Below are 57,671 nucleotides of genomic sequence, written 5' to 3'. Positions count from 1 at the left end.
AGGCCGTTGGTTCCGCCTACGCATTGCATTGAGTCGTGTGATGGAAAGTGAGGATGACGAGCTCGCTACGGCTTTTTATATCACTAACTCTGAGCAGTTTCAGTCTTACGATCATAAAAGCTGTATTGCCGCATATATGGCCCGCGCTCTATCCTTTTATCAGCAGAGGCATCTTGACCGTGTTACCGCCATGATCCTGAAGACATCCGGTCTGACGCCTCATTCCCGTATGCAGCAATGGCTAGCTAAGGGAATGCATGGTCTAATCGCCTGGAAACAAAAATCATTCGCTCGTCAGCTTCAGCAAGCCTGAACTGATCTGCATTATCCTGTCCTCATTCTAGTCTGGATGTTTTCATGAAAGTTCCATCATTCCGTGCCGCATTGAAGCAGTGCAGCGTCCTCATGGCCCTGGGGGCAGGACTTGTCATGGGAGGAGAAAGTATCGGACACTCTCAGGCCCAGACAGTACATGCCTATGAAAATGGTTGGGGGTTCGATCAGCCCGGTATGGACCCGGCAGTGTCACCGGGGCGGGATTTCTTCACTTATGCGAATGGCCGTTACATCAGGCAACTGAAGATTCCTGATGACATGAGCAGTTATGGCCCATTTCATATTCTTGCCGAGCTGACACAGGCGAGGCAGAAAGCCCTTCTGGAAGATCTGCTACCTTATGCTGAAGTAGGGAATGAAAAGGGTCAGTTAGCGACTTACTATAGTAGTTTTCTGGATCAGGCCGCCGTTGATGCCAAAGGCGGCACTCCTTTAGAGGCAGAACTGGAGCAGATACGGAATCTGGATGATAGATCATCTCTAGCGCATCTGTTCGGGCTCGCTGCTAGTTCTTTAATGTATAGTCCCTTCGCTCTGGATATTGAACAGAACCAGCAGGACCCGACACATTACATGCTGATGCTGGATCAGGGCATGAGTATCGGGATTAGTGGTGGTCTTGGGCTGCCAGATATCAGCTATTATAGTAATCCAGCTCTGGCCACACAGAAGAATGCCTATCGTGGCTATGTTGCTAAGATGCTGGCTTTGTTGGATTGCCCCGATCCTGTGAATGAGGCCTCGACTGTTGTAGCTCTGGAGACGGCTCTGGCTAAAGTGGAAACGCCCCGTGACCAGACACGAGATCCGCTAAAGATGTTTAATCCAATGAAGGTGAAGGAGCTCATTGCTCTAGCGCCTGATGTGGACTGGGTGACGTATCTACGGACCATGGGCTTGCCAGAGGCTGGCTTGGTGGAGCGTGTTGTGGATGTTCGGGAACCGAAGTCCATCGCTGCCATGACACGGATCATCGCTGGAGCCGATAAGGAAACGGTCAAGGCATGGCTGGCTTTTCATTTGGCTGATAATGCAGCTCCTTATTTGTCGCACGAGTTCTCAGATGCCTCGTTTGATTTTAATGGCCGGGTGCTGACAGGCGTGGCGGCCCAACCTGTGCGTTGGAAACGAGCTATTCGTGCTACAAATGCGGCCATGGGGTGGGCACTGGGGCGTTTTTATGTGCAGCGTTATTTCCCGCCAGAGGCCAAGGAGCGGATCACCGGTCTGGTTCAGGAGCTGAAAAAAGCCTTCCGTTGGCGGTTGGAGCATAATGATTGGATGGACGCCCCCACCCGTCAGGCTGCGCTTATCAAGTTGGACCATTTTGCCATGCAGGTCGGTTATCCCTGTAAGTGGTGGGATTATTCGGCATTGGATATCCGTCCGGGTGATGTTTACGGCAATGCAGTTCGCAGTACTGCTTTTAACTGGCATCATCGGTTGGATCAGCTGGATCGTCCCGTGGATCGGGATGAATGGGATATGACGCCTCAGACCGTGAATGCCTATAACGACCCAGTAAAGAATGAAATCGTCTTCCCGGCAGCCATTCTCCAACCGCCTTTTTTTGATCCAAAGGGGGATATGGCCGTCAATTATGGTGGGATCGGTGGCGTCATTGGGCATGAGATGAGTCATGGTTTTGATGATCAGGGGCGTCATTATGACGAGTATGGTCGCTTGCATGACTGGTGGAGCAACGCATCTTCTCAGGCATTTGAAGCAAGAGCGAAAAAGCTCGGTGCCCAGTATGACGCAGAGGAAGTGTTCCCCGGTTTACATGTGAATGGCCGGATGACTATGGGGGAGAATATTGCCGATCTTGGTGGGTTGAATCTGGCTCTACAGGCTTATCACGATAGTCTACATGGCAGGGTAGATACGCCCCTGCATGGTTGGACAGGAGATCAGCGGGTCTTTTTGGGATGGGCACAGGTCTGGCGTGAAAAAGACAGACCGGATGCTTTGAAGCGTCAGGTACTGTCTAATGAACATGCTCCGGCAACCAGTCGAGTTAATATGCCGGTTCATAATATTGACCTTTGGTATCAGGTCTTTGATGTGAAGGTAGGGGATAAGCTGTATCTGCCGCCGGAGCAGCGGGTCAAAATCTGGTAACGGGGGAGGAAATACCCCCAGAGCAAGCCTGTTTTCACTGATGGAAAAGTGGGAGCAGGGCTTCACAAACTGCCGGGCTGTGGCTATCCCGGGTTTGTTTTTTCATCATGCGAGGCTGTCTCATGTCATATCTCACGATTGGTCATCTTTACACGGCGTTGCATGCCGCTTGTGCTAGCGGCGTGGCCCGTGTCATCGAGGCGAATGGTGAAGAGGTTGCCTATGCTGATTTGAGCCGTGATGAACGCCTTCCGTCTTTAGATGATGGTGAAGTTGATATTCTGGTTTCCGCATGGTTCCCGCAAGATGAGGTGATCCGCTCTCACGGGCATGAGGTCATCGGCAGTCTTTATCATCCTGAATTGCAATTTTCTGCTCTGAGAACTGCTGGTAAAGGTGCTGGCTGGGGTGCGGGGGATTTTACATCTCTTCTGACCACAGCCAATGCTCTTCCTTTTGTGGAGAAGATGTTTGGACAGCGTCCAGACCTTAAAGAACTTCCGCTGGATGTTGTGGCGACAGAGGAAGTCTTTTCACGTCTGAAGCAGGCGGAGGATGCTGGGCACTGCCCTCTTGTTGCGGTGTGGCAGCCTCATGCGATCTTTCATAGTGATATGTTGGAGACACTGCCAGATGGGGATTTGCTTGCTGGAGAAGTGCAGACAGCCAGACTGGTGCTTCGGAAAGGGCTCCGCGATGAGGTGGACGAAGACCTGCTTGATGAGCTTTCCATCATGATGCTGAGCAACAAGGTCATGAGTGCCCTTGATTATGCAGTCAGTATTGATGGAATGAGTCCGGGAGAGGCTGCGGAATCATGGCAGCGCGGGCGTCTGATTCCTCGCTGAAACTGTTTCAGTATCAACGTTGATAAATTGTAAGTTGGAGGTGTCTGCATGGCTCGTCATGCATTTGTGTTTCCCGGTCAGGGCAGTCAGTCTGTCGGGATGGGGTTGGAGCTGTACAAGGCTTTCCCTGTCGCCCGTGCTGTGTTTGAAGAAGTAGACGAAGCGCTCAAGGTAAAGCTTTCTCATCTAATTTTTGAGGGTGACCCTGACGAGCTGAAAGCAACAGAAAATACTCAGCCTGCTCTGTTTGCTGTATCTATGGCAGCCGTTCGGGCATTGGAGCATGAGGGTGGTTTTGCCCTGAAGGATAAGGCCTCACTGCTGGCTGGACATTCTCTTGGCGAATATGCCGCTCTAACAGCGGCTGGCGTCATGAGTATTGCCGAAGGAGCTCGGCTTTTGCGGTTGCGTGGTCAGGCGATGCAGCGGGCTGTTCCGGTTGGCCAGGGAGGTATGGCCGCGCTTCTTGGCGTGGAGCCTGAGGTGGCGCAAGAGATTTGTGCTGAATGTGCACAAAGTGAGGTTCTGGAAGTTGCCAATGATAATGGTGGCGGGCAGATCGTTATTTCCGGGCACATGGATGCGATAGACCGTGCCATGGCCGCAGCGAAGGATAGAGGGATCCGTCGTGTGGTGAAATTGCCGGTATCAGCACCTTTTCATTCTTCTTTGATGGCACCTGCTGCGGAAGAGATGCAAGAGGCTCTGGCCAGTGCAGAACTTCATCTGGCCAGTATTCCTGTTATTGCCAATGTTATGGCAGAGAGCGTATCTCAGCCGGATGAAATTCGGGACTTGTTGGTTAAGCAGATCACCGGGCGTGTGCGTTGGCGGGAAACGGTGCTTTCCATGCCGGGTAAGGACATTACATGCCAGCATGAGCTAGGAGCTGGGAAGGTACTGACTGGGTTGGCTCGCCGCATCGTGCCAGATCTGGGAACAGACTATGCTGGAACCCCGGCAGAAATCGAAACAATGTTGAAGAGCCTCTAAGGGAGTAGTCTTGATGTTTTCTCTTTCTGGTAAATTGGCCCTGATAACTGGGGCCTCCGGTGGTATTGGTGCCGCTATTGCTCGTCAGTTGCATGAGCGTGGTGCAATTGTTGTGCTGAGCGGGACACGGGAAGGTGCCCTGCAGGATGTGGCAGCAGCTCTGGGTAGTGAGCGTGTACATATCGTTCCTGCTAATCTGTCGGATGATGCACAGGCAGATGAGCTGGTCAGCCGTGCAGAAGAGGTAGCTGGTCAGCCGCTGGATATTCTCGTCAATAACGCTGGCCTGACACGGGATACGCTTGCTGTGCGGATGAAGGATGATGATTGGGCGCAGGTTCTCAAAGTCGATCTGGAAAGCCCGTTTCGTCTGGCCCGTGCGGCTCTGAAGGGTATGCAGCGTCGGCGTAGTGGGCGCATTATTTCCATTTCGTCCATTGTGGGAACGACTGGTAATCCGGGGCAGGCTAATTACGCTGCGGCTAAAGCCGGTATCGTAGGAATGAGCAAATCTCTCGCTCAGGAAGTCGGTCGCCGTGGCGTCACAGTGAATGTTGTGGCACCGGGCTTTGTAGAAACTGCCATGACAGACGTGCTGCCAGAGGCCGTGCGGGAGAAGCTGTTGGGGAATATTCCGCTGGGCCGCATGGGCCGCCCGGAAGATGTGGCTGCTGCTGTGGTTTATCTGGCTTCAGACGAGGCTGGATGGGTGACGGGCACGACGCTGCATGTTAATGGTGGGATGGCCATGGTCTGAAAAAGTTGGCGTTTGCAGAAAAACATGCTAAGCGCGGCCTGCTTGGCCTGACCAAGGATCAGAGTATGGCTTCATTGCCGGACATTTTTTGATGTCCAGAAGCTGAAAAGCAGGCAGGTTTTTTCTTAGAAACACCCGGGAAGGGTAGCAAGGATTTAAGGCAGATGAGCAACGAAATCGCTGATAAGGTGAAGAAGATCGTCGTAGAACATTTGGGCGTCGATGCGGATCAGGTGAAGCCGGATGCTTCCTTCATTGACGATCTGGGTGCTGACAGCTTGGACACGGTTGAGCTGGTCATGGCTTTTGAGGAAGCATTCTCTGTTGAGATTCCGGAAGATGCTGCCGAGAAGATCGCTACTGTGAATGATGCTATCGAGTACATCACCAAGCAGAAAGCTGCCTAATTCCTTATAGAGGGATTGGATGATGGAACGGGCTGATCGGGTATCGGCTCGCTTCCGTCCTGAAAGAGCGAAGCGGAACATACCCGTTTCGCTTTATGCGTATTTATGAATTGTGAGGTAAGGCGGCGATGAGCGGCTCTGGAACGGACAGAAAACGTGTGGTCGTTACGGGAATAGGCGTAGTAAGCCCGTTGGCTGTTGGTGCAGAACTGACATGGAAGCGCCTTATCAATTCGCAGTCTGGTATTGGTCCGATTACGCAGTTTGATGCGTCTGGCCTTCCAGCTCGGATTGCGGGGGAAGTTCCTTCCGGTTCGACTGAAGAAGGTGGGCTGACCCTTTCTGATTGGGTTCCTGTCAAAGAACAGAAAAAGATGGATCGTTTCATCCATCTTGGTTTGGCAGCAGGTATTCAGGCTGTAGAAGATTCTGGCTGGAAGCCAGAATCAGAGGAAGATCGTTGTGCTACTGGCGTTATGATCGGCTCTGGTATTGGCGGTCTGAAGACGATTTACGATAATTCTCTGGCTGTGGCTGCCGGTAAGGCTCGCCGTCTTTCTCCATTTTTCATCCCATCCTCGTTGATTAATCTTACGGCAGGTCATCTGTCCATTCGCTATGGCTTCAAAGGGCCGAATCATGCAGTGGTGACAGCATGCGCCTCTGGTACGCACGCAATCGGTGATGCGTCTCGTTTGATCCAGCATGGCGATGCCAAGGTTATGATTGCTGGCGGTGCAGAATCTGCCATCTGTGAGCTTGGGATTGCCGGATTCTGTTCAGCCCGTGCCCTTTCAACAGGCTTTAATGAGGACCCGACAAAAGCTTCTCGTCCTTGGGATAAGGAACGTGATGGGTTCGTCATGGGTGAGGGGGCTGGTGTGGTCGTACTGGAAGAGTACGAACATGCAAAGCGTCGTGGTGCCAAGATTTATGGTGAGATTGGTGGTTATGGCCTCTCCGGCGATGCCTACCATATTACGGCTCCGGCTGAGAATCATGAAGGTGCCTACCGTGCTATGCAGGCCGCATTGAAGGATGCTCGGGTTGCTCCTGCCGATATTGGCTATGTCAATGCTCACGGCACATCTACTATGGCTGATGATTTGGAGCTTGGTGCCGTAGAACGCTTGTTCGGCGATGCTGCTGCTGGAACGAGCATGTCTTCTACAAAGTCCGCAATTGGTCATTTGCTTGGAGCTGCTGGTGCCGTGGAGGCTATTTTCTGCCTTCAGGCTATGCGTGATGGTATTCTGCCACCAACGCTTAATTTGGATGAGCCATCCAGCGAGAGTGTCATGGACCGTATTCCCCATAAGGCGAAAGAGAAGCAGGTGGATATCGCCCTTTCCAATAGCTTCGGCTTCGGTGGGACTAATGCCAGCCTTATCTTGAAACGGTTTAAAGACTGATGTGATCGTCTGATGCAGATTTTTGTTAGCTTGAGGTAAGACTATGGCGCAGGAACCTGTATCAGAATGCGAAGGCACTAACGTTTCATCGGAGACTCCTGCTCCCGATGGAGAGAAGGAAGGCGGGGTCAAGAAACGCTTTCGCCTTCTGACCAAGGGGCGACTTTTTACCCTGTTTCTAGTTGCAGTTGGTGGAACTGCCTTTGCAGGGTATGGTCACTACACAGATCCGGGGCCTCTACAATCTGAGCGTATAGTCATTATCCCTAAGGGTGGGGTGGATCGGGTTGTCGCTGCGCTTCAGGACAATGGTGTCGTGGCACGTGGGGCGGTGTCGTCCCTATTTTTTAAGATAGCCATGTATGTCACCCGCTCGCAGGGAAGTATTCATGCAGCGGAACTGAGATTCCCAGAGCAAGTCTCCATGGCACATAGCCTGGATATTCTCCGGCATGGCCGCCCGGTTACTCATAGCCTGACGATCCCAGAGGGGTTAACAGCCAAACATATAACAACAGTACTGATGCAAGCTCCGGCCTTACAGGGGCAGCTACCCGCTTTTGCAGAAGGGCAGGTAGCGCCGCAGACATTTTTTTATGTTTGGGGAATGGAACGTCAGGTGCTTCTTCAACATATGACGAGTCTGATGACGAAGACGCTTCAAGATGTGTGGGCGGGGCGTGATCAGGTCGCTTTGCAGGGGATTATTACTTCACCAGAAGAGTTATTAATTCTTGCGTCCCTCATAGAAAGGGAAACTTCCGTTGCTGAGGAACGCCCGCAGATTGCACGGGTTTTTCTGAACCGGCTAAAACAGGGTATGAAGCTTCAGACAGATCCCACAGTCATTTATGCGTTGAGTGATGGAGAGGGTACTTTGCCTCGTCCCTTAACTCATGAAGACCTACAGTTTGATAGCCCCTATAATAGCTATCTTCATTCAGGTCTGCCGCCTGGGCCTATTTGTTCTCCGGGGCGTGAAGCCCTCGAAGCGGCAGCTCATCCGGCTATGGGAGATGCTTTGTATTTTGTAGCAACAGGACACGGAGGGCATAGTTTCGCCCGGACGCTTGCCGAGCAGACTGATCATGTACGTGCCTACCGGCGGGTGAAAAAAGCTCTTTCCCCGTAGTTCTATTTCGATTCAGTGTAATAGGTCACGAAGGAAAGAGCATCATTTGAAGTAGAATGATGCTCTCCTGACGAGTGTTACTGGTTAAAAGCCTTCATTACGACCCGACGCAACGGATCGGCAGCTTTGTTATTAACCTGCATACGGACGACAATGTCCTCCGGCCCAACAACCTGGTGATAGTAAGCGCGGTTTGCTTCGCTATCTGGTTTTAGTTTGCTGCTGCCAAGAGATACCCCAGCGGAAACCCCTTTTGTCTTCTGCATAGCATAGACCTCTTTGGGGGTGTTCTGCGTGCTGCTGCTATTGTTCCCGAAAGCAGCATCGGCACTGGCATCAAAGCTAAACTCATGATCCATGAGGTTCAACAGAGCTTTTTGAGATGTAACGAAGAAGAACAACTGGCTATGCTGATAGCCAGCTTGAATACCAAAGGAGCCAGCACTCAGGTGATAGAAAGCTGGATCAGACCAAGAGTTGTTAGCACCACGGGCTAGCAGAACGCATCGGCCGCCGCTTCCACCAAAGACGAGGGACATCTTTGTAACATCAGGGCAGATTACAACGGCCTTTGTTTCATGAAGAATATGGGCCGTATTTTCCTTAATTTTGGAATCAAGAAGGGCGGACTGTACAGCGAAAGTAGCTTTGTTTACCAGAGCCTGTTGCTTGGAGGCTTTGGCTGCTGCTGCATCACTCGCGTAGGCACTTAGAGCGAGTAGGCCTGCTCCTGCAGTGATAGAAGCTGTTCGCAATATAGAGGAAAATGATTTGGACATTGGGGGATCTCCTGTGAGCTGAAAACATGCGCACGCAAGGATTATAAACTTAATCCAGCGTAACGCCTAGTATGTCGGAAAGGGTAGAGGCAATCATGGGGGCTCCCGCTAGAATGGTCGTGCGCTGTGTCAGGCCTCCCATTTTTAGGAAGGGTGATACACGAGCTCCAGCTTCTTCAAGAAGGACCAGAGCTGCAGCAACATCCCATAGGAAAATGACATATTCGTGATATCCATCGGAGCGGCCACAGGCAACGTCAGCTAGAGCTAGAGCTCCGGAGCCCAGTGAACGAGGCATGACGCCTTTATGGAGCAGTGCCTGCATTTTTTCAGGGTACCATCCTTCGGGAACATAAGGTGACCAGCCGATTTCTACCATGGCTTCCCTCATGTTTTCGGTAGCGGAGGCCTTGATGGGACGTCCATTAAGGAAAGCCCCTTTTCCTTTTCTGGCTGTAAAAGTCTCCCCAATGGCAGGAGCCTCTATGATGCCAGCGACGGGGATATCCTGATACATAAGACCAAGGGAGATGCACCAGCGATTACGCCCTCTGGCGTAGTTGGATGTTCCATCAATGGGGTCGATTACCCATCGGAAAAGCCCTGTCGAAGTGCCGCCATGCTCTTCCCCTAGAAAGGCATCTTCAGGGAAAAGGGAGTTCAGGCGAGTGGTGATAAATTGTTCCACCGTTTTGTCTGCTTCCGTGACGTAATCCTGATGGCCTTTAAGGTCAGCTACAGGTTTTCCGGGTTCAGGTTGCATTTTTAAGGCAAGGGCTGAGGCTTCCTTGACCAGGCTAAGGGCTGCATGAAAGCGAATATTGATAGCGGTATCAACGTTGTATGAGATGGACATTCATGAAATCCTTAGGCCGTGGTGAGATGAGGTATCAAAGTAGGAAATTACAGAAAGACGGTCTAACTGTCAGCTGTAGGTAGAGAAAAAGCGAGCTCTTCCACTGGAGAAGATGGCTCTATATGCTACGTAGTGATTTTATGAACATGTATCCCTAGGATGATAAGAGATGAAACTGTTTAAAATGGATTACTGGCGTTCAGCCATTCTGCATGCGCCTTTTGAGCAGATTATCCGACAAAATAGTCTGGATGACATCGACATGACCTTCCTGCCATCCTGCGGAAAAGAAGGATTTTTGGCAGATCCTTTTGGCCTGTGGCATGCAGGGCATTTGCATGTTTTTGCGGAATATTATGATTATGCTCAGGGGAAGGGTATCATTGAGGTACTCATTTATGATGAGCATTTTGCTTTACAGGAACGGCGCTGTGTACTGAGTGAGGAGTGGCATCTGTCTTACCCCTACGTGTTTCAGCATGAGGGATGCGTTTACATGCTGCCCGAGGCCTACAAGTCGGGACGCCTGACCCTCTACAAAGCCACGTCCTTTCCTTATGAGTGGGAACGTGTCCCTACGTTTGATTTTCCCATCGGGGCGATTGATGCAACGCCGCTTCATCATGCGGGGCGTTGGTGGCTATTTTGGACGCCACCCACCCCGAAATTGGCTCGTCAAAGCACATTGCATATTGCGTTGGCAGAGGAACTGACAGGTCCGTGGTGTGATATGGGCCACTTTTTGATTGATCGTAGCGGTGCTCGCCCGGGGGGGACGCCTTTCATAGAAGATGGTGAGGTTGTTCTGCCTGTTCAGGATTGTTCAGAGACTTATGGCGGTGGTATCCGCTTGCTCCGGATCAGCGGCTTTAAAAAAGGACGTCCTTCAATATGCGGAGGTGATTCCATTCCTTTGCATGTCCCGGAAATTAAGGATTATCCGGATGGTATGCACACGCTCTCTGCTGCGGGGGATGTCACTTTGGTTGACTTCAAGAAAATACGGCGCGGCCTGGGGCCAGTTCTCTTCAATCTAAAACAGCAAGTTTTTAAATAAGATATATGCTTTTTCCCCATGCTGTCCGTTCACAGGCAGCATGGGTACTTTAACTTTGACTAAGTAGTTGCTCTACGAGGATAGCATCTGCAGGTTTATCGACATCAACGGCAGCCCGACCATCGGAAAGAGGAATGAGCTGTATCTTAGCACCCGTGAGGGTATGGATACGCCGCTCAAGTCGTTTGGAACTGAGTGTGCGGGTAAGAGTGCGCAGAATAATGGGCAGGCCCAATATCATAGCCATACGGAGAGGTTTCTTCCGATAACGCTGAAGATGCTGCCAAAGCGTGACAACCGCTTTGGATCGGGGAGATGCCATCCAGAAAAGGTTACATCCCGAGAAATGCATGTCTGAAAGACGAATATAGGTTCGTTTTGTTTGGGGTATGTCTCGTAAAATGGTGCTTTTCAGGGCGATAGCTGCGGTCAGATCGACATCAGCTTTCTGACTTTTTGTGAGAAACTCCGTAACCCACTCAGGGCGGAGTAGGGCATGGTCTGCTGTAGTGACGAGGCAGGGGGTACCGATAAGGTCGAGCGCTTGAGCGACACTCTCACTCGGAGAGCGGGCAGCCTGTAAGAGGGTGATGCGATCCTTTAAATACGCCAGCAGGTCAGGCTGCTCGATACTCACCCATATTCGCCCAATTTCGGGAACTTGTTCCAGCGTATGGAGAACACGTTCGATCATGGGGATATTCTGAATGGGCAAAAGTGCTTTATGAGATACATTGCCCATACGTGCTAGCGGGTCACGTTCACCATCCCGTGACCCAGCGAGGATCAGTACCGAAATACTCATGCGCTCTTGGAAAGCTCTTCGTTTTTAGGTGCACGGGCAGGATCGGGCCGATCACGAGGCGGAGCACCAGTCCGCCGCATAACCCAGGGATAACGTTCTGCTTCTTCTACCGTATAGCCCAAATTGAAGACATACGGGCTACGGGGACGTTCCTTGGCGGAACGATAGAAGGTGCCCATTAGCCGGTCCGGCAGATAGTTGGTAATACCGTAATTGCCATCTTCATCGTGGAAATGATGTAGGACATGAAGCTGCTTGATATACACAACCCACTGCCAGCGAGGTTTGTATGCCAAATGCTGGATACAATGGAAGAACTCATAGATGCAGGTCATGACCAGAGCCGTGGAGAGTGCAGAAAAGGCACCACCCCAGCCACCGATCAGCCAGCCTATGGGCATGGTGATGACCATCATGGTTGGAACAGTGTTCAACGGTGACCCGAATAGCACTTCTAGAAGATGGGGATCTTGATGATGATCAAAATGGATGCGTTTCCACATGGAGGCTGTGATCGGGTTCCGATAGAACCAACGCCCATGCAAGATGTAACGGTGAATGATGTACCAAGCTGTTGGATACACAGCGATGATGACAGGGATGGGGATGATGACCCCCCACCAGCTATGATGCAGGTACAGGCTGAGCACGGCTGTACCAATGATCAGAGCAAAATACAGCAGGATCGTCGGGTAAGTGAGGTAAGCCGCCCATAACTGCGAAAGATTCATTTTTCCCAAGTCATAACTCCTGCCTTTTTGCATCAGAGTTGTGCCTTGGAAAAATTGTTTGAACGTACTCATTTTTCCTCCATCCGCAGTATCCATGCCAGACCAAACAGGGCTGCCACGATCTGGCCTGAACTTATAGCGATTAATATGGGAAGGGAACCTGAATTTCCCAGAGCTGAAATCATCCCCTGGAGAATGACCACTCCCAGACCAGCCGCCATGACATACACCGGCAGTGGGTTCCGCAATCCCGCACGGGGCGGAATATAGGTGATGGGTAGAGTGATGAGAAGCATCACAGCCATCTGTACCGGCAGCATAAGTATGGCACATAGTGCCATCAAATAATTTGACCTAGGTAAATTGGAAGGCGCTTTCCCCGAGAAAATTTTCCAGAATTGATGTGGCGTATAATAGACACCCTGCAGTGTCATATTGATGATTTCCTGCGGAGTGGCTTTTAGGATGGGGGGGGCTGCCTCACTGTTGAGTTGCGCCTGGGTTTGTTCTTTGAGAATGACAAGCTGTCTGGCCTCGCCATGATTGACCCATTGTCCATTTTCATAGGTTAGGTGCTTAAAGTATTGGCTGCCAATCAGGTTTCCGGTCTCTAACTGACGGTGGTAAAAAATGACTTCGGTAAGGGAGCGTCCACCATGGCTGATGGTGCCGACGTGAATGATGTCCTGCCCGAGACGGAACCATAGACTGTGTAGATCATCTGTTGCATTAGCTTGAGTTGCCCCTTCATTCCACCAACGGTTTAGTTCCTGTTCACAGGGGGGGACGGCCCATAACTGCACTACCATGCACATAAGACCGAGTAGTAGAGGAATGGGTAGAAGGTACCGGAACATGTTGAGGGTAGAAAGGCCAGCAGCCCTTAATACGGCAATCTCGCTGGAAAGAGCCATCTGTAGAAGAGTAAACAAGCCACCGATCATGACAGACAGAGGCATGATTTCTACCATAAGTGTTGGCAGGTGCAGGCCTATATATTTGAATAGCCCGTTGATCCCTAAATGTCGGTCCAGAATAGTAGAGGCATCATCTAGCAGGGCCAGAATTTCAAGAAGGGCCGTTAGAACACCGCAGCAGAGCAAAATTTTACTAAGAAGCGGTTTAAGAAAGATCTTCAGGAGGGTTGGTGTTGCCAGTGGAGAACTCATGAAGATGCCTTGTTCAGTAAGGTCGGCTTTCTGTTACGCCAAGAAACTTGGGAGCGTGCGAGCAGGGCGGCTGTGCACCCAAGGCAAAAAAGGGTTTCGGGTACCCAGATTGCCAGCCAGACAGACATTTTTCCGCTAGATGCCATACTGTGTCCGAACAGAAGTACCTCATTAAAACCAACCAGAATGAGGGCGAGCGTAATCTGTCCAATTACAGATTTCCGCCGTTTTCTCCCAATAGCAAAGGCGATGGCTAGTAGGGGAATGAACATGATGCCGATAGCCCGTGCTAGGCGGAAATCCATCTCTGAACGAAGAACGATATAGGGCAGGCGTGGAGATCCATGACGGAGGGCCTGAAACAATTCAGGTGTGGTCATTTCTCGTTCATCATCCCCTCTGGAACGAAAACTCCGCCGATTTTTACTGCGTTCGATCACACGGGCGATATGTTCGAAATGGATGATGGTGGCGTGATTGTCAGGTATGGCCGGTTTGTTCAGATGGACGACTTGCCCATCCCAGAGATCAAGTTGTGTTGCCTGATCTCGTTCGGAAAGGGTCAGCAACCCTCTAGGAGCCGTTATCAGCTCGATGTTGCCATTCTCTTTTAGGTTACGGATAAAAATGTTCTTCAGGTGGGAGCCGCCATGATCAACACGATCTGCTGTCAGCATCGTACTGGATGATGTTGAAGCAAACATGCCGGACTGCAGGTGGGGAGCCCAGCCTGTATGTTTGGCGAAGTAGAACCCCTCTCGGTAGTCATAGCGAGCGATTGGCTGAATGTAGCCATAAAGAAGTAAGCTGAGAACGGCTAGAATGGCGCCAACTTTGATGTAGGGCTGACTGATACGCAGCAGGGAAATGTGAGCGGCGCACAGCACATCAATTTCATTATGCTCGCTCATCCGATTGACGGTCATGAAGATCGCAATGCAGAGCGCTGCTGGGAGGGCTAGCCCCATATAATGCGGCAGGAGATCACTAAGGAGTGTAATCAGGGTTGCAATCGAACTGCCACTGCTCGCCAAATGGTTGAACAGTGTTAGTAGTCGTTCCAACAAGAGAGTAACCAGCATGGTCCCTAGCGCAACTGCAAAAGGCGGGACCATCTGCCGGAGCAAATAACGGTCCAGTGTTGGCAGGTTGCTTCGTATTAACATACTATCTGCCTTACAGGAGTGGTGGAAAGCCATTCCATGCGAGAAAAAAGATGGCCTTTATGGTCCCTGCGCATCAGCTTGATTTGCCAGCCCTCATGATGAGGGGTGAAAGTCAGATGATTCCATGATGCTTTACGCTGAGGGTTTTGACTGTCCATGCCTGCGGCTCCGACCCCTAAAAGAGGAATGTCTGTTCCTTCAACAGTGGTCAGAGTGGCATCGTGGGAGTGCCCATGAAGAACAAGCTCTGCCCCATACGTCCGTAAGATATCGGATACGGCAGGTGTATTGATAAGGGATTTTCTATAGGGCAACAGTTCTTTACGGGGGGGGTGATGAATCATGACAACCCGGCAGTATCCTTCTTCACCCAATTCCGCAAGGAGCCTTGCTAATTTCTGGCGTTGTTTCCGATCAATACGGCCATAGGCGGTAAAAGGCGGCGTTGGTAAAGCGGAGTTGAGCCCAATAACGGCAACTTTTCCGAAAAAACGGACAAATGGGAAAGAACTGTCCGCCCATTTTTCCCATTGGGATAGACTGTTTTCGTAAGAGATTGGAGCCATGAAATCGTGATTCCCCGGCACGACCACGGGCGTTAGAGGTAAAGTTGATAGCCATGCAGCTGCTTGACCGTATTCTTCCTTGGTACCGAAATTGGTGATGTCTCCACTGATCAGTAGTCCAGAAAGTTCCTTATGGGATGCGACGTTTGCAAGCAGTTCAGCTGTGATGGAGGGGCGTAGAACATGACGTCTTTTACTGAGCCAGAGAATGCGGCTAAGCAGACGTTTGTTGAGAAAAGCAGACCATGCGATGCTGGGAGGAGGCAGATGCGGGTCTGACATATGGGCTAGACAGACAGAAGAGTCACGCCGGTGAGCTGAAGTGGCGGACGGGTCGGAAAGCATTATGGCACCATATCCATGACGGGGGCGATCTATCAGGAGGATAACTCCTTGCTGGCCCCCTTAGCATAGCCATGTTAAAGGAGTTCGGCCAGCTTGGGAAACAGTCTGGCATTTTTATGTTTCTGGGCGGATGTGTGGTAGATAGATGCAGACATTGAAGAACGTTGTACAGCCAGCCCTGATACATAATCCCAACAGTCGCAAAAATGCTCAGGATAAAGGGCATTTCCTGCGTATGGCACGGCAGAAGTTGGGAGATTATTGTGTTTCCTCCCTGAATGACAGTCACCTGCCAGCTCATCTGACTGAACTGAAGAGCAAGGGTGTGGATCTGATTGTCATTAGCGGCGGAGATGGTACGGTTAGTGCTTGTTTGACGACAATTGCAGCTATTTATCACGACTGCCCTCTGCCGGCTGTGGCTATTCTCCCTTCAGGTAACACCAACCTCATAGCGGGGGATGTTGGATTTGGCTTGCATGGTGATGCAGCAATTGACCGTCTTTTGCGACCTGAAGGCTTGAAAAGCTGTATCCGTGCGCCAATTAGGTTGTCATGGCCCGATGAAGAAAGGCCTGCAGTATTGGGCATGTTCGGAGGGTGTACGGGGTATGCTAGGGCGGTGCGTATTGCCCATTCGCCGAATGTTTTGAAATTTGCCCCTCATGATCTCGCTGTTTTTTTCACGCTTTTTACTAGCATGGCGAGTCTTCTTTTTCGCCGAAGTCGTCACTCATGGATGAAGGGGGACAGACTATCTTGGTCGGCACAGGGGAAAGATCTTCCTCGAGAGAGTAGAGACGGGCGCAGTTTTCTGTTCATGGTAACAGCGCTTGAAAAACTTTCTCACGGCATTTGGCCATTCTGGAGCACAGGGAATGGCGGAAGTGGGTTCCATTTTCTTGATGCTCATGCATTTCCGAAAGCTCTGCCAAGGGCTTGCTTTAATCTTTTGAGGGGGCGGGCACCAGAATGGCTGCGGTCGCATGAGGATTATGTAAGTGCAACCGTGCAGGAGATGCAGCTTGAGACGGATAGCGATTTTGTCTTGGATGGTGAGGTTTTCCCGGCATCTGCTAGTGGACGGCTGATGTTGGAAGAGGGGCCGGCTTTCCGGTTTGTGCATGTCTGACATCATTAGAGAGACACTGATCGATGAGCTGACAACGGCTATTCCTGAGGAAGTCGCACAGTTCGCAGAGTCTATTGCTGGTAGGTTAGATAGGCAGCCGTTGGGTATCCTGTTTTACGGCTCAGTTCTTCGTGATGTAGATCCTGAGGGCATAATTGATTTTTATGTCATTACCGACCGACCAGAGAGTCTGGGAGGCAGTGTTCTGGCTCGCATGGCTAATCGTCTGCTTCCTCCCAATGTCTATTATATGGAGCATAAAACAGAGGGAGGGACGACCTTACGGGCTAAGGTAGCTTTTTTATCTCTTAAGCAATTCCTGGGGCGAAGCACACTTTTTACATTGGATACGACTATATGGGCCCGTTTCTGCCAGCCTGTTCGTATGGTTTGGGTACGGGATGGAGCAAGTGCCGATCATCTTTTGCAGGCGATTAGTCAATGTGTGATTACAGCTTCCTGTTGGGCTGCCCTTCTAGGGCCTGAAGAAGGCGGGGCAGCACAATATTGGCACAATCTGTTTGCCCATACCTATGCCGCAGAGTTGCGTGTGGAAAAGAAGGGACGCAGCCACAACCTTTTGGCTGGAAAAGAAGAGCGTTACGGAGCTCTTCTAAAAGCGGCTTGGCGCAGGGCCTCTCTGAGTTATCGCAGTGAAGGAGGGGTGTTATACCCTCAGCTTACTGAATCTGCTCGGAGTAAGGCCTCAAGGAACTGGAGAAAAGTGCATACTTTTGGAAAGCCTCTGAACATAGCCCGTCTTATCAAGGCGGCGTTTACGTTTAGAGATGGTGTGGCGTATCTTTTATGGAAGATACAGCGCCATACTGGCAAAGCTATCCATGTATCGGCTTTTGAGAAGAGGCATCCGCTCCTCACCCTTCCGCTCTTCTTATGGAGAACCCGGCATGTGCGGTCTAGGAAAATGCAACACTAACCTTCTGGACGATTGAGCAATAGAAAAGCCTCTGGAAGATTATTTTCCAGAGGCTTTTATTTGTCCAAAAACTCAGACGATTTTTAGTTCTTTGGCAATTGTGCCGAAGGTTTCTACTGCCCGATCAATTTCGGTGGCGGAGTGTGCCGCCATAACAGAACAGCGCAGCAGCGGTCTATTGTCGGGAGTTGCCGGGGGTAGAGAAAGATTGACATAAACCCCGGCATCTAGAAGGGCATTCCAAAAGGTAATGGCCTGTGGAATGTCTTCCAGAGTAACGGCGATCACAGGGGAAATGAAGTTACTCGTATTCAGCCCGACTGATTTAAAGCCTTGATGTAGACGAGCCGCATTCTCCTGAAGTTTTTGACGCAGCTCAGGGCGATTTTTAACCTCCTCCAGCGCAGCTAAAGTTGCTGCAATGATTTCAGGCGGTAGGGAGGCCGTGAACATATAAGGGCGGGAGCAAAGGCGCATGAGATCAATCTCATCATGATCTGTTACGCAATAGCCCCCAACAGTTCCAAGCGATTTAGAGAATGTACCGACAATGAAGTCAATGTCATCCTCACATCCCTGCATCTCTGCAACGCCACGACCATGATCGCCCAGTACACCAAAGGAATGAGCCTCATCAACCATGAGAGGAATGTTGTGACGTTTCTTGACTTCCACAAAATCCTTGAGGGGAGCGATATTCCCCGTCATGGAGTAGATACCTTCAGCGATGATCAGGCGAGCCCCGGTCGTTTTGTCCGTTCTAGCGACACGTTTTTCCAGATCAGCTGGATCATTGTGACGGAAACGGATGACCTGTGCACCGGAAAGGCGAGCTCCATCATAAATGGAAGCATGACTGTCAGCGTCAAGGAAGAGAATATCATCCTTGTTCACAAGGGCTGAAATCGTCCCTAGATTAGCTTGGTAGCCCGTCGAAAAAACCATGGCGTGTTTTTTTCTAAAGACGGTGGCTAGAGCTTTTTCTAGTTTCTGATGCAGGCCAAACGTACCATTGGCAATACGGGACCCTGTTGTCCCGACCCCCATGGTTTTTGCTGTATGGATGGCTGCATCCTGCGCCGTTGTGGACTGACTGAGGCCCAGATAGTTATTGGTCCCGAAGAGGAGCGTCTCCCGTCCTTCAATAATGCCTACCGTAGCTGAAAGGGGACGTTCTATCACAACACCGAAAGGGTTTCTCGGGCTTGTAGCCATCAGGGAGTCATAGTTTCCCTTCAGAGTGGCATATTTGTCAAAAATTCCGGCACTCATGCTTGTTCTGCCTTGATGGCATGCAGGCAGACTGCCAGATCCTTAATGGTGCGGATGTCTGCAAGTTTATCGAGAGGTACGGAGACATCAAGCGTATCTTCGATCTCCATTACAAAATTCATGACAGCAAGGCTGTCGAAGGCCAAGTCCTCAACAATCCGGCTGTCTTCGGAAATGTCGCGTGGTACTTTTGGGTTCTCCAGAAGTTTTTGGAGAATCATGTGAGAGATATCAGCAACACTGTCTGTCATGTCTTGTCCCTTTGCGACCAAGCGAAGAGGGAAGACCTACATGATCCTCCCTTGATGGGGAATAGCCCCTTCAGCCTTCAGGTGAATTCCCTGTTAAGATACATGGCCCTAGCACGAGCCCGGGTCAGTTTTCCGGAGGAAGTTTGGGGTAGAGACCGTGGTGGCACCAGAACCACATCTACATCAATACCATGTAGACGGCGGAAGAGGGCAACCAATTCTTCTTTGAGCTTATTACGAGGCTCTTCATCTGTGTAGCGACACTGTACTAGGGCCACAACACGCTCTCCCTGACTGTCATCAACAGAAAATACTGCCACATCGCGAGAACGGAGAGAAGCTACCTCATGCTCGGCCGCCCATTCCAGATCCTGCGGCCAGATGTTCCGAGCGTTAATGATGATGAGGTCCTTGGCTCGTCCGGTGATGACAATCTGACCATCCAACATGTAGCCAATGTCGCCGGTGTTCAACCAGCCATCTCCAGAAAATGCATTGGCCGTTTCTTCCGGCCGTCTGAAGTAACCTGTCATCAGACTGGGGCCGCGGACATAAACGGTGCCAACCTGACGTTCTTTCAGTACGCTTCCAGTGCTGTCCCGGACTTCAATCTGGTGGTTGGGGAGGCAGACACCGCACAGAACGAAATCACGGGCCGTTTCTGTGCTTTCTTCAGCTGGCTGGGCATAATCTTCTCGTTCCATGACCGAGAGATCGACCGTATCGGTGCGCAGTCCAGTATTGAGAGGGGCAAAGCTGATGGCCAGTGTGGTTTCAGCCATACCGTAGCTGGCAACGAAGGCTTTTTTGTTGAAGTCTCGTTTAGCGAAGGTTTCGGCAAAGTTATGGATGATGTGCGGACGGATCATGTCGCCACCGATGCCGGCAACACGCCATGAGGATAGGTCGATATCCTCTCGTGCGCCACGTCGAGCACAGAGCTCATAGCCGAAAGAGGGGCTATAAGACATAGTAGCCTTGTTCCGGGCGATCAATTCCAGCCAGATGTGTGGACGACGTGCAAATTCCCGCGTAGGCAGGAGGTCGACAGATAGCTGACAGGTCATTGGCGTCAGGAAGAAACCGACCAATCCCATATCGTGATAAAGAGGCAACCACGATACACAACGGTCATCACGCTTATCGGAGCTAGGATAAACCTGAAGGCCGTACTGAGCGATGGCATGAGCATTGGCCATGCCCGCTTTCTGCGTCACACTGATACCCATAGGGAAACGTGTGCTGCCAGAAGAAAACTGGAGGTAGGAGAGGGCATCTTCCTTGATTTCTGGAAGAGGGATGTCCTTTTCCTCGTGGGCCATTAGTTCGGCAGGTGATCCGCCGAACAGTAGAGGGAAATCGGCAATGATATCGGGCGTCCAGCCACCAATGACCTCTGGAACGACAACAGCCCGAGCATCGGCACTTGTGATCATTCCACGAAGCGTCTTGATGTAACCGTCTTTACCGCCAAAAGCGACTGGCAAAGGCAATGGTGCAGGAACGAGGCCTGCATACTGGCAACCAAAGAAGATCCGAGCGAAATCGCCATCACTTTCCGCAACAATGGCGACCCGATCACCTGGTTGCAGCCCTATTCCGAGAAGGCGGCGGGCTGTGGCGTGGGCTTGTTGCCGTAGCTTGCTGTAGGGAAGGACTTCAAGTAGGTCTCCCCGTCCAGAATAGATATTGAAGCCACTGGCTCCCTGTGCTGCGTAATCAAGGGCAGCGGGAAAGCTTGGGAAATCTCCATAGCGGCGCTCTATACCAGAGCGACTGGGTGTGATGGAGAGAGTGGGATTGGGTTTCTGATTGGCCTCGGTCAAACCTGGACTAGCTCCGTTTGGACCATCGGATTGAACATCCTGAGGCCCCTGCGAAATCAAAAAAACTTAACCCCTGTTCATAGGGTAAAGGCCGCTCTGCACGGGCAAAGCAGCATTGCTGTGCCCTGTCTCTAATACAGAATACCCCTCTGCCTCAAGCATATGTCATGATTTTCGCTGACAAAATTGTAGATATTAAGAAAGTAACTCCATGAACAGCCTTAAAACCTAGGCGAAAAGGCCGGAAAACCGGGAAAAAAGTGCGGAAGATTTTATCATTAAATAATAATTTCCAAGGAAGGTATTTCCTGTAAGATCAGCCCTCCTAATCTTAGGGCAGCATAAGGATGAGAGGCCAGAGAAGATGCATTTCTGCAAGCAGACAAGCGCTCGCCTGACGGTAGACCTTGCCGCCATCAGGAAGAATCATGCTTGGTTGGCCAAGCGTGTAGGGGGAGCGGAATGTGCTGCTGTTGTGAAGGCAGATGCTTATGGTCTTGGTATGCAGGAGATTGCGTCCTGTCTGGCTGACAACGTTCAGACTTTTTTTGTTGCTCAGCCAGAAGAAGGATGCCAGCTCCGCCGACTGTTGCCGGAGAAAAAGATTTTTGTATTGCACGGTTTCGTACCAGGGCGGCCGGAAATGATGGCGGAATATGGACTGGTGCCGGTGCTGAATAGTTTGGATCAGGTGCGGCAGTGGCGAGCCTTCTGCCAGCGGGAGGGTGCGGACCATCCTGCGGCCTTACAGCTGGATACGGGTATGTCCAGGTTCGGTATTTCGGAAGACGATTTGGGTGATGAGGTGGTGAGGGGGCTGAAACCCGTTCTTGTCATGAGTCATCTAGCCTGCGCAGATCAATCTGATGATCCTTCCAATGAAGAGCAACGCCAGCGTTTTTTGGCTATGAGTGTCGCTTTTCCCGGTGTACCACGTTCATTGGCAGCTTCGTCGGGTATTTTTCTAGGCCCCGATTATCATTTTGAAATGGTCCGCCCTGGTATTGCGCTTTATGGTCTTCCGCTTCACGAAGAGAGCAAGCCGCTTGCTCCAGCCGTAAGGCTTGAAGCCCAGATACTGCAGGTTCGTACCATTGAAGCAGGAGATCGTATTGGATATGGCCTGACCTATCGTGCCGTAAAGCCCATGCGTGTGGCGACCGTAGGTATTGGATATGCTGATGGTATCTTTCGTTCTTTTGCTCGAAATGGAGCCCTTTGGAAGGGAGATATACGCTTGCCTGTACTGGGGCGGATTTCTATGGACAGCCTTTCAGTCGATGTCACACATTTGCCTGATGACGCCACGCGGGAAGGGGAGTGGCTGACCGTTATCGGGCCGCAGCAAGATATTGCCGAGGTGGCTGATCATGTTGGTACGATCGGTTATGAGGTGCTGACATCCCTTGGTTATCGGTTTGATCGTTGCTATCAAGATTAAGAAAGCCGCCTCCTTTCCATCTTGACGAAGTGGCTTAGGCCAGATACGCAGAAGGATGTTCCGGGGGGTGTCCTGTCTTCAAGCAGGGCTGAGACGGCAAATGCCGAACCCTTTGAACCTGATCCGGGTCATGCCGGCGAAGGAACGGGAAAATGTAGACGGGGGCGTGTATGCCCTCTGTCTGAACTCCTTATAGATCGTCATCCATTCCCGGATCTTTTCTCACGTTTAGCATGTGGAGAGAAGATCAATGCAGGACTTCATTGTTACCACAGGACCTCTCTGTGGCTCCCGTAAAATTTATAGCAATCCGCCGGAGAGGGCGGACATTCAGGTTCCATTCAGGGAGGTCATGCTCGCTGATGAGTCCCAGCCTGTGCAGCGTTTGTATGATACATCTGGTCCTTATACCGATCCGAATGTCAGTACGGCACTGGATGTAGGTTTACCTAAAATAAGGGAACGTTGGCTGGAAGGTAGGCAATTTGGCCATCAGCAGGGACAGGGCGAGCTATCTACGTCTGATATTCCTTTTTGTCCGGCACCGCATACGGTGAGACGGGGGATAAAAGGGCAACATGTCACTCAACTGGATTATGCCCGTGCTGGGATCGTGACCGAAGAAATGATTTATGCAGCATGGCGAGAGAATTTGGGACGTGAGCGTCACCAGGCGGCGAAACCAGTGGGGACAGCAGCATCGCAGCGTGGCCAGCGTGTAGGGGCGCCCATGCCAGACTATGTCACTCCGGAGTATGTCCGTGATGAGATTGCAGCTGGTCGGGCCATATTGCCTGCTAATATCAACCATCCAGAGCTTGAGCCAATGGTAATTGGGCGCAATTTTCTGGTGAAGATTAATGCTAATATTGGCAATTCGGCTGTCACGCCTGGCGTGGCGGAAGAAGTGGAGAAAATGGTTTGGGCGACCCGTTGGGGCGCAGATACGGTCATGGACCTTTCAACAGGCCGCCATATCCGGCAAGTCCGTTCATGGATTCTACGGAACGCTCCCGTACCGATTGGAACCGTGCCCCTGTATGAGGCGCTGGAACGTGTCGGGAATGATCCACTGGCCTTGAACTGGGAAGTTTTTCGGGATGTGTTGATCCATCAGGCTGAGCAGGGGGTGGATTATTTCACTATTCATGCTGGGGTGAGGCTGGCCCATATCCCTTTGACAGCCGAGCGCGTAACAGGGATCGTTAGTCGTGGCGGGTCAATTATTGCCCGGTGGTGCCTGAGTGGGCATCGTGAGAGTTTTCTTTACGAACATTTCGATGAAATCTGTGAAATCTGTCACCGTTATGACATTGCCCTTTCTCTTGGGGATGGTTTGCGCCCGGGGAGTATTGCTGATGCCAATGATGAGGCCCAGTTTGCGGAACTAAAAACACTAGGAGAACTGACCCAGGTTGCGTGGAAGCATGGCTGTCAGGTCATGATCGAAGGACCTGGTCATGTACCGATGAATTTGATCCATGAAAATATGGAAAAACAGAAGGAATTCTGTGCAGATGCTCCGTTTTATACGCTTGGTCCGCTTACAACGGATATTGCGCCAGGATATGACCATATAACATCTGCCATTGGAGCTGCCATGATCGGGTGGTTTGGTACGGCAATGCTTTGTTACGTCACACCTAAAGAACATCTTGGCTTGCCAGATCGGGATGATGTTAAAACTGGGGTGATTACCTATAAATTGGCTGCTCATGCGGCGGACCTAGCCAAAGGTCATCCAACTGCTCAGCAGCATGATAATGCACTTTCCCGTGCCCGTTTTGCTTTTCGCTGGGAGGATCAGTTCAATCTGGCGTTAGATTCTGAGACAGCTCGTTCCTTCCATGATGAGACAATGCCTCGGGAAGCTCATAAAACGGCTCATTTCTGTTCCATGTGCGGGCCAAAATTCTGTTCCATGAAGATTTCGCAGGATATCCAAGAGGAAACTGTCCGTCTGAAAGGTATGGAGCAGAAGACGGAAGAGTTCCGGAAGCAGGGGGGAGAGCTTTATGTCGAGACAGTCTGAATCTCTCCTCTCAGTTGGCATAATTGGTTCTGGTATAGCTGGTCTCATAACCGCTCTTGCTTTAAAGGAAAAAGGATATTTTGTTCATCTTTATGAAAAAACAAAACATTTAGGTGAGGGCACTTGTTCGTGGTTTGCAGGTGGTATGATCGCTCCATGGTGTGAGCGTGATGGTGCAGACGATATCATACGAGATCGTGGAGTAGAGGCCTTAGAATGGTGGGAACGCCATTATGAAGGTACTGTAAAAGCCGGTAGTCTCGTTCTTTCAGCAGCACGTGACCGGAGTGAGGTCATCCGTTTTGGTCGCTGTACACAAGAGCATCAAACCGTAAATGAGGACAGCCTAAACAGGCTGGAGCCTGATTTGTGCGGTCGCTTTCAGGAAGGATTGTTCTATCCTCGAGAAGCACATATCGACCCCCGTCTGGCTCTTCCGGCTCTAGAGATGCGCTTAAAAAATGCAGGGGGAGTGGTTAGCCGTGATGTCGAAGTTCAAGCAGAAGAGTTGAAAGAAGATATCATCGTAGATTGTCGCGGTCTTGCAGCACGGACAGACCTACCAAAATTGAGAGGTGTTCGTGGTGAAATGATCCGTATTCAAACACGGGATATTCATTTTAAACGGCCCATTCGGTTACTTCATCCGCGACAGCCTGTTTATGTAGTGCCACGGGATAAAGATATCCTGATGGTTGGTGCAACGAGTATTGAAACTGATTGTCAGGCTCCTATTACGGTACGGTCTGCCTACGACCTGTTAGAAGCCGTCCAGCGGCTTCATCCAGCTTTGGGTGAAGCCAGCATCATCGAGGCTAGTGCTGGTGTAAGGCCCGCCTTCCCAGATAATATTCCCGATATCGAGCAACACGGCCGGATCATTTACGCTAACGGGTTGTATCGGCATGGTTTTCTTCTTTCACCATGGTGTGCTCGTAAGGTTGTAGAGCAGATTCAAGCACAAGAAGGGGCTGTGGCATGAGTCTGATTCAGGTCAATGGGCAGGTCCATGCGCTGGTACCATCTCTCAGTATCCTTCTAACAGAACTTGGGCTGGAACAGGCTGTTGTAGCCACGGCACTCAATGGAGATTTTATCCCCGCCGGGCAACGAGAGCAGATCGTATTAAAAGCAGGGGATCAGGTTGAAATTCTAGCCCCAATGCAGGGAGGGTGATGCGATGTCTTTGAAATTATATGGATGTGACATCTCATCACGTCTTCTTCTTGGTACGGCCCGTTATCCTTCTCCTGCCATGTTGAAAGAGGCTATTCAGGCAGCGAAAGTAGAAATTGTAACAGTTTCTCTACGGCGGGAAAGTTTGGGGTTACAAAACGAGCAGAGGGCAGGGCAGTCCTTCTGGTCGCTTATTCAGCAGAGCGGGGCACGGGTATTGCCTAATACAGCTGGCTGTCATTCAGTTCGTGAAGCGGTGAAAACAGCTCATATGGCTCGTGAAATCATGGGGACGAACTGGATCAAGTTGGAAGTAATTGCCGATGATATGGCTCTGAATCCGGACGTATTTGGCTTGGTGGAAGCTGCACGTATTCTGAATGAGGATGGTTTCAAAGTATTCCCATATACGACAACAGATTTGGGTGTCGGTGAGCGTCTTATGCAGGCGGGTTGTCATCTACTCATGCCGTGGGCTGCGCCTATAGGAAGTGGACAGGGCCTTTCTGACCGTAATGCCTTAAAAGCTTATCGGCGGCATTTTGAAACTGTTCCACTTATCATTGATGCTGGCATAGGCCGTCCATCTCAAGCCACTGAGGCAATGGAGTTAGGGTATGATGCTCTGCTTTTAAACTCTGCAGTGGCAAAATCTGGAAACCCTGTTCTAATGGCGCAAGCTTTTAGACAATCCGTGAGGGCAGGGCGGGACGCTTATCTAGCTGGCCCGATTGAGCCTTACGAAGGGGCTATGCCTTCCAGTCCCATGATCGGGAGGGCCTATTTATCATGAATATTCTTCCTGATGAGCTCTACCCGATTGCCAGTACTGCCGTTGAAGTTACCGTAGCGGTAAGGTCTGGCGTGCGTTTTATTCAGCTGCGCAACAAAAGTGAAGATCAGGCATATTTAAGGTCAGAGATTCGAACCGCATTGCAAAGCTGCACATCTTTTGGTGCGATGCTAGTAGTTAATGATCATTGGGAAATAGCTCTGGAGGAGGGGGCTCCTTACATCCATCTTGGTCAGGAAGACCTGAAAACAGCAGATATAGCCCGTATTCATCGAGCTGGTGTGAAGTTGGGGGTTAGCACTCATGATCATATGGAGTTGGGAAAAGCCCGTGCTCTTCAGCCAGCCTATATTGCACTAGGTCCCATCTGGGAAACCACGCTGAAAGTAATGCCGTGGCGTCCACAAGGGATAAATCGTGTGAAGCTATGGTCTGATTTGTTGAACCCTATGCCCCTTGTGGCAATTGGTGGCATTACAGCAGAACGAGCTCCGACTTGTCGTATGGCGGGAGCTGCAGCGGTATCCGCTGTTAGTGATATTTTCCGTAATGGTGATCCAGTATCCCAGATTCAGCATTGGCGGGAATGTCTGAAAAGCGGAGGGGCCTGATGTCCCGTTATGACAGTCAAATGATTTTGCCGGAAATCGGCGAAACAGGGCAAGCCAGATTAAAGCGAGCACGACTTCTAGTAATTGGAGCAGGGGGGCTTGGCTCGACTCTTTTACCCATGCTGGTTGGAGCTGGTGTTGGTCACATTCATATCATGGATGATGATGTGATCGAAGAAGACAATTTGCATCGGCAGACGCTCTATAGCATGGAGGATATAGGTCGCAATAAAGCGATTGTGGCCGTATCCCGTTTGAAGAACTTGAATCCTGATGTCTCCCTTAAAGCCCATCCAGTTAGTGCACAAGCTGATACGGTGGCATCAGTCATGGAAGAATTGTATGCAACAAGTGGAGGTGAGGGGTATCTGGCCGTATTGGATGCGGCTGATAATTTTGCCACCACTTATATGCTGAGCGACTTTTGCCAATGTATGACGTATCCCTTCATTAGTGCATCAGCCATACATTGGATGGGGTATGCGGCGATCTTCTGTGCTGAAGTGCCTAGTTACCGGGCAGTTTTCCCTGATATAGGTCAGAATGTGCAGGACTGTCGAACAGCGGGTGTCTTAGGGCCTGTCGTTGGATTAATCGGGATGTTGCAGGCTCAGCTATGCCTATCGCATATTCTTGGAGTGATACCCTCTCCAGCCGGACAGCTGTATCGTTGGGACGCAAAAACAATGCGGATGAGTTCGTTTTCTTTCCGCAATGCGCAGGAACCGGATAAAGTTTGGCCTTTCTTATCGCTTAAGCAGTTGCGGGATGATGATGTTGTTATAGACGTTCGTTCTGTCGGAGAAGAGCCGACCATATCGCATAAGAATCTATACCCCGTACCATTAGATCATCTGATTAGATTAAAGAACGTGGATGTGCCGAAGGATAAGAGAGTGGTTCTTTGCTGCCAGAGTGGCCTTCGTGCTGCACGAGCGGCGGTGCTTCTATATCAACAGGGGTATAAAAGCCTAGCTCTTTTAGCTGTTAAGCATCAGTAGTAGGGGAGGGGGCAAATATATGACGGATCGTAGTCCTACTGTTCTTACTATAGCCGGAACAGATCCGACAGGCAGTGCGGGTATTCTAGCAGATGTAAAAACCATCTCAGCTCTCGGCGGATATGCACTGCCCGTTGTGACAGCTGTCATTGCCCAAAATAGTTACCGGGTATTAAGGCGGTTGCCGGTAGCGGCAGAGATGATTTTTGCGCAGCTGGAAGCCGTTCGAGAGGCTATGCCTATTGATGCGATTAAAATAGGATTATTACCTTCAGTAGAGAGCGTACAGGCTGTATCGTCATTTCTAATGCAAATGAAACAGTCAGGCCCTATTGTTGTACTAGACCCTGTTTTACAGGCTAGTACGCAACAGTGTCTCGCAGATGATGTTGTTTCTTGCATAATGAGAGAACATATTTTTCCGTATGTTAGCTTGGTAACTCCCAATTTATCTGAATCTGCTCGGTTGTTAGAGAGAGATGTAGCCCAGACACGAAATGAAATGATTTTGCAGGCAGAGGCTTTACGGAAGCTGGGGATAGCCAATGTTTTATTAAAAGGGGGGCATCTTTCTACTGAAAACGTAAGCTCTGATTTATTAGTAACTGAAGATGATACCAGGCGCTGGTATGAGGTAGAACGAATTGTTACATCTCATGACCGAGGAACAGGTTGTACGTTGGCATCAGCTTTGGCATTTTTCTTGATAGATCATACAATGCAGGATGCTGTCGGGTTGGCAAAGAATTATGTAACCCAGACATTGCGGACAGCTAATGAGTTGCAGCTTGTTGTGACACGTGGCCCTTTGAATCATTTTAATTATTCGAAGGTATCATAATGTTATGGGTGGTTTTGCATCTATAAGTTGGCATAATATATATTATACGACTTTTGTATGGACGAACAATCCTCCCGTATAAATGATTATAATGCTATAAAACCTTCATGAACGAAGATTCGGCTAACATATTGTCCAGCAGCGAACATCAGCCTACTTCTAACGTACTGGGACACCCAAAAGGTTTATGGGTCCTATTCTGGACGGAAGGTTGGCTCTCTTTTGCACAATACGGAATGCTTTCCATATTAGTGCTATATTTAAAAGACATTTTCCAACATCCTGAACGAGCTAAAAAAATCATAGGGCTCCCCTCCCTCTTAGCTATTAATCATAGTTTTTATGCACCTAAAGGATTAGATGCCACGGCTGGTAGCCTTTCAGGTCTTATAATGGCTGTCATTTTTGCTGCTCCATTTATTGGAAGCTTTATAACCGATCGTGGCCTTGGTAGAACACGTTCCGCTATCATAGGTATCAGCCTACTGACAGTTAGTTTCGCTCTTATGGAGGAAGAAACCTGTTTTGTTCTAGCACTATGGTTGTTCCTTGCTGGGGTTGGTTTTTCAGGAAGTTTGAAGGCACAGGTTGGAGCCTTATATGATCTTGAGGATCGCCGTCGCTCTGATGCTTATCAACTTTACAGCCAGAGCATACAGATCATGGCTATTATCTCTCCCCTACTCTGCGCTTTTCTAGGAACAATTGCTTGGCGTTGGGCATTTATGGCGACAACCTGCGGTATGATTATGGGGTTGGTCGGCTATCTTATGGGGCGAACTTATCTTCCAATAGAAAGAAGTCATTCAAATACAAAACAAACAATCCAAGTCAGAAGCTGTTCAAAGATAGAAAAACAACGTATCTTTTTTTTACTTTGGCTGGTCGGGTTGTTTGCGCTTGGTATTCTTCCTAACCAAGAAATTATGGATGGTTATCTTCTTTGGGGAGAAGAGCATTATCAATTAACAGTACTCGGAATTACATGCCCTGTGAGCACGCTGGTATCGCTAGATAGCATAATAAGCATGATTACAGGGTTTCTAGTGCTATGGTTCTGGCGTTGGTATGATTACCGATATGGTGCAGTTCGTGACATGATGAAGATCATCATCGGAAGTGCAATTGCTACAGCAGGGCCTCTTTTCCTTATTGCAGGAGAGTATCTCCAACCAGCTTCTCATCAAATAAGCCTATGGTGGGGTGTGGCTTTCCATACCATCAACGATATTGGTTGTGGGATGACCTTCCCTATTGGAATGGCACTTTTCTCCCGTTATGCGCCAGAACGGCATAATACAACATTAATATCCTGTTTTACGCTTCATATTTTCCTAGGGAATTTAATGGTCGGTAAACTAGCCGGAATGTTACATCAGATTCCAGATGTCACATTCTGGTCCCTTCATTCAGGAGCGGCATTACTCTCCACTCTTGGGTTAATGGCGTCCAGTCGGATTAGTAGCCGCCTATTTTCTACGACGGCGTCCTAATCTTTCTTTTGGACGTCAGCGTTTCTCCACAATAGGTGAAATGATGAATCCGGCCTCGTGGACGGGAGAAATAGTGTTGCCATCTCTGGTAATTACCACATTAGCTTCAAGAGAACCATTCAGTCGCATATTATGCCTTTTCATGATTTGACGCTTTACTATAGGGAAACGTTGGAGAAGCTTATCAAAATCAGCCTTTGGAATAGCCAGCATATGGGAGAACTGTAGGGAGCGAACAGTATTATGGGCTCTTTGTCCTTGAATATGGCTATTAGCTCCGATCAGGTCCCCTGCTCCCAACATGATCTCTTGTGTTTCTGAACTGGTGGATGATTCAACAAGGCCAGCAACCTGTGCATAAATGGTACGAATACGTTCACCTTTACGGATCAGGATCTCCCCTGGTGAAAGGAAGCAGATAAACACCCGCCCAGCCAAATCGTGGAGAGCTGCATCTGGTACACCATTAAAGGCTGGGAATGATCTTAATCGCTGCTCGATACCACTGCGGAGATTGAAACGCAGCGGAGTATCAAGTCGGTTTCTCTGCCGCTCAATGGACTGGTGAAGCTCACGATGCAGTTCCTGAGAGATGAGATTATCTTTTGCAAGTGTAGCATATTCTTCATCTTCCAAACGTAGCGCAATTTGGCGTAAGAGACGCCCTTCTAGGGCTTCGGAATAACCAGAATAATGGAGACGTAAGGTTGCTAGGGCGTCGTCCAAAAGTTTGCGCTGTCTGCCTAATACCTCAGATACGATCTCGGTAATACGGAGCCCTAAGGTCGGTTCCATACGCTCCCGAACAAAACGGATTAGGGATGTTGAGACCAGATGAGAAATAATTAGTGTCTCAAAACGCTCCATCATGCAGATTGTCAGGGGGCGATCTATATGGAAGCGTCTATGTAGCATTTGGGCCAGACGAAGACGCCATGAAGGTTGAAGACTCTTACGGCGTGTTTTGACATACCCATACCGTCCTTCCAGCTGGGTCGCATCCACAATAGCTTCAGTCGCACGTAACAACGTCTCAATCACCCGACGACTAGACATTCCCTGAACGCGGAAAAGGTCCAGCAATAGAGAGCGTTCTTGATTGGCAATAGTGAGCAGCGCCATGTTAACGCGGTCTTTGTCAGTCAGAGCAGTTTCAAAGTTGTTGCTGGCTTTTTCTTTTTCAGCACGTTGCTCCAGTCGGCTGATTACTCCCCCTCGTGTACGGGCACCAAAGCTAAGTTCATCAGACACATGGGCTACACGTTGGGCGACATGACTTAACCCGATACCAATGATCTGATTTCGCAGTGCTTCATCAACAGGAGACAGTCTATCCAGTTTCAAGAAGAGAACGAGAGAACGCAGGGTCGTACCATTAACAAGAAGTGTCGTTAGTACGAATCCTGTCGCCACAATCCCCACAAAATGGGTAATGGAATCATTAATATGGGGGTTTTCATTTACGGCTAACGCTAGGGCTAGTGTAATAGCTCCTCGCAGCCCTCCCCATGCCATGGTTGTTTTAAAACGCAGAGGCACAGGCGGTGAAAGTCTGGTAATGATCAGAAGTGGTAGAAGACCGAAAATGACCGCCGCTCTTGCAATGAGTCCGGCCAGACTGGCAATGAGGATTAGGAATAAATCCCATTTCGTCATGCCGATCATCATGCGAGGGACAAGCATAGCAGCCAGCATGAAAACAAGTGTACTGGCCCAGAATTCTATCTGTTCCCATAGCTCTCGAAGGAAGCGCCATGTCTGCGGACGAAATGTGGACGGGCCGAAGGCAGAGATGGTCAGACCAGCAGAAGCTGTCGCTACAACGCCAGAAAATCCCAGAATATCGTCACAAAGAATATACACCCCGTAAGGCAACACGAGGGAAAGTGTAATTTCGGCGGCAGGAAACCCGCTAATGGCAGTAATCATGATCAGGGCCAACCGTGCCACGGCGACACCGATGATGACGGCACCAGCAAAATTGGTCAGAAAGTCGATACAAGCTTCACTGAAGCTGATCTGATGATGAGCCGTAATGGCCGCAACAAGAATAGTAAAGATAGCAATGGCGGCTGCATCGTTTAGCAATGCCTCCCCTTCCACCAAACGACTTAGCCTAGCGGCGGCACCGATTTCCCGGAAGATGCTGGCTACAGCAGAAGGGTCTGTCGTGGCAACAATAGCACCAAGGAGTAAGCAGGCGATGAGACTCTGCTGTGCAAAGGGATATAAAGCAAAACCGATTGTTGCTGTGGAGACTATGACCGCCACGATGGCCAGTAGTAGAACCGTGGCAATTTCGTGCGTCAGACTACGGACATTAATTCCCATGGCTCCTTGAAAGACCAGAAGCGGCAGGAAGATAAGCAGGAAGCCCTCACTGCTTATAGGAAAAGACAGCAAGGCCCCTGCAGGCCCTTCTAGCAGGTCTAGCCCCATGGAATTATTAATGAGAGATGACGCCGCCCCTAACCCTATTCCCAGAACGGCAATGATGACCGTTTCTGGTAGATTGATCTTCTTGGCCAGAGGCGGAATAAAGCTGATGAGAAAAAGGAGGAAAACAAGGGTCAGAAGAACAGCTGCCAGCCCTATTTCCATCTGATGTCCCCTTTCTCACCCTCTGATATTCTGGTCGGAGAGTAAGCGTAAAACCCCTGTCAGGCAAGCCTTACAGGGGTTCATTACCTGTTTTCCATCTCCAGTGGGATATTAACGGAAAGTGACCTTTACTCCACAGTAACAGACTTGGCCAGATTGCGGGGCTGGTCTACGTCCGTACCCTTCAGCAGGGCAACTTCATAGGCCAGAATCTGAACCGGAATAGTGTAGAGAATGGGAGCAGCAAAAGCACTGACATCCGGAAGGATGACAATATGCTCAGCAATATCCTTCAGTCGCTCGGCTCCTTTTGCATCCGTGAAGACAAGAATACACCCGCCACGAGCACGGGCTTCTTGAAGGTTGGAAAGCGTTTTGTCGAACAGGATGGTAGACGGAGCAATGGCTACTACAGGCACGCTTGGATCAATCAGGCTGATAGGACCGTGTTTCAATTCTCCAGCGGCGTAGGCTTCGGCGTGAATGTAGCTAATTTCCTTAAGCTTCAGTGCCCCTTCCTGTGCTACAGGCATGCAGATACCACGCCCCAGATACAGGACATCACGGGCCTGGGCAATGACACGAGCCATAGTACGTATCTGGTCGAAAAGGCCAAGTACTTCCATGGCATGAGAAGGAAGGTCCAACAGATTGTCCGTCAGTTCCCGTTCTTTTTGCTCGCTAAGCAGTCCACGTTGGCGGGAAAAATCAATGGTTAGTGCCGCAAGAACAGACAATTGAGCTGTAAAGGCCTTAGTAGAGGCAACAGATATCTCCGGTCCAGCCACCATACCTAGAACAAGATCGCTTTCTCGGCCCATAGTGGAATGTTCTACATTTAGGATCGAGACAATACTCTGCCCTGCTCCCTTAAGTTCTCTCAACACACCGAGTGTATCGGCAGTCTCACCAGACTGCGATATCAGCAGGGCAAGACCCTTATCCGGCTGTGGCGGATTGCGGTAACGCAGCTCCGAAGCAACATCAATATCCACCGGTAACCGAGCAAGCTCCTCAAGCCAATAACGCCCAACCATACCAGCATAAAAAGCCGAACCGCAGGCTGTAATAGTGGCACGAGAAAGTGTAGCAACATCAAATGGCATGTCAGGTAGCGCAACGCGGCGTGTTACCGGGTCGATGATACGCTGAAGAGTCTGGCCAATGGCAACAGGATGCTCATGAAGCTCCTTCTCCATGAAGTGCCGGTATCCATCTTTGCCAATCTGGCCTGTTGTCAAAGAAGTTGTCTGAACAGGACGTTCGACGACTTTACCCTGCCCGTTCAGAATCTCAACATGATCCTGTGTTAGGACACACCAGTCTCCATCCTCAAGGTAGGTTATCCGGTTGGACAGTGGTGCTAGTGCCAGACTGTCGGAACCAAGAAACATTTCGCCTTCGCCATATCCGATGGCCAGAGGAGCACCATGACGAGCGCCAATAAGAAGATTGTCATGGCCCTCAAAAATCATGCCAATGGCATAGGCTCCCTGGAGTTGACGGATTGTTGCAAAGGCGGCGTCTTTTGGAGACATGCCCTGTTGCATATGCTCATCTAGAAGGTGGGCAACAGCCTCTGAATCAGTCTCCGTCTTGAAGGTGCGGCCCTTAGATTCCAGAGCTTTTTTTAAATCTGCAAAGTTCTCGATAATGCCATTATGGACAATGGCTACCTGACCAACCTTATGAGGATGAGCATTGTTAGTGGTTGGAGCCCCATGAGTAGCCCAACGAGTATGGCCAATGCCTGTTGTACCTGCAAGGGGCGTGTCTTCTAGAGCATTTTTCAGATTATCTAGCTTCCCTGCAGCACGGCAACATGCAAGGCGGCCATGCTCTACAGTCGCAATGCCGGAGGAATCGTAGCCACGATATTCCAAGCGGCGGAGCCCTTCAAAGATAATCGGAGTAGCAGGACGGTGTCCAACGACGCCACAAATACCACACATCAGCCCTGTTCCTTCTTTTTCTGGAGTGCCTGCTGAAGGGCTCTCCCCTTGCCTGCCTTATTCTCTTGCCGTGCCCGCCCGAATGCAAGAGCACCAGATGGCACGGCCTGTGTAATGACGCTACCAGCAGCTGTCATGGCGTCATCTTCGATTTGAACCGGTGCTACCATGACGCTGTTAGAGCCGATGAAGCAATTGTTGCCAATGGTGGTTCTATGTTTGAAGACACCATCATAATTGCAGGTAATACTACCAGCTCCGATATTGCTCATCTTTCCTACTTTAGTATCACCCAAGTAAGTCAGATGATTCACTTTGCTACCAACGCCTAGATCGGTGTTTTTGAGTTCCACGAAATTACCGATATGACTATTTTCACGGCAAACTGTGCCAGGACGTAACCGGGCATAGGGGCCAATCGTAGCTCCCTTCTTCACAAGGCAGCCCTCCAGATGGGAAAAGGCACGGATTACGCAACCTTCTTCCAGAGTAACGCCCGGCCCGATAAACACATTGGGCTCAATCACGACATCACGAGCAATGATTGTATCAGGATCAAGGAAGATGCTTGAGGGGTCAATAAGAGTTGCCCCCTGTTCTAGGGCGTTCTGTCTTAATCTTTGCTGAAGGCGGTTTTCTGCTTGTGCCAGTTCGGCACGAGAGTTAATACCCGCCAGTTCTTCTTCAGTTCCTTCTACGCAACTGACCGGCCCTTGTTTAGCTGCCAGAGCAACAATATCTGTCAGGTAGTATTCGTTTTGGGCATTTTCGGGAGTAATGTTGTTCAGCCAGTTTTTAAGGTGAGTAACATCTGCACACATCATGCCAGCGTTACAAAGCGTAATACTGCGCTCTGCTTCAGAAGCATCTTTGAACTCAACAATACGCTCTACTTGCCCATCTACTCTCGTTACGATCCTACCATAATGACCTGCTACTACAGGGCGCATACCCAAGAGTGACAAGGCATGCCCCTCGTCATGAGCATTTAGCAAGCGTTGCATCGTATTTGCTGTTAGTAGGGGATTATCTGCATACAGAATAATGGCTCTACCGTCATGCAGTATATCCACGCCTATTTTGGCAGCATGGCCCGTCCCTAAACGATCATACTGAATGACTGTCTCGTGAGGAGAAACTTGCTGGGCTAGTTCATCCATGCCCGGCCCGATGACAACAACAATACGATCAACAATTTGTCGGGCTGTTTCGATGAGATGCCAGATCATGGGACGATTTCCCAGACGCTGCATGGCTTTGGGGAGCCGAGACTTCATGCGTGTTCCCATACCGGCAGCCAAAATGACGGCAGTAGTTGTAGAACTCATAGGTCAGGTCTCCTTAGGGTACTTGAACAGGCTTAGCGTGTAAAAAATCTTCAATGTGTTTGGGGGCGCACTACAGTGGAAATCTTCGGTGCGGACTGTAAGACAACAAGAATCTGCCCTAGTTTGTAGTGAGCAAACTCGACACGAGCCGGGATAAACCCACCTTGTTGATCATGGACGAACCAGACTGCTCCTTGGTGTGGTGAAGACTGAGCCGCCTTGAAATGTGTGCTAAGAGAAAAACCGCCGATCTGTCGGCCTGTAAACTCGCACTTCAAGGCATCGCTTTTGAAATAAGAGCCATGATCCTTCGGGATGGTCGTCTGACTGGGGCCATGGACCTCCAGATAGGATAACCGGACACCATCAAAAATGGGCCTACTGAGCGTGCAGTCATGCTTCAGAGAAAGGCGATGTGTTAGCTCTACAAGAAAACTGAGCATGTCGATGGATTGCTTCAGCTCTGGCTCAGGTAGTGGCTCTCGTTGCTTTTCAACTGGTAAAAGGACAGTCACGTGAGGACCAGATAGATCAAAATCAATATGCGTCGTTTCCTCCTCACCGTGAGCAAAGCCACTATTGTTGAAGGAAATTGGTGCTACATCATCCCCATTGAAACGTCCTTGGGTGCTACTCATCAAGTTTAGTGTAAGAAACCAGCTGGCAAGGCCAACGGTATAAAGATGTGTTTCTACACCGTATCCCCACGGCTGAAGAACATAATCTGCATCAGCACTAAGGGCATGATAACCGTGAACGAAAACGCCATATCGAAGATGTATGTTCTGCGCAGAAGGTGCTGACGCCGCTGCAGATCTTTGCTGTGCCACTGGTACGGAAGGTGGCCTTGCTGAATCAGTAGCGGCCCCTGCTCTTCCAGAAAAGCAGGCAGAAGCCATTATCAGGCTAGTGAGGCATCCACTGATGGCGAAGCGACGGATGGAAGGCGTATCAAACGTCAAGATTTGCCACCTTTAGTGCATTATCCACAATGAACTCACGACGAGGTTCTACAACGTCCCCCATGAGAGTTGAGAAAACCTGCCCCGCCTCTTCTACATCGCCGACCTGCACTTGAAGAAGAGTACGGCTGGCTGGGTCTAGCGTAGTATGCCAGAGCTGTTCATCATTCATTTCTCCCAGCCCCTTGAAGCGGTTGATGGCCAGACCACGACGTCCCTGTGTCAATATCTGTTCCATCATCATGCCTGGGCCAGAAAATTCAAAATCTTTTTGATCAAGCCGTAGTGTCACAGGCTTACTGAAGAAATCGGCCAACCACTGAGATTGAGCTTGAAGGCGGCGAGCTTCGCTAGAACGGAGAAGTGTTCCTTCAAACGTATAACGCTCGCCAACACCACGAAGGAAACGACGGCAGGTCACACCTTGCCCATCAGCCTCCACACTCCAGCCTCGTTCACTTTCGGGAGATGCGGCATCAAGACGGGTTACGAAACCATCAATGGCTTTTTCTCTGATTGTGGTATCAGGGTTAATAATGCCACTGACGGCGGCCTGTTCTACAATCCAAAGTGGAACACGGGCTGAGAGTGCCCGCATATCCTGCGCAATCCGGCTGAAACGGTCGATTATTTCACGAAGAGCCGTGCCTTCTAAAACAGTCCCATCATAACAGGTCAAAGCTGCATTATTCAGGGCTTTATCCAGTAGGTAACTGTCCAGTGCCGGCTCGTCCTTGAGGTAACGTTCTTCTTGCCCACGTTTAGCCCGGAAGAGCGGCGGCTGGGCGATATAGAGATGACCATTTTCAATCAGTTGGGGCATTTGACGGAAGAAGAAGGTCAGCAGCAAGGTTCGAATATGAGACCCATCAACATCGGCATCGGTCATGATGACGATTTTGTGGTAGCGGAGCTTATCAATATTAAAGCCCCCCTGCTCGGCAGGGCCGTGACCAATACCTGTCCCTAGTGCTGTAATCAATGTGCCGATTTCAGCAGAGCCTAGCATACGGTCGAACCGGGCTCGTTCAATATTGAGAATTTTACCACGTAAGGGAAGAATGGCTTGGAAACGGCGGTCCCGTCCCTGCTTGGCTGTTCCACCAGCAGAATCCCCCTCTACGATGAACAGCTCAGCCCCCGCCGGGTTGCGTTCCTGACAGTCAGCTAATTTTCCCGGTAAGGATGACACATCCAACACGCCCTTGCGGCGTGTCAACTCTCGTGCACGACGGGCTGCTTCTCGGGCATTAGCCGCATCTGCAATTTTGGCAATAATGGTGCGAGCTTCTTTGGGATGTGTTTCAAACCAATGGCCTATCATGTCAGCTGCAATGGCGTGTACGACAGGCTGAACTTCGGAAGAAACCAGTTTATCTTTCGTTTGGGAAGAAAATTTGGGGTCTGGCACTTTAACAGACAGGACCGCAGACAGTCCCTCCCGCATATCTTCACCAGTAAGGTTGTTAGTTTCTTTCTTATTGCCCAGCATGGAAGCATATTTCCCGACAGCGCGTGTCAAAGCTTGCCGGAATCCTGCTAGATGTGTTCCGCCATCACGCTGGGGAATATTGTTGGTAAAACACAGCATTGTTTCGTGGAAGCTGTCATTCCAACAGAGCGCAAATTCCACCTTAATACCAGAAGCGTCATCCTGAAGCTCACCAGTAATGGGAGGATCAATCAAGGGTGTTTTGGAGCTGTTGAGCCATTGAACAAAGGCAGTCAGCCCGCCTTCATAATGGAAAACCACCTCTCGTGGTTCGCTGTGACGCTCATCACGGAGAATGATTTTCATGCCAGAGTTCAAGAAGGCCAGCTCACGGACGCGGCGTTCTAAAATACTGAACTCGAATTCGGTTTTGGAAAATGTTTCTGCGCTAGGCTTAAAGGTAACCTCTGTACCGTTTTCCTCGGTTGAGTCGCCAATGATTTCCAGTGGAGCCACTCTCTCACCGTGACGGAAATGGATGGCATGCTCCTTCCCTTGTCGCCAGATACGGACATCCATAGTTTCGGAGAGTGCATTAACAACTGCAGCCCCCACGCCATGTAGACCACCGGAGACTTTATAGGAATTCTGGTTAAACTTACCGCCAGCATGTAGTTTTGTAAGAACAACCTCAGCAGCACTGATGCCCTCTTCCTCATGCAGGTCTGTTGGAATACCCCGTCCGTTATCCCGGACAGTGACGGAGCCATCTCCATTTAGGGTGAGAATGCAATAGGAAGCGAAACCGGCCTGAACTTCATCAACAGCATTATCGATGATTTCGAAGACCATATGATGCAGCCCGGAGCCATCATCCGTATCACCGATATACATGCCGGGCCGTTTACGAACAGCATCCAATCCCCGCAGAACAGAGATGGAAGAGGCGCCATATTCCTCATGATCGGAAGACTGGATTTCCGGCTGGTTATGGGATTCTGACATGCCTGCGCATTACTCCGGTTAGCTGAGAGCTCTGATAAGCGAATATACTGTCAGAACCCTTTCCTGACCAGTGCTGTCGCCCGTGTTATCCCGAAAACCGTAAGAAAAGTGCCGTATCCCCATTCAGTTATGCTGGATGGAGAGTGTCATCATGAATGTGAAAGAAAGAGGCAGCTTTTTTGATGGGAGCAAAAAGTTCTGCTTCCGTTCCAGTCAAGATGGTTGTTGTTTGCAGAGCGGAAAGACTTTCCATCAGAATGATACGGCGACGCTCATCAAGATGGGTTAAGGGTTCATCCAATAAGATGACCGGAGCATGTCCCCAAATTCTGCTGATGGCATAAGCGTGCGACAGGATGATGCTGAGGAGCATAATTTTCTTTTGTCCACTACTAGACTGAGATGCTTCACGGCCAGTCATGGAATCCTGCAGAGTTATATCTGCCTTATGCGCCCCGATAGATGTGCTTTTACGGGATCGGTCCTGCTCCCGTGACTGTTGCAAGGCATGACGTAGCCTGTCTTCGACCTCCAGCGCTGGACTGGTCCTCAGAGCGGCGGCAACGGGGCAATGTAGGTTCAAAGTGGTTTGAGGAAAGGATTCATTACCGAAGGGGGTTTCAGCCAGCGTTTCGACAAGGTGCAGACGAGCCGCAGTAGCTGCAACGGCATGGCGGCTTATAGATTCCTCCAATGAGGTCAACCAAGCGGTTTCGTGGGGTTGTTCTAAAAGGACACGGTTCCGACTCATGACGGAACGTTCATGGGCCATAAGCTGTTGGGTATGATCAGGAAGAAGCGCCACGGTTAACCGGTCTAGAAAACGCCTACGGCTGGAGGCGCCTTCCAGAAAGAGGCGCTCCATTTGCGGTGTTAACCAGACGCAAGAATATAAATGGGCAATTTCTGAGAGTGTTTTGGTCCGTTCACCATCAAGGAGAAAGATACGCCGTCCCCGCCCCTCTGCTAGACCAGTAGATAATTGGAACTGTTGTCCATTTCTATCAAGATGGGCGGCGATACCCCAATGAGTTGCCCCATAACGGGGCAGTACATGAGCCGGTGACCCTAAAAGCCCTCGCCCCGGAGCAAGTAGAGAGAGAGCTTCTAGAAAGTTGGTTTTGCCGCTGCCATTTTCCCCCGTTAGGACAGACAGGGCTGTTGATGGCTCCCAGACGCAACGTCTGTAATTACGAAAATCCGTTAATGTCAGACGTTGCAGGTTCAAGGAAATCGTTTAAACCCGGATGGGCATAAGAACGTATAGAGCTGCTGGCTGACTAGTATCGCGGATCAATGTTGGGGACGAGCTATCTGCAAAGGCAAATTCGGCCTCAACATCAATCTGATCCGTAATATCTGTCAGATACCGAGCTTGGAAGCCAATCTCCATGTCATCACCACCATAAGTGACGCTATTCTCATCCAATTCTTCCTGAGCGATCCCCTGATCGGGGCTGGTAGCTGAAAGAGTTAGATGATCCTTGGTGATGGTCAGTTTAACAGGGCGATGACGCTCCTGACTGATGGCCGCTACCCGCCCTACAGCTGCTGCGAGGTCCTGTTTGGTAACCCGCAAGAGGCGTGAATTGGACTGGGGGATGACTCGGCTATATTCCGGGAAAGTGCCATCCACCAATTTGGACGTCAGAAGAATGGAGCCGATGCGGAACTGTATGCGTGTCTCGGACAGAGCTACTTCTACAGAAGCTCCATCATTGTCCAGTAATTTCCGAACCTCTGTAACTGTTTTGCGTGGAACGATGATCCCTGGCATTTCTTTGACACCAAAAGGTGCAGGAACATCAACCTTGGCCAGCCGGTGCCCATCGGTGGCAACAGCTCTCAGGTAGTTTTTCTTCCCCTCCAGTACAATATGGAGATAGATGCCGTTTAAGTAGTAACGGGTTTCCTCATTAGACATGGCAAAGCGAGTGCGGTCAATCAGCCCCCTTAGATCACCTCCCTGAATGGTGAAATGGTGAGGAAGATCGCCAGCAACCATGGCTGGGAAGTCATCTACAGGTAGAACATTCAAGCTTGTTTCATACCGTCCAGCCCTCAACTGTAGGGGGCTCTCCGCATCTGTCTGCGTAAACTCAATCAATGAACCGTCAGTGAGTTTACGGACAATCTCAAAAAGGACAGCAGCAGGAACGGTGACTGAGCCTGCCTGCGTGGCTTCAGAAGGAATTTCCTCAACAACGGCAATTTCCATATCCGTTGCTGTTAGACGTAGAACTTCACCGTCATGCTCCATCAGCACGTTGGCGAGAATGGGGATGGTGTTCCGTTTTTCAGCTACACCCTGAATGTGAGACAATGCACGCAGGAGCGGCGCGCGATCAACCGTGAACTTCATGACAACCCCAAAGCCTTATCGGGAAGAGTAATATGTCTCTCTAGCAAAATAAGAACATGTTTGAAAAGCCATCTTCAGCTTTCTAGCATATGGCGAAGCAGTTCAACGCTTTCGGCTAGCCCGGGGTCCTGCTCCATTAATTCCGAAATGCGGTTTACAGCGTGCATGACGGTTGTATGGTCTCGATTACCAAATTTACGACCAATTTCTGGCAAGCTCCGGCTTGTAAGTTGTTTAGCCAGATACATGGCAATTTGCCGAGGACGGGCTACGGCTCGAGCGCGGCGAGCAGAGGACATATCCGTCAGGCGGATATTAAAATGTTCCGCTACCTTACGCTGAATCTCATCAATCGTAACACGGCGCTCATGAGCTTTGAGCATGTCCTTCAGGACATCCTGTGTCGATTCCAGTGTCACAGGGCGACCAACGAGATCGGCATGTGCAATGAGGCGATTTAGGGCCCCTTCCAGCTCCCGGACATTGGTGGTAATTTTATGGGCCAAATACTCCAGAACCTTAGGGGGAACTGGCGTTCCAGAGGCTTTGGCTTTCGCTTCCAGAATGGAAATTCGCAACTCGAACGTTGTGGCATGAATATCCGCCACCATACCGCAGCCAAGTCGTGTGCGGAGCCTGTCTTCCAGACCAGAAAGATCTGAGGGACTCTTATCAGCACTAACGATGATCTGCCGTCCAGCATCTACCAGCGCATTAAATGTATGGAAAAATTCTTCCTGCGTACTGTTTTTCCCAATCAGGAACTGCAGATCATCGATCATCAGCACATCGACCGACCGGAGCTGCTCCTTGAATTCCATCTGAGATTTGGACTGCATGGAAGCGATGAAACGGTACATAAATTTTTCGGCGGACATGTAGGCGACCGAAATATTCCCCCGTTCAATCAACTTAAGACCAATAGCATGCATGAGATGCGTCTTGCCAAGACCTACCCCGCCATAAAGGAAAAGGGGATTAAAGCCAGGGCTAGCTGGATGGTCAGCTACACGCCCTGCGCAGGCGTAGGCAAATTCATTAGGCTTGCCGACAACGAAATTATCGAACGTAAAACGCCGGTCCAGCGGGACAGCCAGATCGTTCCGAACTTCATTTGTTGAAGTGGGCGCAGCTATAGTCGCCTCTTCACGTTCCAAAGCGGCAGCGTCTTCATTGGCTATAGCGCTGATGGAAGAGCTGCGAGCGACACCGTCACCACTAGCCTGTGGTAGACTATCCATAGCCGCCGCACGTTGTGCCTTTTTGTCGATACGGAGTTCGACATGCTGAACAACCGGGTTTTCTTCTCGCCACAAAGACTGAAGACGCTGGCCATATTGTGCCCGGACCCAATCTCTCAGGAAACGTTCCGGCAAGTAGAGTGTGATTTCATCATCATCCAGCGGCCCCAAGGTGATGCGCTGGATCCACATCCGATACTCCACATCACCGACCTCACTTTTCAGACGGTCGCAGATGCGTAACCAAGATATTTTGAGGGAAGAACCATCAGAAGAGGCCATAGCAGCGTCCTGGGACTGAGCTTTTTCCACTTCTGATCTCCGTACTTTGTAGTCTGGCAAACCTTCAGCTAGGGTAGAACCCGCTGGAAGGGGTAATCAAGTGTTTTTGCCGGTGTGGTAGATATCCCGTCACACTACCTTAACCTTCATGGAAGGGAAAGCCTGTTCAGGGTTGCATTACCTTCGTTCCCTACGGGCGGCAAAAAAAGAACGCGCCCAGCGGGCGCGCCCAGAACCGCTTCATCATTCCTGACGAAGCGGGCCATTCTGCTTTGATCAGTTGATCAGGCAGCGGCGGCAAGGGATTTGATACGGGCAGACAAGCGAGAGATCTTGCGGCTGACCGTATTGCGGGAAATCACGCCCTTACCAGCTGCACGCTGCATCTCAGGCTGAGCGGCGCGCAGTGCTTCAGCTGCTGCTGTCTTGTCGCCGGACAGGATAGCCTTCTCAACATTCTTGATGAAGGTACGCATACGGGACAGACGAGAAGCGTTGCGCAGACGGCGGCGCTCGTTCTGACGGATGCGTTTACGGGCAGATGCGTTGTTTGCCATGGGCTTCAGGTTTCCTGCGGATAGTTCGCTAAAAAATAATGTCTGCTCCTCTACCCCCATGCCAGCATTACGTCAAGCATTGTCTTTATGTTCGATAACGATGATAGATCACTTATGCGGATTTTTCTGGCAGTGTGGACAGAAAAACGTGGATCGGCTGCTTTGTGTTATGCGTTGCACAGGGACAGAGCGTCCTTTTGTTAGGCAAATTGGGCAGCATTCCCCTTCTCTGCCATATACGAGGTGTAAGTTCTGAAAGGCGCCGGGCTGGCCATCTGTGTGGACATAATCCCTGAGGGTAGAACCTCCCGCTGCAATAGCGGCCTGAAGTATCTCCACAATGAAACCATGGAGGCGCTTCATTTCTTTTTTGTCCAAACTATTCGCTGCTCTTTGGGGATGAATGTGCGCCTTAAATAAGGCTTCACAAACGTAAATATTTCCCAGCCCAACAATACGGCGTTGGTCTAACAGGGCGTTTTTGATGGGCATGCGGGTTGTGGCAAGAGCTTCTGCAAGAGCTTGTACCGTAAAGTGGCTGGAGAGTGGTTCGATACCCAGATGAGCCAGCTGTGGCTGTTGCCCCTCCTTCTTTGTTTGAAAGAGACAGACCATGCCGAACCGTCTGGGATCAACGAGAGCAATACGGCACTTGTTTCCCGTCCAAAGAACAAGGTGCTCATGCTTACGAGGGGGAAGATTCTCTCCTGCATGGTTAATGAACAGTCTGCCGGACATACCTAGATGTATGAGGATGGTCCAATCATGTTGGAAATCAATAAGAATGTATTTAGCACGACGTCGCAGCCGTATGATCGGTTGATGTAGCGGTATGGTGGACAGCCCTGATGGGAAAGGTAGGCGTAAATCCAGCCGATTGACATCTATGGATGATAGGGTCTGCCCTTCCAAGACTGATTTCATGCTCTGGAGGATGGTTTCAACTTCCGGGAGTTCTGGCATAAATATCCGCAATGAGATAACGAGGATGTATGACTGAGAACCATTCTTCCCATACCTCCTCTTCTTCGTCAGCTGATTTTGAGGCTGATACGATTGATTTCGGCTATCGTGATGTGCCACGGGGCGAAAAAAAACCGCTGGTCCGGCAGGTGTTTGAAAGTGTTGCCGGTAAATACGACATCATGAACGATGCTATGTCTCTGGGGATTCACAGGGTTTGGAAGCGTATTTTCGTGACCATGCTCTCTCCACAGCCAGGGCATAAATTACTCGATCTGGCCGGTGGAACGGGTGATATCACATTTGGTTGGCTGCGACGTGGTGGTGGTCATGCTGTTCTTTCAGACATTAACGAAGCGATGCTAGAGGTTGGTCGGAAACGTGCCATCAAGGCAGGGCTAATCGGAAAGATGGATGTCTGCGTTGTCGATGCTGAAACCCTTCCCTTCCCGGATGCGTCTATGGATCGTGTTTCTATGGCGTTCGGATTGCGGAACTGTACGGACAAGGAGGCTGTCCTGCGTGAGGTACGGCGTGTCTTGAAACCGGGGGGGCGTTTCCTCTGTCTTGAATTTTCGAAAGTGGATGTTGCTGCTCTGTCCGCCATTTATGATCTGTGGTCATTTCAGGTTCTACCTCGCATGGGCCAGATGATTGCCGGCGATGCAGAGAGTTACCAGTATCTTGCTGAGAGTATCCGCATGTTCCCTGATCAGGAAACGTTGGCTGGTATGATGCGAGCTGCCGGAATGGAGCGTGTGTCCTATCAGAATCTTTCCGGGGGCATTGTGGCCATTCATTCTGGTTGGCGGCTTTGATTTATGTCTCGTATCATTCTCATTTTGGGAGGAGGGATTGCTGCCTATAAGGCGTTAGATCTTGCCAGAGAGTTGCGGCGTGAGGGAATGGAGATCATTCCCGTGATGACAGAAGCAGCACGAGAATTCGTAACGCCGCTTTCACTGGAAGCATTATGCGGCAATCCTGTTCATGATGAACTGTTTCGGCCCGGGCAAGAGAGTGAAATCGGGCATATAGCACTCGCTCGCTCGGCTGATATGGTGCTAGTCTGCCCGGCGACAGCCAATCTCATAGCCCGTATAGCGCATGGGATGGCTGATGATTTGGCAACAACCCTTCTTCTGGCTACAGAGGCCCCTATTCTCCTAGCTCCCGCCATGAACCCGCATATGTGGGGCCATCCTGCCACTCAGGCAAATCTTTCTTTGCTACAACAGCGTGGTGTCCGTTGTGTTGGGCCATCACATGGTAATGTAGCATGTGGGGAAACTGGTACAGGGCGGCTAGCAGAGCTTGATGAGATTCTTGCAGCGGTCAGATCATCTTTGGGAAAAACAACTGATCTGGTTGGTCGCCGTATTATCGTAACGGCTGGTCCGACCGTTGAGCCGATTGACCCGGTGCGCTTTATTTCCAACCATTCGTCAGGTCTTCAAGGATATGCCATTGCGAGTGCTCTGGCGGCAAAAGGTGCAGATGTTCGGCTTGTAAGTGGTCCGGTCTCATTGCCTACCCCGCCGTCCGTACAGCGGATTAATGTGCGGACAGCAGAAGACATGAAAGCAGCATGTCTTGAGCAGCTGCCAGCTGATGCGGCCATTTGTGTAGCAGCGGTCAGCGATTGGCGGCCAGAGAGTGTCAGCAATCGAAAGATGAAGAAGTCTGCTGACGGTCCTCCAACCCTAATACTTCGTGAAAATCCTGACATTCTGGCGACATTGTCTCAGATGAAGGAGCGCCCTACTCTTGTTATTGGCTTTGCAGCAGAGACGGATGATCTCCGGAAGCATGCAGAACAGAAAAGACGTCGCAAGGGCTGTGATTGGCTTCTCGCTAATGATGTAAGTAAGCATCGTTTTGGAGGACATCGCAATCAGGTTCTATTCCTAACGGAAATGGGCACGGAAGATTGGCCTGAAATGGACAAATCCGCTCTGGCAGAACGTCTTTCTGAGCAGGTAGTAGCCTTTTTCCAGAAACAGGGTTAACAGTCACCCATTCTTATTTGAGGGGTTGCCAAGCCATGTCGAACATTATGAATGTCCGTATTCTCCGCCTTCCTCATTCTGAAGGTTTGGACTTACCCGCTTATGGTACAGCCGGTGCGGCAGGAGTGGATTTTCAGGCCGCCGTAGAGGCACCTTTGTCTCTTAAGCCGGGGGAACGTACTTTGGTACCGACAGGACTTTGTATTGCTCTCCCTGAAGGCTATGAACTGCAGATACGTCCTCGTTCGGGATTGGCGTTGAAGCATGGTATTATGGTTCCCAATAGCCCCGGTACCATTGATGAAGACTATCGTGGAGAAATTCGCATTATTCTTATCAATGCAGGCACAGAGGAGTTTGTCATCGAACGTGGCATGAGGATTGCTCAAGGTGTTCTGGCTCCCGTCGTGAGAATGCAGTGGCAGGAATGCAGCAGCCTTGATACAACTGACCGTGGGCATGGTGGCTTCGGCAGTACCGGTCACTGACAGTTTCCCCATACCCAAAGGCTGACATTTAAAGGGCCGGTCATGAATATTCATTTACCCATGGGCCAGTCATGAGGAGAGATACTTGGCCCTTTGCTCATCTTTCTAGCTGGGGAGAAAGATGCAGGCATTGGCTATTTGCGTATCGAGGCAGCGGGGTGTCCTGCTGTATTCTGGTCGCTGGGGCCCTGTACGGTCTTCTTCGAAATTGTGACCTCATATCCACCCCGATCTTTCCATCCCCGTGGGAAGACATGTTCTGGACATTGGGTAAAAGTGTAGCTGCACTTTTACTGGCAATAATGGGTCATGGGATTCTGCTATCTCTAGCGGCCTGTTCAACCGTGCTGCGGCGGATTCTTATTGGGGTAACAGCCATCCTAGGCGAAATACCGTCTCTCTGCCTTCTGGGATTGTTCTGCGCTATCTTTCCGCCCTTCTGGAGTGTTCTGACGGTAGCGTTTCTCAGTTTGCTAGTCAGAAGTGTTCATGCCACCTTAAAAGCGGAAACCGGTATCCCATCTAGTTTCCTGAAAACTGCCAGAGCTCTAAGGTTGAGTCGCTGGCAGACATTCTGGCGGCTTCATCTTCCTTTCGCTTTTCCCGAGTTAGTAAGGGCTGTCCTGCGGGACCTCCCTGATTTCTGGCTGTGTATTCTGGGGGGGGAGCTGATGATGGCTCTATTTCTTCCTCCGGATTCCGGGCTTGGAGGTGCCCTTCTCTCATCCCTCATGGCTGGCGGCAATGGGGAATTATCTGCCTGTGTTGTATTGATCCTCATGCTAATTCCTATTTTCCTGGTTCAGCATGGTCTCATTGACCCTCTGCGGGGATATGGGCGTCATTATGCGGTCTGTGATCAGGTGCAGAAAAGTAGATCAGAAGATCACTCTTTATCTTGGAGAACTCGCTGTTTACTTGGTGCGATCGGTACTGTTCTGACCTTATTCTTGGCATGTGGCTTTTGGGGTGTGCCAGGTCCTTTAGGAACGCTGGTTATAGCCATTTGTTTGATTGGTGGAGTTTGGGGCTGGGTCGGCGGGCTACTGCTAGGGCTTCCCACAATAGTACAAAAGCGTATCCGGAAATGCTGTCTAGTCTTGGCCCTCTTCCCTGTTTTTATGGCCTGGCTGGGCTTGTCTCTTCCTATTCCCTTAGTGACTGTACCTACTCTGGCTATCATGGGACTTGTTGGTTGGGCTTTCCTACGGGAATATGATGCAGTGGGGCGTCAGTTCATCATTATGGGACATTATCTTCGTCTGCCCCTCTGGTCATTCTGGAAAGAGGTTCGCATCCCCCTGCTTTGTCCAGCACTGATGCAAGCGATCATCGTGGCACTCCCGTTCTTTTGGGATAATGTTTATCTAGCCGCTTTGCTTGAGAGAAAAACGCTTCATCTCCGTATTCTTCAGGCACACGCTTATGGAGTGCAGGGTGTTCTTCTGTGTCTAATGACGTTAATGGCCATCTCTGTTCGGTGGGGGCTTTGTATCCCGCTGCAGGAACGTATGGCGCACCGTTATAGGATCTAGCTCATGAGTGCTATCTTACGCTTAGCTGATTGCGCACAATTTGCACACAAGGCCCGCAATCAGGATGTCCCGATTGTTGAACAGGTCAATATGGAAGTCCGTGAGGGTGAGATTCTGGGGCTTGTTGGACGTTCAGGGTCGGGTAAATCCAGCCTTTTAAAGATCATGGCGGGGTTAGAAGCACCTAAAAAAGGGAAAGTGTTTTGGCGAGAAGGTCGTGCTACAGCACAATCGCTGGAAGCAGTGTCCATCATCTTACAGGATGATGTTCTCTTTCCATGGCTAACGGTTCGAGAAAATGTTCTGCTAGCACTGGAGGCTAAACGTCAGCCACGAGAAGAGCGTGAAAAGATCGCCGATGCCATCATTGAGGTTCTTGATATGGATGGCTATGAAGGTGCCTATCCGAGAGAACTTTCTGATGCTCTGGCGGAACGAGCTTCCTTGATCCGTGCTCTGGCCCGACAGCCTGAAATTTTGCTGCTTGATGAACCATTCCTCAATATCGATCATCTGAGTGCAGAAAATTTACGAACCGACTTGATTGAACTGTGGCAGGAGCATCGGTTAGGACCGCTCAAGGCTATGGTGCTGGCAACACATGCTATTGAGGAAGCTGTGTTGATGTGCGACAGAATCCTGCTTTTCTCGTCTGGACCGGGGCGCATTACACACGAAATTGTTGTGCCTTTCCCACATCCCAGAAACCGTCAGGATGATGATTTCCGGCATTTTGTGGACCAGATATATACCTTGATGACACTTCGAGCCCCGAGTGTTTCTGAGGCTGATCTTGCTGTGCCTGAACAAGGTGATGTGCAGGATGAAAGCGATTCCTTCAGCGTGCTACCTGATATTTCGATCGAACTATTAGTTGGTCTGATGGAATCCCTTGAGCATGCCCCGCTCTCCGGTCGAGCTGATTTGCCGGAATTAGCCAATCAGCTCCAGATGACGTTGGATGACCTCTTCCCTCTTGGTGAGACCTTGCAGCTTCTTGATTTTGCGGAGCTGGAAGATGGCGACATTATGCTTACCAGTACGGGGCGTACTTTCGTAGAAGGCGATGCAGATGCACGTCGGGACATTATGCGGACAGCTCTGCTCCATTCCGTTCCTTTATTAAAGCTGATCCGTGGAACGCTGGATGAGCGGAGTAATCATGCGATGGATGCCGACATTTTCCGACGCAAACTAGAAGATACCATGTCGACCACTTATGCGCGGCAGACACTTAATACGGCCATTTCATGGGCACGCTATGCCAATCTGTTTGGCTATGATGAAGAAACAGATCGTGTTTTGTTAGAATATGATGAATGAAGGAGCCCGTCAGCTCCTTCAAACTGTATGTCATTGATTGTGATGTTTATTTTAAGCGGTCACGATAGAGCTTTCGAGCCTTGGCGACTTTAGGAGCGACAACAGCTGCGCAATAAGCTGTTTCTGGGTTACGAGCGAAGTAGTCATGATGGCTTTCTTCCGCCTCCCAGAAATGGGCAGGCCCTTCAATAGATGTAACAAGCGGCGCTCCCCAGATATTCTGTTCTGCAATCTCATCACGAATGGTCCGGGCGATAGCTTGTTGGGCATCATCACCAAAAATGACGGACCGGTACTGAGTTCCAATATCATTGCCCTGTCGATTCAGCTGAGTCGGATCATGGGTTGTAAAGAAGACCCGCAGGATATCTTCCAAACTGATCTCGGTAGAGTTGAATACAACTTGTATCACCTCGGCATGGCCTGTTTCACCTGTACAGACGGCCTTATAATCGGGATGTTCAGTATGACCACCAGCATAACCGGGTTTAGCTGAAATGATCCCCCGAAGGCCGTTGAAGATGGCTTCAACACACCAGAAGCAGCCGCCCCCGAGAATGATAGATGATGTGCGTGTCATAGTTGATCCTGTTCATGTACAGTCATGAAAGTCCTGCATATGGCCTTCAGAGGCGCACACGGCTAGGGGGTGACGGGCAGGCTTTTCATATCTTTCAATTTTTCTATTTTAGATTATCGTTTCTTACTGTAAGACGCCATAAAACGTTTCTTTTCGGAAGAGGTTCTTTAGATGCCTGCCTATCGCTCTCATACAAGCACCCGTGGCCGCAATATGGCAGGGGCCCGTGCGCTCTGGAGGGCGACAGGCATGGGCGATGATGACTTCAATAAACCCATCATTGCTATTGCTAATTCATATACCCAGTTTGTGCCCGGACACGTTCATCTCAAAGATATGGGGGCTCTTGTTGCATCTGCTGTTGAGGAAGCAGGCGGCATTGCCAGAGAGTTCAATACGATTGCCGTAGATGACGGTATCGCCATGGGTCATGGGGGGATGTTGTATTCTCTACCTTCACGAGAGCTGATCGCTGACTCCGTGGAGTACATGGTTAACGCCCATTGCGCTGATGCTTTGGTCTGCATCAGTAACTGCGACAAGATCACGCCGGGCATGCTCATGGCGTCTCTGCGGCTGAATATTCCCACCGTTTTTGTATCTGGCGGACCGATGGAAGCCGGTAAAGCAGATATGGACGGGATCGAGCGAGCCGTTGATCTCGTGACCTCTATGGTAGCCGCAGCTGATGATCGTGTTAGTGATGACGTGTCGGAGCGTGTAGAACGTTCTGCTTGTCCGACCTGTGGCTCATGTTCGGGCATGTTTACGGCAAACTCCATGAATTGCTTAACAGAGGCCCTTGGACTCTCTCTCCCAGGCAATGGGTCACTGTTGGCAACACACGCCAAGCGAAAAGAGCTTTTTCTAAACGCAGGTCGTTTAAGCGTAGAGCTGGCTAAACGGTGGTATGAGCAGGATGATTTGACCGCCCTGCCCCGTGGTATTGCTACCAAGGCTGCTTTTGCGAACGCTATGACGCTAGATATTGCCATGGGGGGGTCTACCAATACTGTGCTGCATCTGCTTGCAGCTGCACGAGAGGCTGAGGTCGATTTCACGATGAGTGATATCGATGCCCTATCCCGGAAGGTTCCTCATCTCTGCAAAGTGTCACCTTCTGTTGCCAATGTGCATATGGAAGATGTTCATCGGGCTGGCGGTATCCCAGCTATTCTTGGAGAGCTGGATCGTGCTGGCCTGATTGATACAAGTACGCCGACCGTTCACTCTCCCACTCTGGCAGAATCTTTAAAACGCTGGGATATCATCCAAAAAGGTAGTGAAGCGGAAGAACTGTTCCGGGCAGCGCCCGGCGGGGTTCGGACTGTTAAGGCCTTTTCCCAAAACAGTCTTTATAAGGAGCTGGATAAAGATCGGGGTACGGGTGTTTTGCGGGACCGGGAGCATGCGTTTTCGCAGGATGGAGGGCTCGCTGTTCTCTATGGTAATTTGGCGCTAGATGGAGCCATCGTCAAAACGGCTGGTGTGGCAGAGCATATTTTAAAGTTCAAAGGCCGTGCCCGGGTTTTCGATAGTCAAGATGCCGCTGTAAATGCCATTTTGGGTAAAGAGATCGTCCCGGGTGATGTTGTAGTCATTCGGTATGAAGGCCCCAAAGGCGGTCCAGGGATGCAGGAAATGCTCTACCCGACTAGCTATCTCAAATCCATGGGGCTGGGAGAATCTTGTGCTTTGATCACGGATGGACGGTTCTCTGGGGGAAGTTCGGGCCTTTCGGTGGGGCATATCTCACCAGAAGCTGCCGAAGGTGGTTTGATTGGGTTAGTAGAAGAAGGTGACATCATCGTCATTGATATTCCCGAACGGCTGCTACATCTGGATGTAACAGAAGCTGAGTTGAAGGATCGCCGTGCTGCTATGTATGCAAAAGGTCCAGCTGGCTGGCAGCCTCAACGTGAACGTATTGTCTCAACGGCTCTGAGGGCCTATGCGGCCATGACAACCAGTGCCGCACATGGAGCGGTGCGTGACCTTTCCCAGATTGTTGTGAAGAAGCGCTAAGGGAAACATTGAGTTCCCAATAAAAAAAGCCTGCCCTAAAAAGGCAGGCTTTTTTGTGTGTAGAAGGTTGGTTGCGGTTAGCTAATACGGCTCAGAGCTGTTTTCTGTTTGGTAAGCTCTTGCTGGAATGTATCTAACCGATCACGATTTTCTTGAACAACCTCAGGTTTGGCACGAGCAACGAAATTTTCGTTGCTGAGTTTCTTTTCAACTTTGCCAATCTCTCCTTCTAGGCGAAGGATTTCCTTCTGAAGGCGAGCTTTTTCAGCATCAAGGTCGATCACCCCTTCCAATGGCAGGAAGATAGTAGCTTCATCCAAAATAAGTTGAGCAGCCATTTTTGGTGCTTCCTCCGTCAGAGGGGAAACATCGGAAGCACGAGCCATCTGGTCGATGGCGGCTTGCCATTTTCGAGCACGCTCAATTGTCCGGTCAGACGCATCACGAAGGAGTAGTGGTGCTTTCTGAGATGGTGGAACGTTCATTTCTGCACGGACTGTCCGAACATCACTTATCAGACGAATGACCCAGTTAATTTCATCAGCGGCATCCTCAGCACCAGCAATCAGGGGAACTTCAGGCCAGCTGCTGATCCCGAACGGGCCGGAATAACCCAGCTTCTGCCAGAGCGTGCTAGTTACAAATGGGATGACAGGATGCATCATGCGCAGAATGATACCAAGCACATACGCCCCGGTCGCCTTCAGCTCGTCCGCCTCGGACCCTCCAGCACGGAAGGTTGGCTTGGAAAATTCTACAAACCAGTCACAGAAAATATTCCACACAAAATTGTAGCAGCAGCGTGTGTATTCATCAAAACGGGATGCTTCTAGCGCAGCATCTGCCTGAGCTACCGCTTTGCGGGCTTCTTCTAGAATCCAGCGGGCTAGAGTGGATTGGACGTTGGACGGGTTGAAGTCAGGCTGTGGCTCCACACCGTTCATCTGAAGGAAACGGGAGGCATTCCAAAGCTTTGTGATGAATGCCCGATGCTCTTCAACGCGATTGCGTCCTAGCTTGATATCTCGTCCTAAGCCAGCACCAGCGGCAATGGCAAGGCGGGTGGCATCAGCACCATAATCAGCAATCAGATCTAATGGGTCGATACCGTTCCCCCGAGACTTGGACATCTTCTGCCCCTTTTCGTCTCGGACAAGTCCATGGATCAATATCTTGCGGAAGGGAACCTTGCCCATGAAGTGGAGCCCCATCATCATCATCCGGGATACCCAGAAGAAAATGATGTCAAAGCCAGTAACTAGAGTGCTCGTCGGATAATAGAATTCCAGTGCCTCTGTTTTATCCGGCCAGCCCAGCGTTGTGAACGGCCAGAGAGCCGAGCTGAACCATGTATCCAGCACATCCTCATCTTGCGTCAGAGTGACAGAGGGGCCTGCCTGTTTCTGGGCATCCTCTACTGTTTCTGCAACGTAGGTCTTCCCATCGGAACCATACCAAGCTGGTATCTGATGGCCCCACCAGAGCTGACGGCTGATGCACCATGGTTGCAGGTCTCTCATCCAAGCGAAGAAGGTATTTTCCCACTGCCGGGGTTCAAAAACCATATCACCCGATGTGACAGCATCCACGGCAGGCTGGGCCAATTTGGGGGCATCACAGTACCATTGTAATGTCAAGCGGGGCTCTACAATGGCGCCGCCACGTTCCGCGGTAGGAACTTGGAGGACATGAGGCTCAATCTTTTCCAGCCATCCCATTTCGTCCAGACGTTCAACGATCTTTTTACGAGCTTCATCACGGTGAAGCCCTTCTAGAGAACGTACGAACCCTGTATCGCTCACGCCTTCATAATCAGCCAACTCGGGGCGGATCTCATCCAACCAAATGCAGGCACTTTCATCCAGAATGGTTGGTGCTGGTAGATTATGACGTTTCCCAACCTCAAAATCATTGAAATCGTGAGCTGGAGTGATTTTGACAGCTCCAGTGCCTTTTTCAGGGTCTGAATGCTCATCTGCTACGATAGTAATGTGTCGTCCTGTCAAAGGCAGGATGACGGTCTGGCCGATCATACTGGCATATCGCTCGTCTTCAGGATTGACGGCAACAGCAACGTCACCCAGCATAGTTTCCGGCCGGGTTGTGGCGATCGTTATGGTTCCACCGTTCTCTAAAGGATAACGGATATGCCACATTGACCCCTTTGTTTCCTTGTTCTCCACTTCAAGATCTGAAATGGCAGAACGGAATACCGGGTCCCAGTTAACCAGACGGCGGTCTCGATAAATCAGCCCTTCTTTGTGAAGCTGAACGAATACCTTGCGAACAGCACGAGACAATCCTTCATCCATTGTGAAGCGTTCACGCGTCCAGTCAGCAGAAGCTCCGAGACGGCGCAGCTGTGTAATGATAGTGCCGCCATATTCATTCTTCCACTCCCAGACACGATCCATGAAGCCAGGGCGGCCGAGTTCTTTGCGATTGATGCCTTCTTTGTCCAGTGCCCGTTCTACAACCATCTGTGTGGCGATACCGGCATGATCTGTTCCGGGCTGCCAAAGAACATTAGCCCCCTTCTCTCTCTGCCAACGGATGAGGATATCCTGAAGAGTGAAGGTCAGAGCGTGTCCAAGATGCAGCGTACCCGTGACGTTCGGTGGTGGGAACATGATGGAATAAGGCGTACCGCCTTTTCCGGGCTTTGCCTCGAATGTTCCGGCCTCTTCCCAGGCAGCGTAAAGTGTATTTTCATAGTCAGCAGGAATGAAGGCTTTTTCCAGAGCGGAGGGAGCCAGAGAGATGTGTGCGTTCTGTTCGGACATGGTTTCCCGGGTATTAAGTCAATCGTGTTAGGTAGTGTCGTTCATATCATCGGCGTGAAAACTTGCCGATAGGTGGAGATGAAAAACTCCCCCGCCCTTACCGACCAGGCTGGTCTGTTTGATAGTCTCCAATGCCCCAGAGACGATTCTTAACGGCCCGGTAATAGGCCTTCTCATCGTACAACGGAACATTCAGTTTTAGGTCCACAGCGGTCAGATGTCCCATAGCACGGGCAATATCGTAGGATGATGTAACCAGAGACGTTACACTCTGGATGAGGGCTCGCTGGGACTGTAACAATGTTTCCTGTTGTTGAAGAACAGAAAGCGTTGTGGCTGTGCCAACCAGAGCCTGCCGCTCTACCCCAGCAAGGGCCGCAGCATTGGAAGAAACGGCTATCTGATGACTGCGTAGCGTCTCTTTGATCGACATATAGAGCTGCCAGCTCTCTGATGTCTGCTCTAGAGCGGTTCTGCGCTGGACATCCACTTCATTGCGGGCGGCAATGGCGGTCTGACGAGCCTGACGGACTGCAGCATACTCACTGCCACCTTGATAGAGAGGCACTTGCAGACTGAGAGTTGCGTATTTGTTATCCTGCAGTGAATTATCCTGCCCTTGATCTTTCGACCGCTGATAAGCAATTCCAGCGGAGATTTTAGGCAAAATGGCCGCCATCTGCACAGAAATGTTATCTTTTTGTTGGGCTTCATTAAAAAGTGCCGCAATAACGTTGGGATTATTGCGCATGGCTTCCGCTACGGCCTCCTGCTCGGTGCGGACCGGCAGCGCTAAAGGCTGTGGGGGCACCAGATTCGGAGGAGCTGGCACTCCTATAACCTGAAGGTAGCTGGCCTGTGCAGCTTGTACGGCACCTTCTGTCTGATGAAGGTCAGCTGTTGCCGTGGCGAGTGCGCCCTGAGCCTGTGCCACATCGGTGCGGCTCAGCTCCCCTAGGCGGAATCGCCTGTTTGCTGCATCCAGCTGCTCCCTTAGAGCACGTTCATTATTAATGCTGACCTGTAAGAGCTGTAGGTTGGCAACCAGACGGATATAAGCATTCATAGCACTGTAAAGTACTTCCTGCTCGGTTTCGATCAGACGTGCTCTCTGGGCAAATATCTGGTTTTTAGCCATATGCGTACTCGCAACGGTCTTCCCCCCTTGATAGATGGGTTGGGTCAGCGAGACTGTCGTATTATAGCCGCCGCTACTGTAACGCTGAATATTGGGTAACTTGATTACCCGGCCACCAATGGTGGTCTGCTGTGTATAGCTGCTACTTCCCTTATAATAGGTCAGAGCACCGCTGGCTGTAATGTTTGGTCGCCACCCTGCTTCTGCTGCAGGCATTTGCTCATCTACGGCTCGTAACTGCGCTCGTGCTTCTCTTAATTGTGGATTGGTTAGGTAAGCCAGAGAAAGTGCTTCTTTAAGAGTATGTGGTATAAACTCTGGATTACCATTGGGGTTTGTAACAGCAGTTTGGGCAAAGCCACTTTGGCACAGCAGCCCCGTACCGACACACAGGCTCATCCCCATCTGCATTGATTTCCGGATTTTTGAAAAAAAATGGGACGCTTGTTTCATGTTTGTGGATCTGCCGATCTGACTGTCTGTTTCTAAAAAGTTGCCAGAGAGGACTATAAGGGAGAATCACACTGAAAATAAGAGAAAAATGGCACATGTCGTTTTCCCCTATTGACCTGTGAGCAATATTCTTTATTAAGGACGCACACCTGAGGTCTGGTGGCAGAATGGCTATGCATCGGACTGCAAATCCGCGTATGTGGGTTCGATTCCCGCCCAGACCTCCAGTGTACCATTCCCATACATCCCTATGCATCCCAAAACCCTTGAGAAATCGCCATTCTCGGGTTATCAACCGTCCCAATTAGTACCGATAAGACCCGGTGTATCCCGCAATTTTGGGGGTATTTTTGGGGGGTATCGTTT

49 protein-coding genes, 1 tRNA gene and 1 riboswitch (1 of these 51 running past the window's edge) are annotated in these 57,671 nt (G+C 50.3%); of the genes, 27 read left to right on the top strand and 23 right to left on the bottom strand.

Going from position 1 to position 57,671, the window contains the following annotated elements; all coding sequences use genetic code 11:
• From AL01_RS01880 to mltG, 8 genes are all read left to right on the top strand, one after another.
• A protein-coding gene (locus AL01_RS01880) for an acyl-ACP desaturase (RefSeq protein ID WP_077395569.1) crosses the window boundary here: on the top strand, nucleotides 1-313 show its 3' portion. The gene continues 512 nt to the left of window position 1, outside the view; 313 of the gene's 825 nt are visible here — the last part of the coding sequence; its start codon lies off the left edge, out of view; its stop codon occupies nucleotides 311-313.
• 44 nt (nucleotides 314-357) lie between these two features.
• Nucleotides 358-2,457 (top strand): M13 family metallopeptidase, encoded by a 2,100-nt coding sequence (locus AL01_RS01875; protein ID WP_077395568.1) that lies wholly within the window; start codon nucleotides 358-360, stop codon nucleotides 2,455-2,457.
• Between the two features lie 122 nt (nucleotides 2,458-2,579).
• Entirely contained in the window at nucleotides 2,580-3,305 is a 726-nt protein-coding gene (locus AL01_RS01870) for a glycine betaine ABC transporter substrate-binding protein (RefSeq protein WP_158075915.1), read from the top strand.
• Between the two features lie 48 nt (nucleotides 3,306-3,353).
• Nucleotides 3,354-4,298 (top strand): ACP S-malonyltransferase, encoded by a 945-nt coding sequence (gene fabD, locus AL01_RS01865; protein WP_077395566.1) that lies wholly within the window; start codon nucleotides 3,354-3,356, stop codon nucleotides 4,296-4,298.
• A gap of 13 nt (nucleotides 4,299-4,311) precedes the next feature.
• A complete protein-coding gene (gene fabG, locus AL01_RS01860; protein WP_077395565.1) occupies nucleotides 4,312-5,055 on the top strand; it encodes a 3-oxoacyl-[acyl-carrier-protein] reductase in 744 nt (247 codons plus the stop codon).
• A 164-nt stretch (nucleotides 5,056-5,219) separates the two neighbouring features.
• Nucleotides 5,220-5,462 (top strand): acyl carrier protein, encoded by a 243-nt coding sequence (locus AL01_RS01855; protein WP_077395564.1) that lies wholly within the window; start codon nucleotides 5,220-5,222, stop codon nucleotides 5,460-5,462.
• 128 nt (nucleotides 5,463-5,590) lie between these two features.
• Nucleotides 5,591-6,874, top strand: coding sequence for a beta-ketoacyl-ACP synthase II (gene fabF / locus AL01_RS01850; RefSeq protein WP_077395563.1), 1,284 nt, complete (start codon nucleotides 5,591-5,593; stop codon nucleotides 6,872-6,874).
• Between the two features lie 43 nt (nucleotides 6,875-6,917).
• Nucleotides 6,918-8,006, top strand: coding sequence for an endolytic transglycosylase MltG (mltG, locus tag AL01_RS01845; protein WP_077395562.1), 1,089 nt, complete (start codon nucleotides 6,918-6,920; stop codon nucleotides 8,004-8,006).
• A 77-nt stretch (nucleotides 8,007-8,083) separates the two neighbouring features.
• Here the strand turns inward: mltG and AL01_RS01840 are convergent, their stop codons facing one another.
• Both AL01_RS01840 and AL01_RS01835 read right to left on the bottom strand, forming a co-directional pair.
• Complete coding sequence (locus AL01_RS01840) at nucleotides 8,084-8,785, bottom strand: lipid-binding SYLF domain-containing protein (protein WP_077395561.1); 702 nt, start codon at nucleotides 8,783-8,785, stop codon at nucleotides 8,084-8,086.
• 49 nt (nucleotides 8,786-8,834) lie between these two features.
• Nucleotides 8,835-9,641 carry an inositol monophosphatase family protein gene (locus AL01_RS01835; RefSeq protein WP_077395560.1) on the bottom strand — a complete coding sequence of 269 codons (807 nt, stop codon included), beginning with the start codon at nucleotides 9,639-9,641 and terminating at the stop codon, nucleotides 8,835-8,837.
• Nucleotides 9,642-9,810: 169 nt separating this feature from the next.
• On the opposite strand from AL01_RS01835, the gene AL01_RS01830 reads away from it, so the two are divergent.
• Nucleotides 9,811-10,698 carry a glucosamine inositolphosphorylceramide transferase family protein gene (locus AL01_RS01830; RefSeq protein ID WP_077395559.1) on the top strand — a complete coding sequence of 296 codons (888 nt, stop codon included), beginning with the start codon at nucleotides 9,811-9,813 and terminating at the stop codon, nucleotides 10,696-10,698.
• A gap of 49 nt (nucleotides 10,699-10,747) precedes the next feature.
• Here AL01_RS01830 and AL01_RS01825 read toward each other — a convergent pair whose 3' ends face one another.
• Genes AL01_RS01825 through AL01_RS01805 form a run of 5 tightly spaced genes read right to left on the bottom strand, consistent with a single transcriptional unit; the run spans nucleotide 10,748 to nucleotide 15,480 of the window.
• Nucleotides 10,748-11,503: a nucleotidyltransferase family protein gene (locus tag AL01_RS01825; protein ID WP_077395558.1), complete on the bottom strand. Its 756-nt coding sequence runs from the start codon at nucleotides 11,501-11,503 to the stop codon at nucleotides 10,748-10,750.
• Nucleotides 11,500-12,306 (bottom strand): sterol desaturase family protein, encoded by an 807-nt coding sequence (locus AL01_RS01820; protein WP_077395557.1) that lies wholly within the window; start codon nucleotides 12,304-12,306, stop codon nucleotides 11,500-11,502. Before AL01_RS01820 ends, AL01_RS01825 begins: the two co-directional genes overlap by 4 nt.
• Complete coding sequence (locus AL01_RS01815) at nucleotides 12,303-13,403, bottom strand: LptF/LptG family permease (RefSeq protein ID WP_077395556.1); 1,101 nt, start codon at nucleotides 13,401-13,403, stop codon at nucleotides 12,303-12,305. The genes AL01_RS01820 and AL01_RS01815 overlap by 4 nt, the downstream gene beginning before the upstream one ends.
• On the bottom strand, nucleotides 13,400-14,569 hold the full coding sequence (locus AL01_RS01810; protein ID WP_077395555.1) for an LptF/LptG family permease: 1,170 nt from the start codon (nucleotides 14,567-14,569) through the stop codon (nucleotides 13,400-13,402). The genes AL01_RS01815 and AL01_RS01810 overlap by 4 nt, the downstream gene beginning before the upstream one ends.
• Nucleotides 14,563-15,480: a metallophosphoesterase family protein gene (locus AL01_RS01805; RefSeq protein ID WP_077395554.1), complete on the bottom strand. Its 918-nt coding sequence runs from the start codon at nucleotides 15,478-15,480 to the stop codon at nucleotides 14,563-14,565. Before AL01_RS01805 ends, AL01_RS01810 begins: the two co-directional genes overlap by 7 nt.
• A 145-nt stretch (nucleotides 15,481-15,625) precedes the next feature.
• Between AL01_RS01805 and AL01_RS01800 the strand changes: the two genes are divergently transcribed.
• Together AL01_RS01800 and AL01_RS01795 are read left to right on the top strand one after the other, a co-directional pair.
• A complete protein-coding gene (locus AL01_RS01800; RefSeq protein ID WP_077395553.1) occupies nucleotides 15,626-16,612 on the top strand; it encodes a diacylglycerol/lipid kinase family protein in 987 nt (328 codons plus the stop codon).
• Nucleotides 16,605-17,549 (top strand): hypothetical protein, encoded by a 945-nt coding sequence (locus AL01_RS01795; protein ID WP_077395552.1) that lies wholly within the window; start codon nucleotides 16,605-16,607, stop codon nucleotides 17,547-17,549. Before AL01_RS01800 ends, AL01_RS01795 begins: the two co-directional genes overlap by 8 nt.
• Before the next feature lie 72 nt (nucleotides 17,550-17,621).
• Here the strand turns inward: AL01_RS01795 and spt are convergent, their stop codons facing one another.
• The 3 genes from spt to AL01_RS01780 all read right to left on the bottom strand — a co-directional run bounded on the left by spt (nucleotide 17,622) and on the right by AL01_RS01780 (nucleotide 20,898).
• Nucleotides 17,622-18,821, bottom strand: a complete 1,200-nt coding sequence (gene spt, locus AL01_RS01790) for a serine palmitoyltransferase (RefSeq protein ID WP_077395551.1) — start codon at nucleotides 18,819-18,821, stop codon at nucleotides 17,622-17,624.
• Complete coding sequence (locus tag AL01_RS01785; RefSeq protein WP_077395550.1) at nucleotides 18,818-19,072, bottom strand: acyl carrier protein; 255 nt, start codon at nucleotides 19,070-19,072, stop codon at nucleotides 18,818-18,820. The genes spt and AL01_RS01785 overlap by 4 nt, the downstream gene beginning before the upstream one ends.
• A gap of 77 nt (nucleotides 19,073-19,149) precedes the next feature.
• Nucleotides 19,150-20,898, bottom strand: a complete 1,749-nt coding sequence (locus tag AL01_RS01780; protein WP_077395867.1) for a fatty acyl-AMP ligase — start codon at nucleotides 20,896-20,898, stop codon at nucleotides 19,150-19,152.
• A gap of 364 nt (nucleotides 20,899-21,262) precedes the next feature.
• Between AL01_RS01780 and alr the strand changes: the two genes are divergently transcribed.
• From alr to AL01_RS01735, 9 genes are all read left to right on the top strand, one after another.
• A complete protein-coding gene (gene alr / locus AL01_RS01775) occupies nucleotides 21,263-22,339 on the top strand; it encodes an alanine racemase (RefSeq protein ID WP_077395549.1) in 1,077 nt (358 codons plus the stop codon).
• 53 nt (nucleotides 22,340-22,392) lie between these two features.
• Nucleotides 22,393-22,501: riboswitch (TPP riboswitch) on the top strand.
• Nucleotides 22,502-22,589: 88 nt separating this feature from the next.
• Nucleotides 22,590-24,371 (top strand): phosphomethylpyrimidine synthase ThiC, encoded by a 1,782-nt coding sequence (gene thiC, locus AL01_RS01770; protein WP_077395548.1) that lies wholly within the window; start codon nucleotides 22,590-22,592, stop codon nucleotides 24,369-24,371.
• Complete coding sequence (gene thiO / locus AL01_RS01765; protein ID WP_077395547.1) at nucleotides 24,355-25,353, top strand: glycine oxidase ThiO; 999 nt, start codon at nucleotides 24,355-24,357, stop codon at nucleotides 25,351-25,353. The genes thiC and thiO overlap by 17 nt, the downstream gene beginning before the upstream one ends.
• Nucleotides 25,350-25,547 carry a sulfur carrier protein ThiS gene (gene thiS, locus AL01_RS01760; protein ID WP_077395546.1) on the top strand — a complete coding sequence of 66 codons (198 nt, stop codon included), beginning with the start codon at nucleotides 25,350-25,352 and terminating at the stop codon, nucleotides 25,545-25,547. Before thiO ends, thiS begins: the two co-directional genes overlap by 4 nt.
• 10 nt (nucleotides 25,548-25,557) lie before the next feature.
• Nucleotides 25,558-26,340, top strand: a complete 783-nt coding sequence (locus AL01_RS01755; protein ID WP_206599220.1) for a thiazole synthase — start codon at nucleotides 25,558-25,560, stop codon at nucleotides 26,338-26,340.
• Nucleotides 26,337-26,951 (top strand): thiamine phosphate synthase, encoded by a 615-nt coding sequence (locus tag AL01_RS01750; RefSeq protein ID WP_077395544.1) that lies wholly within the window; start codon nucleotides 26,337-26,339, stop codon nucleotides 26,949-26,951. Before AL01_RS01755 ends, AL01_RS01750 begins: the two co-directional genes overlap by 4 nt.
• Nucleotides 26,951-27,952 (top strand): HesA/MoeB/ThiF family protein, encoded by a 1,002-nt coding sequence (locus tag AL01_RS01745; RefSeq protein WP_077395543.1) that lies wholly within the window; start codon nucleotides 26,951-26,953, stop codon nucleotides 27,950-27,952. Before AL01_RS01750 ends, AL01_RS01745 begins: the two co-directional genes overlap by 1 nt.
• Nucleotides 27,953-27,971: 19 nt before the next feature.
• Nucleotides 27,972-28,793: a bifunctional hydroxymethylpyrimidine kinase/phosphomethylpyrimidine kinase gene (thiD, locus tag AL01_RS01740; RefSeq protein WP_077395542.1), complete on the top strand. Its 822-nt coding sequence runs from the start codon at nucleotides 27,972-27,974 to the stop codon at nucleotides 28,791-28,793.
• Between the two features lie 107 nt (nucleotides 28,794-28,900).
• Nucleotides 28,901-30,286, top strand: coding sequence for a peptide MFS transporter (locus tag AL01_RS01735; protein WP_077395541.1), 1,386 nt, complete (start codon nucleotides 28,901-28,903; stop codon nucleotides 30,284-30,286).
• Between the two features lie 15 nt (nucleotides 30,287-30,301).
• On the opposite strand, the gene AL01_RS01730 is transcribed toward AL01_RS01735, so the two are convergent.
• From AL01_RS01730 to mutM, 10 genes are all read right to left on the bottom strand, one after another.
• A complete protein-coding gene (locus tag AL01_RS01730) occupies nucleotides 30,302-32,887 on the bottom strand; it encodes a cation:proton antiporter domain-containing protein (RefSeq protein WP_077395540.1) in 2,586 nt (861 codons plus the stop codon).
• Between the two features lie 128 nt (nucleotides 32,888-33,015).
• Nucleotides 33,016-34,839, bottom strand: coding sequence for a glutamine--fructose-6-phosphate transaminase (isomerizing) (gene glmS, locus AL01_RS01725; protein WP_077395539.1), 1,824 nt, complete (start codon nucleotides 34,837-34,839; stop codon nucleotides 33,016-33,018).
• Nucleotides 34,839-36,167: a bifunctional UDP-N-acetylglucosamine diphosphorylase/glucosamine-1-phosphate N-acetyltransferase GlmU gene (glmU, locus tag AL01_RS01720; protein ID WP_077395538.1), complete on the bottom strand. Its 1,329-nt coding sequence runs from the start codon at nucleotides 36,165-36,167 to the stop codon at nucleotides 34,839-34,841. The genes glmS and glmU overlap by 1 nt, the downstream gene beginning before the upstream one ends.
• A 50-nt stretch (nucleotides 36,168-36,217) precedes the next feature.
• Nucleotides 36,218-37,066: a DUF3108 domain-containing protein gene (locus tag AL01_RS09360; RefSeq protein ID WP_241502673.1), complete on the bottom strand. Its 849-nt coding sequence runs from the start codon at nucleotides 37,064-37,066 to the stop codon at nucleotides 36,218-36,220.
• Between the two features lie 52 nt (nucleotides 37,067-37,118).
• Complete coding sequence (gyrB, locus tag AL01_RS01710; protein ID WP_077395536.1) at nucleotides 37,119-39,566, bottom strand: DNA topoisomerase (ATP-hydrolyzing) subunit B; 2,448 nt, start codon at nucleotides 39,564-39,566, stop codon at nucleotides 37,119-37,121.
• Between the two features lie 127 nt (nucleotides 39,567-39,693).
• Nucleotides 39,694-40,794, bottom strand: coding sequence for a DNA replication/repair protein RecF (gene recF / locus AL01_RS01705; RefSeq protein WP_077395535.1), 1,101 nt, complete (start codon nucleotides 40,792-40,794; stop codon nucleotides 39,694-39,696).
• A gap of 9 nt (nucleotides 40,795-40,803) precedes the next feature.
• Nucleotides 40,804-41,928, bottom strand: a complete 1,125-nt coding sequence (gene dnaN / locus AL01_RS01700) for a DNA polymerase III subunit beta (RefSeq protein ID WP_077395534.1) — start codon at nucleotides 41,926-41,928, stop codon at nucleotides 40,804-40,806.
• 74 nt (nucleotides 41,929-42,002) lie between these two features.
• Nucleotides 42,003-43,451: a chromosomal replication initiator protein DnaA gene (gene dnaA / locus AL01_RS01695; protein WP_241502651.1), complete on the bottom strand. Its 1,449-nt coding sequence runs from the start codon at nucleotides 43,449-43,451 to the stop codon at nucleotides 42,003-42,005.
• 284 nt (nucleotides 43,452-43,735) lie between these two features.
• The gene (gene rpsT / locus AL01_RS01690; RefSeq protein ID WP_077395865.1) at nucleotides 43,736-44,008 is read right to left on the bottom strand and encodes a 30S ribosomal protein S20; all 273 of its coding nucleotides are present in this window, start codon (nucleotides 44,006-44,008) and stop codon (nucleotides 43,736-43,738) included.
• A gap of 108 nt (nucleotides 44,009-44,116) precedes the next feature.
• The gene (gene mutM, locus AL01_RS01685) at nucleotides 44,117-44,971 is read right to left on the bottom strand and encodes a bifunctional DNA-formamidopyrimidine glycosylase/DNA-(apurinic or apyrimidinic site) lyase (protein ID WP_077395532.1); all 855 of its coding nucleotides are present in this window, start codon (nucleotides 44,969-44,971) and stop codon (nucleotides 44,117-44,119) included.
• 29 nt (nucleotides 44,972-45,000) lie between these two features.
• Between mutM and ubiE the strand changes: the two genes are divergently transcribed.
• The 5 genes from ubiE to AL01_RS01660 all read left to right on the top strand — a co-directional run bounded on the left by ubiE (nucleotide 45,001) and on the right by AL01_RS01660 (nucleotide 50,326).
• Nucleotides 45,001-45,789: a bifunctional demethylmenaquinone methyltransferase/2-methoxy-6-polyprenyl-1,4-benzoquinol methylase UbiE gene (gene ubiE, locus AL01_RS01680; RefSeq protein WP_077395531.1), complete on the top strand. Its 789-nt coding sequence runs from the start codon at nucleotides 45,001-45,003 to the stop codon at nucleotides 45,787-45,789.
• Nucleotides 45,790-45,792: 3 nt separating this feature from the next.
• Nucleotides 45,793-46,980: a bifunctional phosphopantothenoylcysteine decarboxylase/phosphopantothenate--cysteine ligase CoaBC gene (gene coaBC / locus AL01_RS01675; RefSeq protein ID WP_077395530.1), complete on the top strand. Its 1,188-nt coding sequence runs from the start codon at nucleotides 45,793-45,795 to the stop codon at nucleotides 46,978-46,980.
• Nucleotides 46,981-47,015: 35 nt separating this feature from the next.
• A complete protein-coding gene (gene dut, locus AL01_RS01670; protein WP_077395529.1) occupies nucleotides 47,016-47,468 on the top strand; it encodes a dUTP diphosphatase in 453 nt (150 codons plus the stop codon).
• A gap of 254 nt (nucleotides 47,469-47,722) precedes the next feature.
• Nucleotides 47,723-49,003 (top strand): ABC transporter permease subunit, encoded by a 1,281-nt coding sequence (locus AL01_RS01665; protein WP_158075913.1) that lies wholly within the window; start codon nucleotides 47,723-47,725, stop codon nucleotides 49,001-49,003.
• Nucleotides 49,004-49,006: 3 nt separating this feature from the next.
• Nucleotides 49,007-50,326, top strand: a complete 1,320-nt coding sequence (locus AL01_RS01660; RefSeq protein WP_077395527.1) for an ABC transporter ATP-binding protein — start codon at nucleotides 49,007-49,009, stop codon at nucleotides 50,324-50,326.
• A 46-nt stretch (nucleotides 50,327-50,372) separates the two neighbouring features.
• On the opposite strand, the gene msrA is transcribed toward AL01_RS01660, so the two are convergent.
• Complete coding sequence (gene msrA / locus AL01_RS01655; protein ID WP_077395526.1) at nucleotides 50,373-50,906, bottom strand: peptide-methionine (S)-S-oxide reductase MsrA; 534 nt, start codon at nucleotides 50,904-50,906, stop codon at nucleotides 50,373-50,375.
• 171 nt (nucleotides 50,907-51,077) lie between these two features.
• Between msrA and ilvD the strand changes: the two genes are divergently transcribed.
• Nucleotides 51,078-52,931: a dihydroxy-acid dehydratase gene (gene ilvD / locus AL01_RS01650; RefSeq protein WP_077395525.1), complete on the top strand. Its 1,854-nt coding sequence runs from the start codon at nucleotides 51,078-51,080 to the stop codon at nucleotides 52,929-52,931.
• A gap of 77 nt (nucleotides 52,932-53,008) precedes the next feature.
• On the opposite strand, the gene AL01_RS01645 is transcribed toward ilvD, so the two are convergent.
• Together AL01_RS01645 and AL01_RS01640 are read right to left on the bottom strand one after the other, a co-directional pair.
• Nucleotides 53,009-55,714, bottom strand: a complete 2,706-nt coding sequence (locus AL01_RS01645; protein WP_077395524.1) for a valine--tRNA ligase — start codon at nucleotides 55,712-55,714, stop codon at nucleotides 53,009-53,011.
• A 97-nt stretch (nucleotides 55,715-55,811) separates the two neighbouring features.
• Nucleotides 55,812-57,257, bottom strand: coding sequence for a TolC family outer membrane protein (locus AL01_RS01640; RefSeq protein ID WP_077395863.1), 1,446 nt, complete (start codon nucleotides 57,255-57,257; stop codon nucleotides 55,812-55,814).
• 201 nt (nucleotides 57,258-57,458) lie between these two features.
• Between AL01_RS01640 and AL01_RS01635 the strand changes: the two genes are divergently transcribed.
• Nucleotides 57,459-57,532: transfer RNA gene (locus AL01_RS01635), tRNA-Cys, on the top strand.
• The last annotated feature ends 139 nt before the right edge of the window (nucleotides 57,533-57,671 follow it).

The sequence above is a fragment of the Bombella intestini genome (assembly GCF_002003665.1).
Lineage (GTDB): Bacteria > Pseudomonadota > Alphaproteobacteria > Acetobacterales > Acetobacteraceae > Bombella > Bombella intestini.
This window is presented reverse-complemented; position numbering and strand designations above follow the sequence as displayed.

Excerpts from the sequence above, each read along its gene's own strand:
- AL01_RS01875 (WP_077395568.1), top strand. The coding sequence starts at position 358 with ATGAAAGTTCCATCATTCCGTGCCGCATTGAAGCAGTGCAGCGTCCTC.
- AL01_RS01870 (WP_158075915.1), top strand. The coding sequence starts at position 2,580 with ATGTCATATCTCACGATTGGTCATCTTTACACGGCGTTGCATGCCGCT.
- fabD (WP_077395566.1), top strand. The coding sequence starts at position 3,354 with ATGGCTCGTCATGCATTTGTGTTTCCCGGTCAGGGCAGTCAGTCTGTC.
- fabG (WP_077395565.1), top strand. The coding sequence starts at position 4,312 with ATGTTTTCTCTTTCTGGTAAATTGGCCCTGATAACTGGGGCCTCCGGT.
- AL01_RS01855 (WP_077395564.1), top strand. The coding sequence starts at position 5,220 with ATGAGCAACGAAATCGCTGATAAGGTGAAGAAGATCGTCGTAGAACAT.
- fabF (WP_077395563.1), top strand. The coding sequence starts at position 5,591 with ATGAGCGGCTCTGGAACGGACAGAAAACGTGTGGTCGTTACGGGAATA.
- mltG (WP_077395562.1), top strand. The coding sequence starts at position 6,918 with ATGGCGCAGGAACCTGTATCAGAATGCGAAGGCACTAACGTTTCATCG.
- AL01_RS01840 (WP_077395561.1), bottom strand. The coding sequence starts at position 8,785 with ATGTCCAAATCATTTTCCTCTATATTGCGAACAGCTTCTATCACTGCA.
- AL01_RS01835 (WP_077395560.1), bottom strand. The coding sequence starts at position 9,641 with ATGTCCATCTCATACAACGTTGATACCGCTATCAATATTCGCTTTCAT.
- AL01_RS01830 (WP_077395559.1), top strand. The coding sequence starts at position 9,811 with ATGAAACTGTTTAAAATGGATTACTGGCGTTCAGCCATTCTGCATGCG.
- AL01_RS01825 (WP_077395558.1), bottom strand. The coding sequence starts at position 11,503 with ATGAGTATTTCGGTACTGATCCTCGCTGGGTCACGGGATGGTGAACGT.
- AL01_RS01820 (WP_077395557.1), bottom strand. The coding sequence starts at position 12,306 with ATGAGTACGTTCAAACAATTTTTCCAAGGCACAACTCTGATGCAAAAA.
- AL01_RS01815 (WP_077395556.1), bottom strand. The coding sequence starts at position 13,403 with ATGAGTTCTCCACTGGCAACACCAACCCTCCTGAAGATCTTTCTTAAA.
- AL01_RS01810 (WP_077395555.1), bottom strand. The coding sequence starts at position 14,569 with ATGTTAATACGAAGCAACCTGCCAACACTGGACCGTTATTTGCTCCGG.
- AL01_RS01805 (WP_077395554.1), bottom strand. The coding sequence starts at position 15,480 with ATGCTTTCCGACCCGTCCGCCACTTCAGCTCACCGGCGTGACTCTTCT.
- AL01_RS01800 (WP_077395553.1), top strand. The coding sequence starts at position 15,626 with ATGCAGACATTGAAGAACGTTGTACAGCCAGCCCTGATACATAATCCC.
- AL01_RS01795 (WP_077395552.1), top strand. The coding sequence starts at position 16,605 with ATGTCTGACATCATTAGAGAGACACTGATCGATGAGCTGACAACGGCT.
- spt (WP_077395551.1), bottom strand. The coding sequence starts at position 18,821 with ATGAGTGCCGGAATTTTTGACAAATATGCCACTCTGAAGGGAAACTAT.
- AL01_RS01785 (WP_077395550.1), bottom strand. The coding sequence starts at position 19,072 with ATGACAGACAGTGTTGCTGATATCTCTCACATGATTCTCCAAAAACTT.
- alr (WP_077395549.1), top strand. The coding sequence starts at position 21,263 with ATGCATTTCTGCAAGCAGACAAGCGCTCGCCTGACGGTAGACCTTGCC.
- thiC (WP_077395548.1), top strand. The coding sequence starts at position 22,590 with ATGCAGGACTTCATTGTTACCACAGGACCTCTCTGTGGCTCCCGTAAA.
- thiO (WP_077395547.1), top strand. The coding sequence starts at position 24,355 with ATGTCGAGACAGTCTGAATCTCTCCTCTCAGTTGGCATAATTGGTTCT.
- thiS (WP_077395546.1), top strand. The coding sequence starts at position 25,350 with ATGAGTCTGATTCAGGTCAATGGGCAGGTCCATGCGCTGGTACCATCT.
- AL01_RS01750 (WP_077395544.1), top strand. The coding sequence starts at position 26,337 with ATGAATATTCTTCCTGATGAGCTCTACCCGATTGCCAGTACTGCCGTT.
- AL01_RS01745 (WP_077395543.1), top strand. The coding sequence starts at position 26,951 with ATGTCCCGTTATGACAGTCAAATGATTTTGCCGGAAATCGGCGAAACA.
- thiD (WP_077395542.1), top strand. The coding sequence starts at position 27,972 with ATGACGGATCGTAGTCCTACTGTTCTTACTATAGCCGGAACAGATCCG.
- AL01_RS01735 (WP_077395541.1), top strand. The coding sequence starts at position 28,901 with ATGAACGAAGATTCGGCTAACATATTGTCCAGCAGCGAACATCAGCCT.
- AL01_RS01730 (WP_077395540.1), bottom strand. The coding sequence starts at position 32,887 with ATGGAAATAGGGCTGGCAGCTGTTCTTCTGACCCTTGTTTTCCTCCTT.
- glmS (WP_077395539.1), bottom strand. The coding sequence starts at position 34,839 with ATGTGTGGTATTTGTGGCGTCGTTGGACACCGTCCTGCTACTCCGATT.
- glmU (WP_077395538.1), bottom strand. The coding sequence starts at position 36,167 with ATGAGTTCTACAACTACTGCCGTCATTTTGGCTGCCGGTATGGGAACA.
- AL01_RS09360 (WP_241502673.1), bottom strand. The coding sequence starts at position 37,066 with ATGGCTTCTGCCTGCTTTTCTGGAAGAGCAGGGGCCGCTACTGATTCA.
- gyrB (WP_077395536.1), bottom strand. The coding sequence starts at position 39,566 with ATGTCAGAATCCCATAACCAGCCGGAAATCCAGTCTTCCGATCATGAG.
- dnaN (WP_077395534.1), bottom strand. The coding sequence starts at position 41,928 with ATGAAGTTCACGGTTGATCGCGCGCCGCTCCTGCGTGCATTGTCTCAC.
- dnaA (WP_241502651.1), bottom strand. The coding sequence starts at position 43,451 with ATGGCCTCTTCTGATGGTTCTTCCCTCAAAATATCTTGGTTACGCATC.
- rpsT (WP_077395865.1), bottom strand. The coding sequence starts at position 44,008 with ATGGCAAACAACGCATCTGCCCGTAAACGCATCCGTCAGAACGAGCGC.
- mutM (WP_077395532.1), bottom strand. The coding sequence starts at position 44,971 with ATGCCAGAACTCCCGGAAGTTGAAACCATCCTCCAGAGCATGAAATCA.
- ubiE (WP_077395531.1), top strand. The coding sequence starts at position 45,001 with ATGACTGAGAACCATTCTTCCCATACCTCCTCTTCTTCGTCAGCTGAT.
- coaBC (WP_077395530.1), top strand. The coding sequence starts at position 45,793 with ATGTCTCGTATCATTCTCATTTTGGGAGGAGGGATTGCTGCCTATAAG.
- dut (WP_077395529.1), top strand. The coding sequence starts at position 47,016 with ATGTCGAACATTATGAATGTCCGTATTCTCCGCCTTCCTCATTCTGAA.
- AL01_RS01665 (WP_158075913.1), top strand. The coding sequence starts at position 47,723 with ATGTTCTGGACATTGGGTAAAAGTGTAGCTGCACTTTTACTGGCAATA.
- AL01_RS01660 (WP_077395527.1), top strand. The coding sequence starts at position 49,007 with ATGAGTGCTATCTTACGCTTAGCTGATTGCGCACAATTTGCACACAAG.
- msrA (WP_077395526.1), bottom strand. The coding sequence starts at position 50,906 with ATGACACGCACATCATCTATCATTCTCGGGGGCGGCTGCTTCTGGTGT.
- ilvD (WP_077395525.1), top strand. The coding sequence starts at position 51,078 with ATGCCTGCCTATCGCTCTCATACAAGCACCCGTGGCCGCAATATGGCA.
- AL01_RS01645 (WP_077395524.1), bottom strand. The coding sequence starts at position 55,714 with ATGTCCGAACAGAACGCACACATCTCTCTGGCTCCCTCCGCTCTGGAA.
- AL01_RS01640 (WP_077395863.1), bottom strand. The coding sequence starts at position 57,257 with ATGGGGATGAGCCTGTGTGTCGGTACGGGGCTGCTGTGCCAAAGTGGC.